This window comes from Rhodococcus sp. P4_E4 (assembly GCF_056401575.1).
In genome coordinates this window covers 1-57,671 of sequence record NZ_JBFUJB010000009.1, presented here as the reverse complement: position 1 = coordinate 57,671, position 57,671 = coordinate 1, and the positions used below count along the sequence as shown (strand labels likewise).

Here is a 57,671-nt window from a genome sequence, read left to right as displayed (position 1 = left end):
GCACCGCCAGATTCCAGTGGCAGACCGATGGTCGCTGATCGGCGCAGCAAGTAGTCGATCGCCGCCGGTGTGGCCGGTGTTGCTTTCACTCCGCGGCCGGACATGATTCGTTCGAGTGTTGCGAGGTGGTCGGCAAGGGCCTTCTGCTCGCGTTCGAAGGCGTCGTCGGCCCAGCTGTTCACCTCGGTGCAGACCCTGCCCAGCAGCGGCCAGTGAGCGAGGTGGCGCAGCATCCGGGCGGTCCAGTCCAACCCCTGGCCGAGTGAGGAGCGTTGCGGCAGTTCGATACCCCAGTAGCGGCCTTTGATCGTCGCGTTGGACCACAACATCGCATGCTGCTGCCCGCGCAGGTAGTCCGCCCATGACAGTGCGCCGGGAACATCGGGAATCGGGGTTGCCCACTTGTCGTGATCGACTGCCCACTGTGCGACGGGGAACGGGGTGCGCACGAGGCGGCGATGCACCTTGTTGACGCCGGCCTTCTGGAGGTTGGTCAGGATGATCGCTTCGTCCTGGATGAAGCGGCGCTGCTTTCCGGTGGTGCGGAAATTCCACGGCCCCTGGCGTTGGACGAACCATGCGGTGGAGGTGGTCGCGGTGCGGGTGATGTTCGCTGAGGTGCCGGTCAGTTTCAGGCGTACCGCTTTTCGTTCGCGGTCTGCACGTTTCGTCGCTGCGGCCTTGTCCCGATCTGTTGCCGACTTTGCCCGTTTCTTTCCTGTGCGGCGACGCCGACGGCCCAGCGCTTTGTCCGCGACGTGGTCCGGATCGGATGCAAGGGAGGTGAGGCCGTCGGTGTCGTCCTCGCTGTGGTCGTATTCAGAACCATCCGGAGCGTGTGCGGGTTCGGCTTCGGACCACGCCCGCACCGGTTGCGGAGCATGTGACTGCACTGCCGCCCACGACGGAGGGAGCGCGCCGGGAGGAATGACCGGAACCGGGTCGTCGAGCTTCGGATCGAACAGAGCCGCAATGTCGTTCTCGGGAACGGTCATCGGTGATCCTCACCGTCGAGGCGAACAGGTACGACGGCACGTTCTCCTGTAGTCAACCGCTCGGGTAGCGAGATGAACACGGGTGCACCGCGCTTCGGTGGGCGCGGCGCAACGAGGTCGTTGAGGGCGGCCTTGAGAACCGACCGCAGTGGGCGGTCCGGGGTGACGAACTTCGCTATCCGGGTCGTAAGCCACACCGTGATCACGGCCATCACCATCAGTGATTTGAACCCGAGCGGGACGTGCAGAATTCCGCGACCGATCACGAACACCACCACGAAAGCAACCACGCCGACGATGCCGGCCGTGTAGCGGATCCGCACGGGCAGTGGATAACCGGTCGGACCGAGGTAGTGCCGGTCCACGCGGTACATCAGGTCGTCGTTGTCGATCACCGAGCATCCCCTTCGAATGGTCTCTGCGCAGGCATCAGCGTTAGGTCGAGATACCGACGAGCCCGAGAAGCCAATTGCCGATCCCCGTGGCCGCCGATTCCGATGTCGCGATACCGAGGTAGGCAAGCCCGAACAACCCGAGTCCACCGACGGTGAAGACCCGCGACAAATTGCCCTTGAGCCCACCGACGAGAACCACACACGCGAGGGCGATGAGGATGGTGAAGACGATGTTGTCCTTGATCCACGCGCGCAGACCACCGGTATTGACGTCCGTCGACTGCGCGAAGGTCACAGCATCTGCGGCGAGCGGTGGATGCGTCGCCGGGATCGACACGTCGATCACGGTGGAAGCAAGAGAAAACATGAGCACTCTCCAACACAGCGGTGAAACCAGACCCCACGAATGTGGTTGCGCGGAAACGTAGAAGAGTGGTGGCAGGAATTTCAATGCAACCTGTGGATAACTTTCGACCCCGCAGTTTGGCGCGCTTGTCGATCAGCATTGGTGCGTGTCGTCGTGGGGAGTGTGCTCAGGTGTCGCGATTCGCCCGTCGGGGATCTCGATCTAGGGAAACTATCTGGAGTGTGGGGCGTGCGTGTCTACGCCGTGGTCTTCGTTGCGGGTGTCCGCGGGGACTTCCCATATCTCGACGGGAGCGTTCCTTCAGTGGAGCGGCAGACAACTGTGAATGGGCATCGTCGACGGACCCGCCACAGACCATAGAGATCGACACGTGTCTCCCTCGCTGCGCTTCGTGGGCATCGCCCGCCTGAAGAACCTGGCACAGAACCATTTTCGGAACGTGTCCGCCAGCTGTGCGAGTCGCCCCTGCTGGAACTTGCTCAATGCACCCGCGCCGTGGCCACGGTCTGAAGTTCGAAGAACAGTTCCCCGCCACCACCTGCGTGGTGTGCATGCTCTGCATGCGTGGCGTGTTCAGCACGCACACGCAGCAGGCTGCGCACCCCGTGCTCGAACAGTCCCGCATCGAGGGTGCGCGCAGGGTCACGGACGGAGGTGGAATTCAGGGGCCCGATTCACTCTTCCCCTTCGGGGTCACTCCCCCGGCCCTTCGGGCCTAGGGGGAGTGTACTTCTCAAAATTGCTTCACGCCAACATATTTCGATCAACTGCTGGTCAGAGTCCTGTACGGAGTATCCCCGGATCATCCTGGCGCGACGCCTGCCACGGTGTCGTCCACACCGCTCTCGGCTGTTCGAGCACCGGGTTCCGTACCCCGCGAAGCGAGGCGTTCGAGAGCCCTGCAGGGGTCCGCGAACAGTGACGTAGGAAGACACAAACCACCCGAGATGTACATCGTCATCGGGCCCGTGCCGTAGGGGGTCGAACGAGTCCTCACGCGGTGTATCAGCCATGCCGTCGCGCGGTCTTCGGCCGGTGATGCGCAGCGCCACAAACAGAACCAGCCGCGGGTAGAGGCGATGGGTGTCTATCGCGCCCCGGTATCACCGCTCGGGCATGTGATGCGCGCTCCAGCCATGCACCCGCGAAACAAGTTATCCACAGGCGGGTTGAGATCGCTTCCCACGCTCTGTGACAGTGCACCCCACACGCCCCGGCGATGACCGCCTCGGGACTGGATTCGAGCGAGAGGAGTAGACGGTGAGCAGAAGCCAGCAGGACCCGCTCAAAGACTTTCTCGTCGACCTCTTCGGCTCCGACAAACCCCACGCGCGAACAAACCAGGCGGGGGAGTCCGCCATCCGCCCGTACACGGCATGGGCGCCTTTCGCCGTCATCGCAACAACACTCGCGTTTCTCGCGCCGCAACTCCTCGAACTCACCGAACAATTCTCGAACCCACAGCTCGACAGCGCAGTCTCCGCAGTCCACGAGTATCGGTGGCCGCTCGCCGCTCTCACTCTCGGCCTGCTCGCCTGCGATATCGCACGGTTCCTCACCCACCGTCACCGCGCCGGACTCGACGCCCAAATCCGGCAAAGCACCCGCCACACCCCGGTCAAAATCACCATCGGATACCCGCCGGGCATCACCACCCTGCGCAGCGCCACCATCACCCTTGCCCGCGGCGCCATCATCCGTCCGAAAGAGCTCGACGAATTCACCACCGCAGTACGAGCTTCCGCGAGCCAGCACGCCAGCACATGGACCTACACCGTCATCCACGACGCCCACCGCGACCGAATCCGCATCACCCGCACGCTGACTCAACCCGACCTCCGATCACCGCGGCACAAGGCACTGGCGAACTCCCTCAAAGACGGACCGCTGAAAGAGCCTGCCGTGAGCGTCGCCTCGCTCGACGGCGACGTCGAAACCGCCTTCAAGATCACCTTCACACCCACCCTCTCCAGCGGAGCACGCGGATTCCAAAAGAAAGTCGACGAAGCCCTCGCCGCCCTCGCCGGCGAGCACGAATCCGGCCGCACCTGGGCCACCGACTGGTTTCCCTCCGAGGGCTACCTCCTGATGAGCCTGCGCGCCCCACTACCGACCCGCGTCGATCACCCTCTCGAACTCGTCGACGAGAACCTGCGCCACCTGCCCTACGCGACGGCAGCATCGGAGGTGAACATGTTCTGGGACATCTCCACCAAGTCGAACAAACCTCACTGCCTGATCGTCGGACCCACGGGCGGTGGCAAGACATCGGTGATCCGCACCCTGCTCACCGAAGCATCGCGACGAGGAATCCCGTTCCTGGGCGTCGACCCGAAAATGATCGAACTCGACGGACTCGAGGGCTACCCCGGGTGCGCCGCTATCGTCTACGACGCCGTCCGCTCCGCGATGCTCGTGCGTGCCCTGCACAGCGAAATGATGGCCCGCAACCACTACGTTCACGTGAAGAAGATCGAGCCGTCCCAACTTCCTCTCCTGATCGCCGTGCTCGACGAGTTCTTCATCCTCTCCGGCAAATGGCAGCGCCTCGCCAAAACCGGCGACGACGAAACCCGCGATCTCCTCAAAGAACTCGACCCACTGGGCGCGTGGGCAGACCTCGCCGTCCTCGCACGCTCGGCCGGTATCCGGCTCCTGCTCGGTGTGCAACGACCCGACGCGTCCCTCTTCGGCGGCGCCTCGGGCAACGCGCGCGACAACTTCGGCACCCGCATCTCCCTCGGCAACCTCTCGCAGGACGGCGCGATGATGCTGTGGGGCGACTCGCAGATCGGCCGCGAGATCGACACCTCCGTCCCCGGCCGCGGAGTCGCCCTCGGCAACGACGGCGTGCCCGTCGATGCGCAGATGTGGTGGACACCGAACGTCGACCCGCACCCCAACAAATGGAACCAGCTCTCGACCTCGGAGAAGAAGATCATCGACGGGCTACGGCCCCAGCAGGAACCGCACATCGCGTTCTACTCGACCGAACTGCGCCACTTCATCGAATCCGAGCGCTCTGTCGCCGTCGCTGCCCGCGCCTACGGCCGAGCTCCCGAGCCCACCGTCCTCGGCCACCACGACGACACACCTGCCGCCGACGCAGGGGATGACTTCGCTGACGCGATACCCGCCGCCGCGGTCACCGAAGGAATGACCGTCCTCGTCGACGACGGCCGCGGCAACGAACACCCGGCCACCGTTGCCGCGGTCACCGTCATACGCGACGAAGACAGCGGCGCCGTCACCGAAACCACCCTGACCTTCAACGGCACCGGACGGGTCAAGAACCACATCACCTACGGACCACACGAAGTCGTCCTGCTCCCCGAACCCGACACCACCGCACCCGCGCCCTGACACGGCGACCCGACTTCGCTGACACACCTGCACAACCCTCACCCGAAAGGTCCACCCATGAGCCGCCGCATCTCCCAATCGATCACCCCCACCGCCGACGACATCACCGTGCTGCGCAACCCCTTCGCAGCACCCAAAGGCGGCGGCGACCCCGTCATCACCGAACTACGCCGCGTCCTCAAAAACGCCACCCCACATGGCTACCGAAACTCAGCGAAGACCAGGAACTGACCGCTCCGCGACTCGACGAAATCAAAAAAGCCGTCGCCACCCGCCGCCAGATCATCGAAGTACTCCCCGACGGCAAAGCCCGCGACGACGCCCTGGCCGCCCTCGACAAGGCCGACACCATCGTCCTCGAAATGGACACCGAACTCTCCGGCGTCGGAGCCTTCACCGGAACCACCGCGTGATGTCGACCCTTGCCATCGAAATCACCTCCGAGCGAACCGCACTCGTGAGCGGGGCAGGGGACGAGAAGGTGGAACTGTCCGCCGAAAACGGGCAGTCGATCCACGCGGTAATCGCACAGTTCAGCCGACAACACTCCGCCGACGCAGGCTCACCCGTCGAGGTCACCGTGCAGGAAGCGGGCCGCTCCCGCCAACTCACCGTCGCACCGGACGGGAAGGTGGCGCAATCGCTGCCCACCGGACCCATCCCCGCACCCGCCGACACACCACAGACGCGGCCGGATCATCATGTCGACGAACCGGTCACGATGGCGATTACACCCCTCGGCGACTCGCCGCCACCCATGGGAACCGACACCCATGCCCGGCCAGTCCCCGCGGCGCGCACACCGACCTCCACATCCGTGCTCGCAGCACCCGAGATCGCGGCCGGCTCGCACCAACCCGCCCGCACCGGACTACGCGGCCGACTCAACACCATCCTCAACCTCCGAATTGCTCCGAAACCCGAGTCCGCCGAAATGCGCCACCGCGCCGCCATCGCATCCATCACCGGCCCCCTCCCGGGGTTCTCGATCGTGACCATCGCCAACCCGAAAGGCGGCGTCGGCAAAACCCCACTCGCGGTAGGGCTCAACGCGATCATCGCCGAACACCGCGGAGCCGCAACCACAGTCTGCGTCGACGTCGCCGACGTCAGCGGCAGCCTCGCCGACCGCGTCAGCACCCCACCCCGCGGCGGACACGACGTGCGCTCACTGATCGCCGCAGGCGCAGCCGCGCCAGGCAGCATCCGACCCTCGGCGCTCTCGCAGTACCTCACCCGCCAACCAAGCGGGGACGACATCCTCGCCGGCAACAACGGCGCCCACGGATCCAGTCTCGGCTACGACGACACCCACGCCGCGGCGCAGATCTTGTCCCAACACCGCGAGATCCTCATCGCCGACACCGGCAACAACCGCCTCGCCGGCAGCTGGCACTGGGCAACAACCCACGCGGACGTCCTCCTCGTGCCCGTCCCGCTCCGCCGCGACGCCGCCGCAGCCGCGCACCGCATGCTCCTCGACCTCACCGCCACCGCATGCCCGGCGATGATGGCTCGCACCATCGTCGTCATCACCGACGGACCCGGAGACGCACCGATGGTCGAAATCGACGCTGTCGACGCCTTTCTCGACGCCGGAGTCCATTCGGTCGCCCGGATGCCGTTCGAACCACTCTTCGCCTCCGGCGAGCGCATCTCGCCCTCGAAGCTCCGGCGCAGCACCACCGAATCCCTGACCGTCGTTGCCTCGACCGTCATCGATCTCATCGCCCACGCCGCTGACTGATTCATTTATCAGCCGGATTCCGCACACCAGACCCCCGCCGGCACCCATCCGCACCCTCCTGAACGAAAGGCATCACATGAGCATCGACACCACCGCCGCCAACCGAGCCGCCCGCCGCGCACACCGGCTTGGCCGACACCGCCGCCGCACCCTCGCCCGCCAAAGCATCATTGCAGTCGTCGCTGCCGCAGCAACGGCCGCCGGAATCGCCCTCGCACCACCGGTAATCGCAGCGCCCGGGCAAGCCGGCATCACCGACGGAGGAGGACAAGCAGGCATCAACGACGGCGGCGGACAGTCCGGCGTGACCACCGAACCCACCCCGCCGCCGGCCACAGAACCTCCAGCCCCCACAGAGCCCATCTACTGGGTCGACCCACCCGCGCAATACCAGAACATCGACTACCAGCCGCTACCGAACTGGGACTACGACACCAACACCTACACACCACCCACCTACAACGACACCACCCCGACCGACTACACCCAGCTCCATCTCCCCGGCCCCGTCGACGTCGTCGCACCGATCATCGCCCCCCGCGACACCCTCCGCATCGGAACCTTCCACATCGCACAACCGAACTGGGTCTCCGACGTCGACCTCGAACGGACCAACAACACCACCGCCATCATCGAATCCGGAGTCGCCACCGGCTGGAACTCCTTCGGCGTCCCAATCGACAAAGCCAGCCGCGACGCCGCCACCCAAGTCGGCGGTGCCGCCGCCGGAGCACTCGCCGGAGGAATCGGCCTCGCGACCCCGTTCGCCATCGGAGGAGCGCTGATCGGCGGGACCGTCGGCGGAAACATCGGCCTCGGACTGGGCAACGTCTTCGTCCCCGGAATCGGCTGGATAGCGGGTGGTCTCGCCGGAACCGCCGTCGGCGCCGGTACGGGTGCCCTCCTCGCCGGCGCGCCCGCATTCGTTCTCGGCGGTCTGGGTGGAGGAATCGCAGGATTCACCGCCGCCGTCGCGTACGGCGCAGGTGAACTCGGCGAACCCGTCGAAATCGAGGTCCCCGACGTGGACCAACCCGCCGTTACCAGCCAGACCCAGGACACGCTCACCGACTGGGAGAGCTCCGGGCCGATCGGTGAGGCCGTGGCCACCACTGTCCGCGACACCGTCGCTGCTGCCCCCACGATCGACCGGCAGGCACGCGACTTCGTCGCAGCCCAGCCCGGAGGCGAGCAGATCATCGAACACGTCGACACCGCACTCGCGGAATTCTTCACCAACGCGACCCCGGGCCTGGCGTCCTCGCTGATCAGCGACGCAGTCGGAGCGGGTATTCCGGCGTAAAGCTCGCATGATCAGAGCCGTTCAGGGCGGGCGGCAACGCGCCGCCCGCCCTGAACTTGTCTATGCGCCACTGCAGAACCAGGCGCGAGCACCGAAAGGACGACAGCGATGACGAACACGACAAGGCACCCCGCAGTGATCGACCTGCTCGGTGGCGCGCCCATGCCCGCAAGTGCCGGCACGACTAGAACCGTTTCTCCCCCCATGCCTCCGAGGCCGCCGAAGTTGCCGTTCAAGAGGGATTTTCGATCGCCTCGCCTGCGTTACGTCGCCGCATTTATCGCGGTGGTCGCGCTGCTCGGTTGGTTCGTCCTGCGTCTCCTCTCCAGCAATGACGAGAGCGCACAGGAAAGAATCGCCGACGAGACAGACACGTCGGAAACGGCGCCCACCCTCGACGTCACCCCACCCGTTCTCGCTACGGCACCGCCGACTGAAACCGACCCGACCGCATGCCGCACCGACCCCGGCGACCAGAAAAGCGGCCCCGGAGTCATCACGGCCTTCGAACACGCCTACTACGTCACCCGCTCCGGAACAGCCGTCCGTGAACTCACCACCCCCGACACCTCCCTGTCAGCGAAGGAGAAGATCCAAGCCGGAATCGACACCGTCCCAACAGGCACCACCCACTGCGTGCGCATCACACCGATCTCGACCGGTATCTACTCCGTCGCTCTCACCGAAATACGACCTGACGATGCGCCGGGTCAGTTCTCGCAGACGATAACAACCAAGGACATCGACGGCCGCTGGTTCGTTGACAGCATCAGCTGACCCACGACAGCGACGGCATTCTTCGAGAGAGATGAATTCCCAACGAATGCTCTGTCAACCGAACCCGCCGCGCCGTAACTGTCGCGGTCGCCGCCGTTGGCGTTACTGCCGCACCGCATGGTGACACGAGTGCAGTCGCCGGGGTGCCCGCCTCTACCAAGCGGAACGATGGTCACCGATTCTGCCGACGATCGCCCGACCAGGCCGACATCAATTTCGCTGCCGACGTGCCTCTCGACTGGAAACTCTCTATTCGAGTAGGGCACTTCTACCTATCCTTCCACGTCGGCTGAACCTAACCAGGAAAGGGTGGATAACGCGAAAGAGCTTTCGAAAGTTGTTGTTCGGTGAAGTGCGGGACCAGTGCAGATCAGAACCCTCGGCTTCGGTTTTCAGGGGGAATAGGGCCATGTAATCTTCAGTCATCTATCGAAATTTGAGTGGAAGTATCGATGGTTGGAACAATCGTCGAAAATGTCGTCATGAATCGACCGGCGATTCAAATCCCCGCCTTCTGTGGTGCAGCAGCGCGGCCTGAGAAAGGCGAATATGGCAGAGACTGGACTGGCGTTGCAGCGTGCCGTCGAGCAGGCCGTGCGTAGTGGAGAGCGAGAGTTGGATAGTCTCGATTCATTGGCTGACTCGCTTATCAGTCAGTTTGCCGCAGCGTCTGATCCTGCTTTGGCCGCTTCGGTTGGTGCAGGGCTGACGGTTGAGCTTGCTGAACTGGCTGACGGTTTCGCAAGTAGCCTTCGAAATCACCTCACCGAGCAGCGCAAGGCTCTGTCGACGTTCAATGTCGCGTTCTTCGGCAGAACAGGTGCGGGCAAGAGTACGTTGCTTTCTGCGTTCGGTGGGCTTGACGGTGGTTACGTATCGCCTGGTGAAAGCGATTGGACCACAGATGTCACGGAAATCGCTTGGCATGGATGTCGACTCTGGGATACGCCGGGAATCAACGGCTGGGGTCGTACTCAGACGCGGGTTGACCTCGAGGAAACTGCACGGCGAGCTGTTGAAATTGCCGATGTAGTTCTGCTGTGCTTCGACAGCCAGAGCCAGCAGGCATCAGAGTTCACGAAAGTAGCTCAATGGGTGCGTGCATACGGAAAACCGGCAGTGGCCGTTCTGAATGTGCGTAATCTGCGGTGGCGTCACCCGGATAAAGTGGCCAGTCATGTTGCACGACAATCATTGTCTCGCGGGGTCGGTGAACATGTCGACAACATCCGGACTGAATTGTCCAAGATCGACCTTCCAAGTACGCCGGTCGTTGCTATCCAGAGTCGACGCGCCCTATTCGCTCGTGCGAGTACCCCGTTCAAGGGCCCTGCGGAAGCCAACTTCCTGTCGGATCGCGAAAAATTTGGCACCGAGTATTTGTCGCGTTGGTCCAACTTCGCTGTACTCGAAGAGTTGCTCGTTGCGTCGATAGTTGAAGGAGGGTCCGACCTTCGGCGGACGTCCTTGCGGGAGGGGTTGCGCGGGATGCTCGACGCAAAAGCCACTGCACTCGATCAACTAGGGCAGTCGATCGATCCGCGGATCGATGCTGCAGAACGTCGGATCGCGCAGCTTCTGGATGTGTTGGGGTACGTCGACGGTGACGAACGCACACGATATCTCGGCGGCGACAGCCCGGACCTGCTTTCTGCTCTGGAAGAGGCGCGGGGTCGGCCGTTCACAGCAAGCACCGAAGGTTCGCTGGATCGGCAGATGAATCGTCTGATCACCTTTCATCTGTCTGGACTGCGTGAGGACTCCATCACGAGGGCCAAAAAACTTGTGGAAGCTGTTTTCGACGACGACAAACAGATCGGCCAGGGAACCTTTCAAGAGGCAGTCTTCACAATGTCTGCCATTCAGGCCGCGGTGGAGAGCATGTGGAAGTCCAAGACTTCGTTCCTCTTGCGGGAACTGCAACTGGCCAGGACCGATGAGGCGCCCGATATCACCGGGACTTCAACCGACTCGGCGAACCTGGATGGCACAGGGGGTGCGCTGACGTCGAATCTTGCACGGTCGATGCAAGCTGCCGGCATGTTCGCCAGCGCCGCTTCGGGCGCCCTACTCCTACCCGCTGCGGCCAATTTTTGGAACCCTGGGGGGTGGGCGGGCATAACCGCATCCGTCAGTCTCGGGGCAGTGTCCTTTGTCAGCCGTTTTGCCGGAGATCGTATCGCAGCCAGTACTGAAAAGCAGGGCGCAGCAGCCAAATCAAAGGCAATCAGTGAATCTTTAGCCGCAGTTCATCAAACTTATGATCGAATCGAGCAAAGCTTGCTGGTCCAGGGCCGCGTCCTGTCCTGGCAGGTGGCTAAACCAATTTTGACGGAGTTACTCACGGAATCGCTGTCTTTCCGTAGCGGCAAGGCCGCTACGAGAGAGTTGCTTGTGAATCTTCGTGAAGTATCGGCGTCCTTGCCCGTAACGGTAGGCGTTCAAACGGTGATGACGCGCGCGCAAGATCGTGTTCTTGCTGATCGGTTGGCACTCATGCTGCAGGACAACGGTTCTGAAGGCCCTGACGTCGAAAGATCAGCGTGTGGTCGCAAGGTCTGGTTAGGTGAGGATTGGTTCGAATACGACAGCGGAAACGTCGACGAGATTCCGTCGGAAGCCTCGCGTCTGCCTGTGTTCGTCGAGCAGGAGAATACTGATCGCGCGGATCTAGTTCAGGCATTGACGCATGCCTGGCGCATACCGTCGAATGACTCTGTTGCCGAGTTGATTCGGGAGATCGAAGCCGCTGCCCGCCCTGATGCTCAGGTTGTCAAACCTACGTCGGCGCAGATGGTCACAAAACCGACAGTTGTGGTGCTCGGAGACTACAGTTCCGGCAAATCGAGCTTGATCAAACGTCTTCTCGTGGAGATGAGCGGTAAAGTGCCTGAGAATCTACACGTGAGAGGTAGCGCGACAACAAGTTCGGTTCAGCGCTACAACCTCGGACATGTGCAACTACTCGATACTCCCGGGTTCCAGAGCGGTAATCATGACCACGACGCACAAGCTCTTGCGTCGGCCGGCGACGCCTCGCTGATTCTTGTCGTGCTGCACGTCAACCTCCTTATCGGGGATATGGCCCTGCTTCAGGACATCGTCCAAGGGACGCGAAATACCATCGCCAAGAACAGCCGAACAATCTATCTGATCAATCGGTCCGACGAGTTGGGCGTAGACCCCACCGCTGCACCCGACGACTTCCTGCTGCTGAAACGCCGTAAGGAATCGGAACTCATTGCGGCGTTGGCCTCGCGTGGCATCGAGGTCGATCCGACTCATGTGCACACGCTCTCCGGTGACCCGTTCGGAGAAGTAGGCGCGCGCGTGGATGTCAGTCGCGCAGACTATGCCCACCACCGTGATTGGGATGGCGTTGCTCCACTTGTTCGGATGCTCGATTCGTTCTCGGCCAAGTTGGGGCGTGCGGGGGTTGCCGGCGCTCAGCTTGATACAGCATTGAATGCAATGTTGAACGAACGCAGTCGAATTGAACAGAAGATCATCGACCTCGAATCCGAAACAACGGCTCGCGCTTCGGTACAGCAGTCGATCAAGAACAGCGTGCAGGATTCCGAACTCTTGGAAGCGTCGGTGAGGGAGCGGGCGCGTCGCATCGTTGCTCCGCATGCGAATGCAGCCAGGGCGAAAATACAAGCGGCAGGACCGGACGAGATCGACAATCTTGCTGCCACGATCAATTCGTGGAAGTCCAGCAGTGAACTCGACTCCGATATCGAACGATTCTGGATCAAGGCGCAGGCAGAGATTGAAGACTGGTTCCGAACTCATGCCTCGACTATTGGCCGTGAGATGGCATCTGTTGATTTTGTCTCAGAGTTACGCCTCGACGACGGCGTCGACGGAGCGCTCCCGCCGGCACTGGATGGAGCCGAGCTCGCGGCCGACATAGCCAAGGGAGGCGCGAAAATCGCGAAGGCACTGGGCAACCGCGATGTCATCTATGCAATCGGCAAGGGCCTCGGCCACAACTTCAAGCCCTGGGAGGCTGTGAAAACCGCGGGTAAGGTCGCCAAGGCTGCGCCGATCCTGGCTGCAGTAGGTGTGGCAATGGACGCGGCCGCGATGATCAAGGGTGAAGTTGCTCAGAAAAACAGGGAGTCAAAGCGTCGGGAATGGGATGCAGACATCGCGGAGGCGGCAGACGACCACGTCATATTGATATTGAACGGGGCGGCAGAGGACGGGTTGATACCGGTCCTTCATGGATGCACACGTTCACTGGCTGATTACGGCGAACTCCTCGAGGCCGAGCAGACGATAACGGACGCTGAGAGAGCCGCGTTGACGGCAACACATTCTGAGATCGAACAGTTGCTTGCCCGAACTGAAAATTTGCGCCAACACGAACGGAGAGCGTGAGTGAACGAAATCGACATCCTGAAGGTCAAAGAATGGCTAGCCAACTTGCCAGGAGGGTCACTCGCAGACGACTACCTCAAGGGCTGGCAGCAGTTCGCATCGACAGAGCTGCCCGTCATCACGGTATTCGGCTCGTACGACACGGGAAAAAGCTCGTTGATCCGGCGGCTGCTGGTCGATGATGATGTGCCGGTACCGGATTGGCTGACAATCAGCGCCCGGCATGAAACATTTGGCGTGAACAGTGTTGAATTTGCCGGCGCGCTACTACGTGATACCCCAGGGTTGGCAGTCGGGGCGGACGACGTCCGCGGCAAACTGAACACCGAACTTGCACGCGAGGCCATCAGCACAACTGATATCGCGATCGTCACCGTCACACCACAATTGGCAACCGGTGAATACGAGTTTCTACGGCAGATCGTGGAAAACGGGTGGACTCCGGAGAATCTGTGGTTTGTCATCTCCCGATTCGACGAAGCCGGTGTCGACCCGGACGGCGATCTTGACGGATATCGACAACTGGCGGCACGAAAAACGTCAGAATTGGTGAATTCACTGAAACTCTCGTCAGCGTATCCAGTACATGTCGTATCGCAGGACTTTGCTCAGATGGCTGGGGGAGCAAGAGATGTTGAGGCAGACACGTGGGACGACTCGCGTGAGTGGGACGGTATGGACGGCTTCGGAGCGGCGATCAAGAATGTCACGTCGGGTGATGTGGCTTCCCTTCGGGCTTCGACTGAGCAGCGGTATTGGCGGCACGCTGTCCTACTCACAGTGGACGAACTGGAAGACCAGCTTGCAGCGTGTGAACCGCTGCTCGTTCAGGCTGATATCGCGTCCGCTCGCCGCGAGCAGTGGAAGCGTTCACTCGACGACGTCGACCATGATGCGAGGGCCGATTTGCGGGGGACACTGGGCCAGGCTGTCCGTTTGGCGGTTGCAGGTGGGGAACACAACTCCGCGAATGTCGCAAAAGACTTGCAGTCGGCGCTCACTGATTGGTTCAGGAAGCATGAGCGAGAACTTGATCGGCTGCTCCAGGATGTGGTGAGAACCGATGAGCGGCAACGACAAGAGCCGTCGTGGAAGAACTTGGAAGAACTCACAGCACTCGCTGTGGACATCAACGAGGTACCGGAGGTACGAATTGAAACGCTAGCCCCGTATGTCAGCAAGTTCGGGCCATTGCTTATCGAGGGTCTCCGCGAGTTCGAAAGGAGCCAAGCGGGCGGTTCACTGAAGAAGAGTCAGGCGCGAGCTGTCGCTGCGAAGGCGGTCGACAACGTCGGGACTTTCGGCAAGGGGTTAGCTTTAGCCTCCGAATTGCTGCCGCTCGCCGTCGAGATTGTCGAGGCGATCGATGGTTTGCGAGCTCAACAAGCCGTGGCAGTTCAAGAACGTCGAGCACTCAACAGTCAAACTAACAAACTGGCTGAGGAAGTGAGCGCACTAGCTCTTGATTCATGGGCGGAAATACTTGCAAAGACACGCAACGAAATCGATCAGACGGCAGCACAAGCAGCGCTTTCGGACACCCTGCATGATTCGGTCGAGAAGTTGCGTGCTGCGATCGCGGAGGTCGTTGGGATTCTGAATCTCTGAAAAGAAGCCTGATGACCCTCGATGGGACGGGCTGGCGCTATCCCTCGATGTTGTCCTGATCTACACGGTGTGGTGGGTGCCGAGGATTGTCACCGAACAGTCCACTGTGGTCCCTGCGGCGGTCGATGTCTGGGCAGGGCAGTGGATCGACGAAATATCTTTGGCGCCATAGTTTTTCGATTCCGCGTGCACGAGTAACCTCGCGGCGGACTTGCCGCTGGCGCAGATCGTTCCCCGAGCCTGACGCGCCAAGGCGGCGGAACAACGGGGCGAGTGCCGAACTGCTGTGCAAGCAATTGGACCGCGCCGCCGCCGACAGCATCTGTTGGTCAGGTGCTGCAAATCGCAGACAGGTGCTTCTGTGTCAGTATCGGCATCAGTTTCGCGTGGATCAGCCTGCAGAATGAGACTACTGAGAGCCGATTCGGCACTGCTCGAATGCTGAATCGAATAGCCAAATAGTTTGGGGAGGGCCCGAAAAACTTTCCTCTCCAAACTATTTGGCATCAGGGCACTGCATCGCGCAACGTCCAGCATTGACGTGGTGGCGTCAGTTCGAGCAGTGACGTGCCGCTAGGTCGAAGATTGCCTGCGACTGTTCGGCAGTGGGGTTGATGCTCTGGTATGCCGCTCGCTTGCCGACGTTGGAGACGATGATGTGAGGTTCTTTGTCGATGCTGATCTCTTGGCAGGTGTTTTCGAGTAGGTTCTTGATCGGGTTATCTTTGCGGCCCAGTGCGAACTCGGGGAACTGGGCGCGAAATGCGGTGACGAATGCGGCGCTGTCGGCCGCCGACGGCTCGTTGTTGATCGCGGGCGCGGGAGCGGCAGCGGCAGCGGGGGATGTCGTCGACGTGGCTGCGACTGCAGGTGCGGTCGTCGTAGCAGCCGCGGTCGATGTTGTGGTCGACTTCTGTTGGGAGGTCTCCTTGTCGCCGCTGCATCCAGTCAGGGCGACGGCGGCGGCAATGGCAAGCGGGAAGGCAATACGGATGAGTTTCACAGATGACTATGTTAAACGCTGTGTATGATCCAAGATTTCGGGTGCTGGGCGATACTCGTCTGAGGCTGTGAGTGTATAAAGGTACTGGTCTGACAAAGCTCGCCGAGGTATCTGTCGCCCGTGCAATGTACCGCCTGTGCCCGATTCGGAATTAGTTGTGAGACAACATTGATACGAAGTTCCTTTCAATGTGCGTCGAGCAACCCAATGGTGTGGAGTCCGCTCACGGATGACTCGGGAATATACGGTTCGCCACTCCCGAACAGTAGAGCGCACGTTCCTGTCGAACGTGATCACAGAGAATTTTGTGTTTAGTCGCGCGCTGGATGATCTGGCGCAGAGTCGCGGATAGTCGCTGGACCCATGGCATCAAGATAGGCGGAGGGAGCCGGTAGCGGCGGATAGCCTACCCGCGTGAACTATCGGTTCGCCGTTAATCTGTCGGTGCAGTCTGCAAAGGTAGTTCCATCCGCCACACGGTCGTTAGTCGAACATTGGCTGGCCTTGGCGGTTTTCAGTGCGGACATGATTCGCTGACGATAGGACGGATATGGGTCGATTCAAAGAAGACGTATCGCGGCAGGTCATCGATGAGACGGTCGAGTTGTGGCGGACGAAGTGCCTCATCGCAGACGGTTCAGTGACTCAGTCTGAGGAAACCGCGATATGGACGTCCGGCATCGCGGCGGATTTGGCGACACGGTTCACCGAGAATCCGATTGTTGGTTCAGACGGGGGAGGGACGTTCGCCAGTAAGTTCGAGGTCCAGCTCAAGGGAGCTTCGCCGGAACTGAGACTGTTCGCAGCCGAATTGCTTCTGGTCCACTTCCTTTTCACCAGTTCAGTGAGTCGCCGAGGCAAAGTCGACGTCATCGAAAAGACGTTGGCGGATTCCGGATACACCCTCGATGTGGACTCTGTGCCGTACCTCGCAATGTCTTCGGTGATTGGACACCCCGGTATCGGGTTCAATACGCGGCGTGATCTCCAGCTCGGATTCCTTATCGACTTCGTGATCCGGTTGAAGAAGCTCTCGGTCGAGGATCGCACAGAACTGCTCTCCGATCCTTGGGCCCTCGAAGATTTCGTGAGAGAGGCGCCAAGTCAGAATCAGCGGGAGATGATGCACATCCTGCTGCACCTTCTCCATCCCGATTCGTTCGAGCGAATCGCTTCTGGTACCCACAAACGCGAGATCGCGGACGCGTTCTCCCAGCTTCTCGATGGGGAAGTGCCTGACGACTGGTCGACAGATCGCAAACTACTCGCGATCCGCACCGCCTTGGAGGACGATTTCCTCGTCGGAGGGAACATCGACGGCAGCATCGATTTCTACCATCCTCCGCTGCAAGGGGTTTGGCAATCCCGAACAGGCGGCGAAGGCGAGGGAACCAGCGACATCGAGTCCCTCGAATGGAAGAAACAACTCATCCTGTACGGCCCTCCCGGTACCAGTAAAACTTTTACTGCGCGTGAGCTCTCGAAGACACTGATCCTGAGGGAAGCGCTCCGAAGCTGGGGACCTCGAAAGTTCTTCGACAACAAAGACTTACTCGATCGCCTTGTCATTGATCACGTCGAGTGGGTTCAACTCCATCCGGGATACGGCTACGCCGAGTTCATTCGCGGCCTCCGATTGGAAAAGGAGGAGACTCGCTACCAGCCAGGGCTCCTGCCGAATCTCATTGAAAGGATAGCGAGCCAGGAGCTGCCCGATGGGCTGACTCCGCTCCCATTCGTGCTCGTTCTCGACGAGATCAACAGGACGGACCTGTCCGCAATGCTCGGTGAGGCATTCTCGCTCCTCGAACGGGACAAGAGAGATTTCTCCGTCACCTTGCCTGGCATCAACAACGGTGAAGGACCCACCACGTTGGCGATGCCCAGCAATCTGTACATCATCGGCACCATGAACGAGATCGACCAATCCGTCGAAACCCTCGATTTCGCATTGCGCCGACGATTCCTGTGGAGGGAGTGCCCCTTCGAGCGAGACACACTACTCGAGATCGTCCGGCACAGATGGGAAGAAGATATGCCGGCGCGGTATTCGATCGAACACGCGATGGGGCAGCTCGAGATCTTCGCCGACCGGGCACAGGAAATCAACGATGCGATCTTCCACATGGACGAACTCGGACGTGCGTACCAGATCGGGCATACATACTTCGCGGACATCACGTTCTTCCTCGAACGGTGGCTCAGCACTGGCCGCTCCCGCCCACAATCGGGCACATATCTGTGGTCCCCGGCCGGTCATGTGAGGGCGCCACTGAGAGATCTCTGGGACCGTTCGTTGAAACCACTTCTCGAACAATATCTTTCAGGAACCGATGATCGGGAGAGTTCATTGTCGGCGCTGGAATCAACGTTCCTGAAACGATGACCCGCCGAATTGTCTTCCAGGACCTCGGTGGCCAGGTTCCCGGCACCGGGAGATTGAAGAAGGACGACGACAAGTGGCTTGCAACATTGGTCGCAGAACTCGATGCTTCCACACTGGTGGTACCGATCAAGTCCTCCTTCCCCAAGCATGACGATCAGGCCGAACCTGTACTTACTCGCCAAACGGACGGGACATGGCGGGCAGGCCGCTACATCGGGGAAATCCGACGAGGTGACCGGATCTTGGAGATCCGCCCACGTCTCGGCTTCCCCGTCATCTCAGCCTGGGCAAGTGCGGCACTGAACCTGAAAATCGTTCCGCGCGCTGCAGGTAAGAACGGGATCTCGTTCCTGATCGCTGAGCTGCAAGCCGCGGCGTGGCGCCGCGCGCTGGTGGATGCATCAAGGCACGGAATGCCGGCAATCCGCACCACCGATCGCCATGAGGGGCCGACCGTGCGTGGTCGACTCGATGTGGCGGGAACATTGCCGCTGCGTATGAAGCGAAGCCCTAACCTGGCCTCGGTAACTCAACCTAAGGTCGTCGATAATCCCGTGACCCGGGCGATCGTGTTGGCCGACAGGGTGCTGAACGCTCGCATCCAGCGTGCTGGGTGGCGAGGCGCACGCATTGAGGAATTGATTCCGCACTTCCGTGCCGAGACAGGTTCGCGTCCCGTTCTGCCGTCTAGACGGGAACTGCGGTCGGTTCGATACACCCCGATAACGCTGCCGTACAAAGCAGTTGCAGACCTGTCGTGGATGATCGCGAAGAACAGGGGGCCGCACGGTGACAGCTCGGCAGATAGTCATGACGGTGTTCTGCTCGACGTAGCGGAACTGTGGGAGCTGTTTCTGCTGCACTGCATTCGCGGCGCAGTGCAAGGTCTCCACGTCACGCACGGGACAACGGCAGAGACGTCGAGTCATCTGCTTCATTCCGCCAGCGGAGCGCGCCCGATGGGTCGGCTGTTGCCGGACTTCGTTGTCGGTGACCTTGCGCAACCTGATGCGGTCATCGATGCCAAGTACAAGCGGCTTTTTGACCCTTTCCCGGTGAATCGTGAAGACTTGTATCAGCTCACCAGCTATCTGGCTTCCTATTCTGGTGGAGGGATCAGACCGCGAGGGATCCTCGCCTATCCACTGCTTCCCGAATCTGCGATGTCGAGCGCCGAGGCTGGTGGACCGTGGAGTTTGCAGTGGGATGCGGGAGGTACGGCAGAGTTCCTGCGGTTACCGATCGACGAAGTTGCCTGTGTCGCACGGTTTACAGAAATACTGGCAGCTGGCGTGAACGCTGATTTCGGGCAGTCCCGTCGGTAGGTCGAGTCGCAGCATTTGCTCGGGTCATAGTTCGCTATATAGGTTGCACGAAATCATAAGGTGGGCAAAGTCTATGCGGCACGATTCAGATTTGGCGCAGAGTCCGAGTGCCGCTGGCGGGAATCCAACTATCTGGAAATGCGGCGCGTGAGGGCGCGTGAAACAGTAGATCAATCGAGGATAGATTGCGGCTGCCACGGACCGTAATCGTGAACACGCGCAACGAATGGCGCGCGGGAGAGAGTGCGTAGATGACATTGGTGGCACTGCAGCCGGCGACCCCGAACAAAAAGGAGACCGCCGATCACTACCGCAAGACGGTGGTGAACCCGATCAAACTCTCCGCCTACAGCTCACATATCCCGCCCGAGCAGATGGCGATACTCCGGAAGCTGTACCCCGCGGGCGAGGCAAGACTCTGGGGGGTGAGCCCCGGAGAAAGCCAGCTCAAGTTCAATCGTTGGAATCATCTGTCACCCGGGGCGAAAGTACTCTTCTACACCGGCGGCCCGAACAAATCGTTCACTGCCCTGGCCACGATCACCTACACCGTCGAGAACGGAGATCTCGCAGGCGCACTGTGGTCCCTCGACGAGGGGGAACCATTCAAGTACCTGTACTTCATCGACGACATCCGGGCTATCAACGTGCCGTACCAGGAACTGATCCCCTTCATCCGAACCAAGCCCGACTGGAGGAACACCAACCAACGCGCTTTCGACGTTCTTACCGAACAGCAGAGCGCTGGACTTCTCGACTACCTAGGAGTCGAGGACGAAGAACGGACTCCTGCGATCGACCAAGTCGGTTATACCGCGGCGGTCCATGCGGGCATCGCCGCAACAGATCGCGCTTACACCGCAGTGTTCCGGCAAGAGCAGAAGTACCTTCGAGCATCATTGATCCCCGGAGATACCGGGACCTGCGATATCTGCGGGCGTGAGTTCGCCCGCGAATTCCTCCGGGCCGCCCACATCAAGAAACGATCAGCCTGTACCGAGATCGAACGACTAGATGTGCACAGCATCGCGATGATCGCATGCGTCTTCGGCTGCGATGCCCTCTACGAATCCGGAGACCTCGGAGTAAATGCCAACGGCCACATCGTGATCAGTCCCACCACGCGGCCGGGCGGCCCGGAAGAAGACTATGTTCGAATGCTGATCAAGGGTCGACGCTGCGAAAAATGGGTGTCGAGCAAAGGGAGCCGTCTCTACTTCGACTGGCACTGGCGGACGACGTACAAGAACAAGCTGAGCATCGCTGGCGCCTGACACTCGAAAGTGAACAACATTGGTGCGGGATAGACGGTCGATCAGATTGATCAAGTTTGCTCTGACTTAGAAGTGAATACTGCGCAGCGACAAGCACTTTCAGGTATGATCGCAGAAGTGGCCAGCTCCGTTGTATGTCTTGGATTGAGATGCAAAGAAGCTGGTGCAGTGCTGGGGTGAATCGGGTCGACAACGTCCGGAGTGTGTTAACGGTGTGGTTGATGCTGTGTTGAGCGCATTCTCGTGGTCATGCAGAGTCCTGGAAGTGTTGTAAAGTGTTGCCAAGAAACGAAATTCGTCTAGTGTGCACCACAATCACTCCTTGATTGAAGTGCGAGAGAGCCTCGATCGGCTAGGAACCGAACAGTGAAGCCAACGAACCAGTAGACGCGCTTGAGTTGCCGGTCGGCAGTTCCTGTTGTTCGGGTTCTAGAAGTGTCCAGGTTCCACAATTCGACGAGCGGAAGTACCAGATCTTTTCATCGGTAGTGTCCACGACCACTCTATCTTGGCGGACCGAATGCTGCTCTACAGTATTGTCTTTGGTGCCGACCGGGTAGGTCATAGTCTCCCATTGGCAGACGCTGTTCACGTCAGGTCGCCCGGAGGATGCATATACCCCTCGCGGCCCTCTGTTCATGGAAAAGTTGTAGGTCTCAATCGAATCTGCAGGCAACACTACGCCAGGATTGGGAACCATGCCCGCGCCGACCGGTGAGGGGATCGTGGGCCGAGGTGGATCAACCAACGTCCAGACACCACAGTTCGTAGACGACATTGTCACGTCGCCGGGAGTCAAGTTGACCACATGACTGTCTCGATACGAACTGTGCGACTCCACAAGTCCGGCGTCGTCGTAATGACTCCAGGTGCACCGCTCGTCTTTGTCCGGTCGTTCGGTCGCGACATATTGCCCACCAGGAAAGTCCGGGTGCGCAAAGTAGAAGCGACCCTCGAACGTGAGCAGCGGCTCCCACGGTTCGGGTTCCCCTCCGCTGCAATCGATAGCCGGCGCGGGGCATGGCATTCCGGGTTCCAGGAGCTGGTCATCGGCAAATGCGGTGGTCGGCATTCCCGTCACCGCGACTGCGGCTGCAAACACTGCACCGACCGTACCCACCGCGGAACGCTTCACACTGATCTCCTCAAGCCTTCGATATCGATCACTTACTCCGACCCACACGAGCGATGCACACGGATTATTCACTTCTCGACGGAAAGGCCACCTTATCGGGTATTTCGCATCCGTCGCCGCCATTGATAATCCCGTGCCTGATGTGTCGCGCCAAGGTATTAAACGAACGGTGAGATCGGTGCCCCATTCGATCGCTACAACATAGTGGATCCACCGCTGCCGTCGTCGAAGTCCACGAACTCGATGTATTCGAAGGTCGTGCACGCCTGATCGGGCCGGCTTCGCCGCTTCTGACGATTCAATGATTGGACCTGCATCGGGGACTAGCCAGACTCTCGATGTCGCCATGCTCCGCGTCTACGCTCTATCGACCGGCCGCTGTGGTGTCGTCACGACCGTTGCTCAGTTTTTTCTCGGATGTCTTTCGTGCGCGATCTGTCAGATGCAGCCACCAGAAAAAGCGGCGAGGCGAGGAGGTACATGGTCAGCTGCACGAACATTGTCGCGGTCCACCTTTCCGACCTCTACGGGTATTCGCGGGAGGAGAGTCCGCAGCTGAACTTGCATCAGGCTGGCGCTGCCTGCGTCCGACGAGATACACGGGTAGGGGAGTGACCTTCGTCGAGCGCGGGAGTTGCAACTGTGCGCCACCGTCACGCCGTTAATCCTGCCCCACTATCTCTTGCCTTGCGTGTCGGTGAATGTCGTTAGGGTAAGCACTCGTGATAACCGTCGAGGAAGTCGTCGTCCGGCAACGGGCCTTCGCGCAGGCACGTGACTGGGAGCAGTTCCATTCGCCGAAGAACCTGTCTATGGCGTTGGGTGGAGAGGTCGGGGAGCTGTGTGTCGAGATCGAAACGCTGCTCGTCGAGACGCCTCCCCCTCTCACTCCATGGGGTCTCGAGAGCGTGCGCCATGAGGTCGCGGACGTCGTCCTCTACCTGCTCCGTCTCTACGACGTGGTGCAGATCGACCCACCCGGAGGCTTCCCACAGGCGGTGGGACACGGTGCGCCGGTAGAGGGTTCGGCCGCCGCTTCCCTCAGTCTCGCACGCGCGGTGTGCAGGCTCAGCGGAGCAGCGGGTCTGTTGCTCGAAGTCTTCCAATGGGAAGACGGTGCAGCGCACGCCCTCCCAACGCGGATCGACCGAGCTGAACTGGGTAACCGGTTGAACCGTGTCTGGACCGCCCTCAGCTCCGCCGCGGGTCTTCTCGGTATCGATGTTGGCGCCGCCGCGGCCGCCAAGATCGACGCCAACGAACGCCGCTATCCGGTCGCGTTGAGCCGCGGATCGAGCCGCAAGTACACCGAACTGCCCGGGGCGGGTGAATGAGCTCAAGCGTGTTAATCCAACCGTCCTTCGGCAATCCTCAGGCGCGGAAGAACTACAGCAAGACACTCGCGCAGCCGTTTCCATTCGGCAATGGCGCGCTCCGTCGTGCGCTGACCGCCGCGGAGTACGAGCAACTGCTCACTGAGCACCCGGAGGGGTCGGCACGGTTTTGGGCGACCCCGCGTAATCAGGACAAGATCATGTCGCGATTGAAGCACGGCGATGTTGTTCTGTTCACCGGACAGAATCATGTCAAAGCGATCGGAGAGGTCGGAGTGAGCTTCCGCAATCCGGACGCGGGCAACGCGATGTGGCCGCCGCAGCCGACACACGGTCCCTATCTGAATGTGTACTCGCTAATCAGCTTTCAGGAAACCGAGATCCCGTACACCGATCTCCGTAAGCTCACCGACTCCCCGGATTCCAAGGGCGGGGACAACTACATGGGTGCCCGGCTTTACGACAATGATCGGGCAGCGCGGATCCTCGACGGTCTGCTGATCGAGACGGCCACCGAATACGCCGCCACAGTCGAACTCGCCGCTGCCGAGATTTCCGATACCCCCGTGTGGGACCAGGGCGCCGTTGTCGGGCCGGAAGCCCACCACACCGACTCTGCCGCCGGAACATCCCCTGCCCGCACGTTTGTGGCCGATCGCGCGGAGGCGCGACTCGTCGTCGACTACAAAGACTTCCTCCGGGCCAGTGGTGACCGCCGGAGTCAGCAGCGCCTGAAATCGGTGGTGGGATTCTCCGATCTGTACCTTCTCCCCGACACCAGCGGGGCTGGTGCAGCGGAGATCGTCGAAGCGAAAAGCTCCGCATCACACGCCAAGGTTAGGGAAGCCTTGGCGCAGCTCCTCGACTACGTTATCCATGCTAATGCTGAGATCGACGCGCTCACAGCGCTGTTCGAGGGGGCGCCGAGTGCACGCGACATCCACTGGCTCGGGAACTACGGGATCGGGTGCGTCTTTCGCGACGGCCAGTGCGGATTCATGAACATCGCCCCGCCGGAATCGCGTGTGGCGGCGATGAAGGAGGTGTGGCAACCTGCGGGTTCTGTCGGCGTTCTGTAGCCGTCGACACCGGTTGTGCTCGGGTTGACTCGCAGGTGAGTCCGGAAAACTCAGGGCACATCAGTGTCCGGAACTCCGGTGCAATTCATATCGAGGGTTTTTGCAGTTCGACCATCCGGCAGTCGAAATGCGCAAGAAGCAGCACCTGCAGAATTCGAACGATCCCGATCCGACAGACCGGATCGAGCAGGTCAGCGCTGAACAGGTACCGGCGGTACTCCAGTCCGGTGGGAAAGTGCGTGACGGGTGTGGGACAACATCTGGCGACAGGTCCAATCGATCAGCTTTCCTGTCCACGTCGCTGACCTCGCCAAGGAACACCGTGGGAGGAGTCAGATGCTTCGCAACGAATCCGAGCGACTAGTGAACGATCCCGAGGGTCGCGCGGAAATTAGGCGAGTCCGGGACTACAGGAACGGCCGCAACAAGTAACTCGAGGTATCAACGGCGTCCAGAGACGAGAAGGGCCGAACCTGATCAGCGGAGCTCGGGGCCTTCTCGGATTTGAGACCAGTCCAATTGGCCACCAGCTCGACCATCATTCATTCACTTCGGCGGAGAATAATGCCGACGTGATGGCCCTGATGGTCGGCGGTCACTGCATTGCGCTCACCACAAACTCCCCCGTGGGGAAGTCGTACTTATCGGTATCAGGTGTCCTCGCCAATGCCGCATCTTCACAGGTCGTGAGCCCGGAAGGTCCGGCATCGATCAAGAGCGTTGTGCAGCAATCGGAAAGGTGTTTGTACGCGACTGTCGGGACGTGGTGCATCGCGACAAACCCTGGCCCCATTTTCCGCTGCTTCCCGTCCGGCCATCCGCCTCTCCAGCGAGGAGCGGTTATGAGCCATGTGTCGGTGTCGGTGCGCAAACGGTAGATATCTCGTCGGCCATGGCTCTGCGCCAATGCGCACCATCGATGAGGGCACCATTGCTGTCGTCCGAGGGGACGACCCGAACCGAGATATATTCCTTTGTGTTAGGAACAGGTACACCCAAATCAACCGCGATCCTCCGGTGGTAAGCGCCACTCAGAATGACGAAACCTTCTGGCGCAAGTGCGGAACGCGCTCCGCCGTTCTTGCGGACGCGCTTCTGATCGTCGAGCTGCATTGCAACCGTCCGAACCGCGCTGCGATGAACTAGTTGTCCTTCGGCGACACGGAACAGCTGATTCGTCCGCTGTGTCCCTGCCTTCAGCTCGAAGATTGCATCCACAGTGGCGCGGGGAAGTTGCAGCAAGACATTCGACGGCATCGGCGCTTCGTGCCAGATCCAATGGACTTTACTTCTGCCCAGCGCGTTAAGAGTGCTTTTCATATCGCGATTGGAGCTCGCCGAACGGTATTCAGCGTTGACTCGAATGAGGCCCAACGACCACTCAGACCTCTCGTCGTTGCCGGTTGCAACAAGGGCGAGCCTGCCGAAGACCTCCGGTGGGAGCATCCAGGACCCCTTCTTCTGGCTCCACTTTGCGTCAACCTGATGGCCGGCAATGCGGTAGTCGGTCTCGTCTCCGCCGTCGAAGCCGAACTCGCGCTGAGCATTGATCTCAAAGAGGGTGCCGAAGTGGGTCTTCTCCGTCTTCATCAACTGATCCCAGCGGTAGCGCCCAGTCTCTGCGCCGTTGTAAATCATGTCGTACGTGTGTCGGACGACAGCGGCCCACCGAGATCCATCAGGGTCTAGTCGCAGAATTTCCGCGACGACTTCGTCAAGCTCGGTATCAGCAGAGTCTGGCGGGTCGATGGGAGCGACGAAGGTTGTCAATTGAGGCTCACACTTTCGATGTCGGGGTAGAACCTGCCCGCGAATGGCCGGGAAGACCCATTGGTTGGATTGCTGGAGATCGTCTCACGCGGTCACCCCTCCACTGATCCGAGAACCTGAGTGGAGAACGCTGCCATCAGACGTTCTCGTTGATCACGGGGGAGTTGACGCCATTCGAGGAAAACGCGTTCGACGTCGTCCGGAGTTCGGCGTTGGGCGATCATCCACGAGAGCAGCCGCGCCTTTTCCTTCTTCGACCCGATGTTCCTTGCATGGCTCAACACATTCTCGTACGAGAGAGGGGGCGTTGTGTTATCTCGGGCTTCGTCGTTGCACCGCTGGCACTCCGCGCGCAAGTTGGAATCGTCGTCCAAGCCGCCGTGGGCAACCGCGTGGATATGACCGATCGTCAAAACGGCCCGGCGGTCGGGTGCGTCGGGGTACGAACCACCCGCCGACACACCGCAAATCGAGCACAGGTTTCCGTCTCGCTCAAAAATCCTGCGTCGCTTTGCTCCGCCGATCGTCCGCCGTCCCGAAGAGATGGGTCGTTCGCCGAGATCAATTCGTACGCCGAGCTTCTGCACCAGGTACTCGTCGGGCTTGAGTGAGGGGTTCACCTTGTAATTGTCGATCACCCAGCCGCACTCCCTCAGATCCCGCATGCGGCGGTCTACCTGAGAGAAGTCCGGTACCGCCTTGTACAACTCCAACTTGGTGAACTTGTTTCCTTCACCGACGCTCGAGATGTATTCCGCAACGAGAACCTTTGAAGAGCGACGAACATCTCCCTGGGTCATGTGTCTCCTGTAAGTCATAGGTTGTCAGGCCGTTCGGCCTGACCGGCAGAACAGAAGTTACCGGATATGTCCTGCCGAATGCAAGCCTGGCAACGTTCGGCAACGTTCGGCAAGAAAATTTCAGGGAAGAAACATTGCCGATGAGGGAATGCGCCACTCGAAGTTAATCGAATATAGGTTCGAATCCATCGCTTAGACTTTGAACAGCCCCGCGTATAGGAGGATGGAGCAATGCCAGCCAAGAAGAAGCCCGTGCCACCGACGACCCCCTACAAGGTTGTCGAGATATGTGCCGGTGCCGGTGGCCAGGCTCTGGGGCTGGAAAAAGCCGGATTCGAGCACGAGTTGGCCATCGAACTCGACCGGAATGCCTGCGACACCCTCGAGCTCAATCGGCCGGGATGGAAAGTCGCCTGGGGCGACGTCGCGAACCCCGAAACCTGGAACCCGAACGACTACGCAGGCATCGACCTGCTGGCAGGCGGCGTGCCATGTCCTCCCTTCTCCATCGCCGGCAAACAACTCGGTGCATCGGATGAGCGAGACCTGTTCGCGTGGGCAGTGGAGACAGCGGTCCAGATCAAACCCCGCGCCCTGATGCTCGAAAATGTGCGCGGATTGTCCGCACCGCGGTTCGCGGCGTATCGGCAACGCATCCTCGACCGGCTCACAGAGGCTGGATACGTCGCCGATTGGCGCCTGCTGCAGGCCTCCGATTTCGGTGTGCCACAGCTACGCCCGCGATTCGTCCTCGTGGCACTGCAACGCGAGGACGCCGCATATTTCCATTGGCCCAAGCCTTCTCCGACAAAGAAAACCGTTGGCACTGTCCTGAAAGACCTCATGGGACAGGAAGGCTGGCGCCACCTCGACGACTGGGTCAAACTCGCCAACGACATCGCACCAACCCTTGTCGGTGGCAGCAAGAAGCACGGCGGCGCTGATCTCGGCCCGACACGCGCCAAGAGGGCCTGGCTGAACCTCGGTGTGAGCGGAATGGGAATCGCCAACGAGGTACCGGCCAAGGACTCGCCGCACCCCCTTGATGCCCCACCAAAGCTCACCATCCCGATGGTTGCGCGTCTCCAAGGCTGGAAGGACGGGGAATGGAAATTCGCTGGCCTCAAGACCGCGACATATCGCCAGATAGGCAACGCCTTCCCGCCGCCGGTCGCTCAGGCAATCGGTACGTCCATCATCGCGGCCTTCAATCGGACCGCCGAGCGACGGGACATACCCGAACTAGCCGCCAGCGCTGTCCATGACTCCGTCTACCGGGCATTGCAGTCCACCGACGGATTCATGACGGCAAAACGCCTCCTAGCCATCTCGGAGGACATTGCCGAAGAGCATGAACTCGAACGCAGAATCGCAGATCTCTCCCGCGACTTCGAGGTAGAGATCAAGCAGAACAAGACCGGTGTGTCATACCGTCTCGGTGAGTTCAAGGGATTCGTCGGGCAAGAGGACCACCATCGGCATGAATACATCGCCGATTATCGTTCGCGAGTCAGTTAGGAGCACGGCATGAGTGAATCGAACGTCTACGGCCAATCGATCGAGTACGGCACTCTCCAGTATCTCGATGTCTTGGATCTGCTGTCGTCGAACGGGTATCGCGCGACGTTCACGCAGACGGGTGGCATGAGCGCAGCATCGAACTCGCCATTGACGAGAACAAATTTGCGCTCATCACCGACGCAGATGGTCCGCTTGCCTGGGAACGTGAAGACCATCAGGGATGGGCTGTCGGTGTCTACGAGTACCAGGACACGTCCGACGCGGTGACGTATGAATCGACAACGAACAGCAGCGGGGAAGCACTGATGGGGATTCTGCCGCCTGCGAGTTGACGATCAGCTGCGAGCCCGCGACTGCTGTTCGCCAAGGGCGGCTTGAACTTTCGCTACCGCATCCTCCATCAGCTCGTGTTCCCAGATGCGGATCACTGTCCAGCCCTCCTGCCTCAACAGCAGTGTTTGAACTTTGTCCCGCTCGGCATTTCGGCGAAGCTTCGGTGACCAGTACTCCTGATTTACTCCCGGATCCCGGCCATGTTCAGGACAGCAATGCCAGAAACATCCATCCACAAAGATCGCCACGCGCCAACGTGTGAATACGATGTCGGGCCGGACAAGCCGCCCGCCGACGCGGATGGGTAGATCTTTGCGATATCTGAGGCCCAGTCCGTGAAGAGCGAGTCGAAGTGCCACTTCCGGTTTCGTGTCCGTTCGGCGAATTGCCCGCATGTTTCGTGATCGACCGGGAGTCAGTTGGTACGCGGAGTTTTCACCCGTGCCGCTGGTGGACATAAGGCGAGCTTAGCGGGGCGGTGCTCAAGGTTGGCGTGATGTTTCTCCGCAGCTGGCCGCCCCTCGGCACTCCCGTTTTTGGCGGAAGTGCCGAGAGATGCTTTATCCCGCTCATCATCCTGCTATCTCCAGCGACATGAACCCGCTCGCGTGGCTCAGCCTCCCAAAATCACACATAGGTCAGATGCTCCACGCCCAGCCTTGCTCTAGGGGTATTTCCTGGGGACGAGGTCTGCCAGCCTGGACACCTCTGCCGGATTGCGGTCTAGTACGAAACTGTCCACGGCGAAGACCGGTTCGTCTCCTGCAAGTTGCTTGCCGATCTCGTCGAACGCCTGTGAAAGTCTGGGGGACATCAGCCCCCTGCCTCGACGGCCTCGAATGGATGACGGACGATGATGCCGATACGCCCGCGGGTGTTGCTCTTGTAGATTGCGGCCGCCACGGGAGCCTGAAGTCCCTCGATAACGTGTGCGTCATTGCCCTCTGCCCATTTTTTCAGGGCTTGATTTTCAGCAATGAGATTGCGGGGTGGAAGGTTTCCCGACAAGAGCGTCAATAAGTCGGCAGCAAGTCTCCAAGCAAGCAAAGCGTGAAAACTCATGTTCGCGTAGTCACGAAGACATCGGTAGCACGACGATGTACATACTGGAGCGTGGTCTGCATCCGAGAGCTCGGCAGGGTAGGTTTTCACCGCCGCCAGGAACAGTGGTAGTTCATCTTCCGATCCGAGGTGTGTGCTGAATCCGGCTCCGTTCTCGAGTGTGTCTGCGATGAAGGCGAACATTGCTGCTTCGTCATTTTCGACTCCGGAGAAGACGCCAGCGTTGAGCTCGTGTGGCTGCATGTCGAGATAGGATGCTGCGACCGTCCGGAGAAGAAAGGCGAGCGAGTACCACGCTGCTCTGCGTCCTTCGGAGGTGTCGGGAGGCAGTCCTCTGAAGCGGGGAATGTTGTTGCTGCACGCTTGGACTACATGTGACTACGTTACTGGGCCTCTCGGATACGCCAGTAGGGCATCAGACCGCCGTCGCGGGAGAGGGCTGGAAGCCACGACGGCGCCTTCACCACCGGATTGTTTCCGGTCGTGCTTTTGTGCCGATCGCGCGGAGTGCCGGTTGGCGCTCACAGCCCGGTACTGCAAGGGGCTGCTCCACGCCCGGGTTGACCACGGTAGTCAGCACCACCGAAATCGGTAGTGGGTTTCTCCGACGCGTATCTTCTTTCCGCCACCACAGGGTAATCGGGGAAACGGAAGATCATGTCTGCGTACTGCTTCCTTGCTGCCTGACACCAGGAGATCACCTGCTGTTCCCAGTCGACGGAAGTAGTGGGATTCCGAGTGCTGAGCCGGTGACGCGAACGTTCATCTCGACTGGGAATGGCGAGTGCGGGGTCTCGCTATCCCAGCGAATGCAGTCAATCGCATCTTGTAGGAATCCGACCGCCACACCATCCAGGTCGCGAGAAAACTTGCCGACTACGGGATATTCGTAGCGGATAATAGGCGAAACTTTCTGTGTTACAATGCTTCCTGCACCGTTGTTTGCGGTGGTGCCATATCTGATCCCAGAGTTGGCGGTCGTGGTGCTGCCGAGATTGTGGTGAACAAAGTCGCATAAGACGGCATACCGGTCTTCCGCGTCGGCGCGTTCCGGTTCGGATGCCAGTCCTCTGACGCAATACGTGATGTTGTACGGTTTGAGTCTTTTTGTTGGTATACCGCTATCAAGTAGCATAGTGCGAAATTCTGGATTGGCGGTCGCATAACGCGCCCGGACAATCAGTCCAAAGAACTTCATGCCTAGTGGCTGCCAGGTCTTGTCATTCACAGACGCCGCGGTATTTTTTAATCGATTGCGAACCTCGTGAAGGAAAGCGCTGAACTCGAACATGCTCCTAGCGATGGCATAAAGTGCCATGGGGTTCTCGTCATCTGCTGCTCGCATGAAGGCATCTAGCAGGTACAGGTGTTTGATTCGATTGGCGACGGCGTAGTGCTCACGGTGGAGCAAGGACGATTGAAGGATGTGCTTGTACGTCCGTACGTCGTCGCCTTCTCGGATCTCAAGTACGCCTGCAGGCTCAGGCAACTCGACTTGCGCTGATACCTGTGAGGCGAGCGTGTTGCGCTGCTTACGGATCTCGAAGAGTGCTTCGGCCCCAGGTGTGCCCTGCTTTAGCATTTGATCGATCAGACCTCTCAAGTCGTCGTTCATTGCTCATCAATTGCAGTACCGACCATTGAGTTTGCTCATTGAAAAGTGCCCGCAAGAACCAGGATTATTGTGGGAAGTGAGCTACGCGTGTCTGCTGGCGGTATGGCGCATTCTAACTGAGAATGATGTTGCCAAGTTGCTGTCCGTTTTGCATCCGACGCCGACCTGTCAGCGATATTTCCGCATTGTCCAAGTCTGGCTGGTCACCTGGATATATCGGGCGTGTTCGGCCCATTCGCGGCTGCGCCGGTATCTTCCGTGAGATCAGCTTCGGGTCCTCACGGTTGTGTTTCGAAACCCTGAGTTCGCCATGACGAGAGCTGACCCGAATTCGGTGGATCGACGCAATGCGACCGACATGGCGAAGATCAGCTGACGATCACTGAGATCGAAACCCTGCTGGATCGCCAGAACCATGTGGTGCCGAATTGAACCCCGAGCGAATATCCAAGGCTCACCAGCTCCAATTCAGCCACGTCGTGTACCTGGAACTGCTACTGGCCGATGAGGTATCACGGCGGGGAATCACGCTTTGCGGCTTTGCGGTCGGCGAACGCCGGGTTGGATCAGTCGATGAGGATCGACACCTGGATCACCCTCGACGATCTGCGCTACGGCCGCAGTGTGCTCTCGGATCTGGTCTCGTTGCGGTTGGCCGAGGCCGGCCAACCGGTGTTAGTCGGGGCCGGGTGGGCCTGACGATCCCGATGCGACCGGAGCCGATTGACTGCCAGGAACGCGGTTTGTCTCCCTTGTCGGGATGTTATTCAGGCACGCAGAGCGTTGTTTCCGTTGCGCAACAGGCAACACCTTCTCTTGATATTCATAGGTTGTGCCTCCAGGCTGAAGATATGTTGATCTCCAGGTCGCGGCTCGGGGCCGTTCCTGCTCTCGCAGCGCTGCTGCGCGAGCGCCGGTTGGAGAAGAAGCTGTCTTTGAGGCAGGCCACGATTGGAGTTCCGGGTATCAGTGCTTCCACCCTGTGTCGAGTGGAAACCGGCGAGAGGAACCTGACTTACGGGCCGGGGCTCCTGGCGCTTGCGGATCGGCTGGAGTTGGACAGGCAGGAGGTTCTCGATCTTGCTGGGGGGCTCACAGTTGAGGGAATCGATGAGCTTCTGGGCGCCGATCTCCGCCTAGCGGTTCGGGGGGGTCGTCTTATAGAGCGTGGGCGCGAAGCATTAAGGGAGGCTCACCTCGCAGAGTTGGCAGCTCGGGGCGGTGGTGCCTCGGTTGAGCTCCTAGCTAATGAAATTGACTTGGACTTCCGGCCAGCGCTTGAGGAGCCTGGATTTGACGGGCCGGATGTTTACCGTGTTCCACGGGACGAGGGCAACGCTGTTCAACGAATGTGGAAAGCGCACGGAGTCGCCCATGTGTGGATCGCTGCCGATGCCGGTGCCAAGCGGACTTGCACACCGCATGATGCGGCCACCGCGTCTGAGGGGGAGGCCACGTACCTGGGGCGCCGCCTGCTCCTGCCTTCAGCAGCAGTTCACGCCGCACATCGCGAGCTGGGTGTTCCCGAGCCTCGGGGGGCGGATGAGCTTAGTGACATGGTGCGAGCGCTGGTGGCGGAGTTGCGCGCTCCGGCCGGATGGGTCGTGGTGAGATTGGCGGAGGAAGGGCTTCTAGGGGTGGCGACGTGACAGAGATTCAGCTTTTCAACAGTAATTTGCCGAGTCCAATCCTGTCGATACTGGCTCTACGCAATGACGGTGCCGACTCGGTAGTCCCTCTCGGGGGACTAACAGAGCGCCAGCAACGGGTCTACCGTCCTGGGCGGCTTGATGATGCAATAGAAGAACTCGCAGCGCAGAATCCCCGCCCGCACGCGATTTTCGCCACGGGAAGTGCCGGGAGCGGCAAGAGCGCTGCCGTCGAGCGACAGGCCAGTACCCGAGGCGAGCTCTATAGTGACGTGATCGAGGACGCCACGCACTCTGACAGTCCGGGACTCGATCAGGCAGCCACCTTGCGCGACCGACTCGGTGCGCTTGCTGACGGCGCCGAGCGGCCTGATCGACCTATCCTTGTTGCGGCAAACACCGGGATGCTCTTGCAGCTGTTCGACGCTTGGACCGCGAGTGGAGCCTTTACGCGACTGGAGCAAGCGGTGCTGGCGCCGCTCGGCCTGCGGGAGCCGGAATTGGGGAACAAGTCCGGCGATCTCAGAGTGGCGGTCCTGAACCTCGACGACCGGCCGACCGCCGGTGAGGGTGGGCTGCTCAAGGAAATGCTGCCGCTGCTCGACCCGGACGGCGAGGATGGGGTGTTCGCCGACTCGTCGAGGTGTTCTAGCTGCACCATCCGCAACTGGTGCCCGGTGCGAACGAATGCCATTCTCGCCGCCGGCGCTGCCGCGGACTCGCTCGACAATCTCGCGGCGACCGCCGCCCGCGAACGCGGGCGTCACGACTCGCCGAGAGTCCTCTGGGACTGGCTTTCGCGGATCGTCGCTCCGCCGACAGCCTTCGACGGGACGACGGATCCCTGCGACGCCGTGGCGGAAGCTGCCCAGGCGCAAGATGAAACGTGGCGCCTGCGGAACCTGCTCCCCGTCAGCGTGTTTTCCGCGGACGGAGACCTCGGCCGGCGCGTCTCGTCTCTGGATCCATCACTCGGAGCATCGAAGGAGGCGTACGTCATCGTGGCCTCGGCCGGGTTGGACCCGGATGCCGATGCTGCCCGCATGGAGGTTCTGGCCGAACGGGAGCCGTCTGCGGTGGCGCTCGCGTCCGCGGCGAGGGACGTGCGTGTCGCGCAGGACCCGACACCCGGTCACACGGGGACGCGGCGCCACCTGTTGGCGCGTACAGAAATCGGCGCAGGACTGCTAGCGCGACCAGACGAATGGCCGATAGACCGGGACGGCGCAGGTGCCAAGTTCGATCGTGCCCTTTCCGCCTACCGCGACTGGCAGCAGGCAGAAGTCACCGGCGCTGACGACGCCCACGCGCGGAAACTAAGGCGGCAGGCCGCGGAGGACCTTGAGCCCGTCGTAGTCGATGTCGGGCAAGGACTCGCCCGGCTATATGGGGTCCTGGCCGAAGGACGCGCGTTCCTGCCCCTGCGGTCTTACGACGGGCGGAGTCGAAGCCAAGTTCACGTCGCGGTCGATATCGACCTCGACACCGTGCGGCCAGTGCCCGACCTCATCATGGAGCGCAACGCTTCCTCGGCGGCAGCGATCGGGCATGAGCCCTTGGAGATAAAGATCGAGATGCAAGGAGCCCAAGTCGTGCTCGACCTCCCCGCCTACAGGTTGCTGCTGGCTACACAAGGAGGGCTTACAGCGCCTAGCCAGAGCGACGAGCGCTTCCACGCACTGCGCCGCGCAGCGGAAGCGCTCGCCCGTGACGCTGCCGAAAAGGACGGCGCCCAGCTACTCGTTGAGGGCGAGGTCGCGGGACGCGCCTACCTCATCAGCCAGGTGCCATCACTTGAAGGTTCCAGAATTCTGCGGACAAGGCTGGTGACCTCGTGACATTTGACGCCGAGATGCTGCCCCTGATCGGCGCCGTGCTGGAAAGCCGAGGCTTGAAGTTCGACGGGGCAGGGCTCGTCGAGCCGGATGGCGCGTCCTTCCATCTCCCTGACGTGCCCAAGATCGAAGAGCTCGCTGACCTCCCGTCGGCGCTACCGTCGAGGGCCCGCGGCGACCTGCGGGAGAAGACCATTTACAACATCGTCCAAGACTGCGCCGACCTGGCACCAAAGGCCAGGCTCCAGGATGACGCGCTGAAGGCGGCATTGGACGACTTAGTTGGGGGGGATCGATCGAGCAAGCAGGTGTTGTCGGCGGTTATGAAACGGCAGTACTGGGTTGAGCCCACGCGCAGGGAGGGAGTGACCGGCAGCCCCTTCCTGACCCCATTCCACGCGCTGCTTCCCGGGGCCTACGACTACCAGGGAAGATACAAGTCATTCAGAGGATCGCTCTTGCTCTTCCTCAGCTGGAACGGCCACGGGTTCGACCTGGAGGCCGCGAACAAGCTCGTCACATTTCTCGCTGGCGACGAGGGTCTCACGGTCCTTGATCGTGAGTTCCTGCGAGTCGCGACAGAGCTTTTGGAGGATCGCGGCGTGCCGCTACCGAAACCGGACGCGCAGAGGCTGGCCGATGAGTTCGGCGACAGTATCCGCAAGAGGTTCGGAGCCGGCGCCTTCGACCCCCATGGGTTGCGCAGGATCCGCCAGGACCTCGTCACGATCGTCGACCTTCCTCTCCCACGCCACGATAAGGTCGCAGCACTCGTGCAGGGACTCAGCATCAACTTGGCGCTCTACTACTACAGGCTTTCGTTCACTCTCGGTGAAGGAATCACCTCTTGCATCGCAGTGGGTGGAGGAGCGGACCCCCGTCCTCGGCCAGACTTCAGAGGGCGCCTGCTCTTCCGAGTAGGAACTGGAGGGGACAGGCCGGTCCGACTCGGAGAGGCTTGCTCGCAGTCCTTCCTTGAGCTTGACGGCAAGCACCTCCTCGCACTGCCCGCCAGTATGGCTATGGCGAATCTGCTCACCCTGATTAGTACGGCAGTGGGTGCAGCCGGAGTGAGTACGCTTCCGGACCCGTACGGTTTGGCTCTCACGATGCACGAGCGGCCCGAGATTAGGGCCCGGGTGGATGGTCTCGCGGCCGCGGTTGCCGTGCTTGTCGCTGCCGAGGCCGATGATCCAGCCGCGACGGTCGATCGAGCAAGGAAGCCGGGTACTGGTTGCTTTGCACTACATGAGGCAGTCCTCCAGAACTTCAGGAGCCGCGGCAGCACCCTGAAGCAGCGCGGTCGGGACGTGGTTCATACGCTCGTCGGAGGTTACGTGGGAGGTCTAAAGAGGAGTCGCGGCCCAGTGAATTTCTTCGAGCTGGACGAACCTGTGCTTTTCCTGCTTGTCGAGCTGATTCTCGCACGGAGCGGCAAGGACCATCTCCAGTTCCGGACGGGTTTCCTCCCACAGCTCGCGGAGTACGGCTTGAGCCCTCAAGACCGGCACGAAGAAGGCAGACTTGCCGACGCACTCGAGCGGCTCGGCATGCTCCGAAGGTACAGCGACGCAGGGGAGGCGCTCTATGTCAGCAGGTCACTCTGAGCCCGGCAGGGTGAGCGCGGCTGGCCTGGCGGCCCGCGCCCTTGTGGACGCATTGGACGACGGTAAGTGGAAAGGACGCAGGCTGTTCCTCAGCGACCTACACGGGATGCGGCCAGCCGAGATCTTCTCAGGTCTCCTCCCCCTAGCTTCCGAGAGCGTGTCAATCCAAGTCAGAGATGACAAGCGAGCGGCGCTCGCGGGGATTCCGCTACAAGGAGGGACGCTCATTCCTTACCTGGTAACGACACAGGGTGCCCCCACTAGTGACAACAGCGGCGAACCTGGGTTCGCCGCTACGCTACGGACCCAGTTCCTCGCCGGGCCCGTGGAGCCGCGTGTTCTGCTCGTGCTCGCCGAGAGGCCTGACGAAACGGTCACCAGTGCCAGCGACGACGCTGCCTCGCTCCCTGCGCTCAGGTTTTCAAACCTCCTAAAGCGGCTCGCGACTGAGCGACTCGGCATGCAACCCGCTCCACGCTCACTGCTTGCCGCCCTCATCGAGGACCTCGGCGGCCGACCGGTCGGCTCGTCGGGGCGAGAGCGGCTCGAGGCGTTCGAAACCCTCCTCGCGGAGCACGGCGGGCGGGACGACCGGTCGTTCGGGACCGGCTTGTGGCGACTTGGCGATTATCTGTGTGACCCGGACGCCACACCCCAACGACTCAAGGAGGGCAGGAAGTGGCGAGCAATCATCGAGGCCGCGCTCCGGAATCCTGCCAAGAGCCTGCAAGGGCACCTCGTGGCGAAGCGTGTAACCGGAACAGGTGCAGCAAAAGTAGCGGCCGCAGTCGGGCCCATGGGGGTCGACTGGAGCCAGTTCCAGCTCTCGGACCTGCGAGCCGGGGCACATCCTGCCGTGGAGCTCAACCAGCACGCACCGCTGTCCGGTACCCGGCTCGCATTCCTCGGCGATGGCGGCTGCGTCATCGCGTGGATGCCGGCGGGCGGCGGGACAGTCACGTTCGCGCTCAATCGGGAACTACAGCCGGGGGAGAGCGTGCAGCTCAGATGGCCGGGGACTCGCATCGGCATCCCAGCGGCGTCGAGCGGCACATCGGCGTCTCTGCTGATCACAGATATCCAAGGCTCGCCGGGGTGGAGGTTTGGCTGGCTGCAATTGCCCGATGGTGGTGGCAAGTTCGGCGAGCCGATCCCACTCGCCTTCACCTTCTCTGACAAGGACACGACGGCCGTCGAGGACGGGCTTAGCCCAGACCCCGGTGCGGGTGCATTCCTCTGCGGGGAGCAGCCGATCCTACGAGCCTGGACGGCCTCCGGGCGGGATCTTGGCCTCGCCAGAGTCGACGAGCCCGAGACCGATCTTGGGGCCGCCGGTGACGAGCTCGAATCGCCCCAGCTCGTGTCCGGAACTGCGCCTAACGGAGTGAGGGTGGGTCCTGTACCGGTACTGGCGCAGCGATCGAGCGTTGGCTCGGACAATGTCGATCAGGGGCACACCTCCGGGGACAGCAGCCCAGGAGAACAATGCGTGGGCCCCCCGCTCGTGACTACGGAGGGAGAAGACACAGAGGAAGAGGAGGAGGGCGCGGCCGACCCGCTCCTCGATCCTTCGGCTGCAGCAGATACCGAGGCTGAACGCGACCTCACTGACTACATTTCGTTTCCACACGCCAATCATGCACTTCACGTGAAGGGCTGGCCTGAGGCCGGTGTGAACAATGATCGCCAACTGAGCGCGAAAATCGGGTCGCACAGGGTCCAGGTCCGACCCAGACTTTCCGGACTCGATTTGGTTCGGGTCGAGCGCGGCACGCACGACCACCCAGAGTGGGCGCACTACCGCGTCGAAGCGTCGGGCGGTGTGTCAAGCCTGGCAGAGCTTCCGGAGCCGGAGTCGATCTGGGCAACTGAGATGGCCTCATTCCGGAGAACCCGAGAGGCGTACTTCGCAGCGGCGACAGCGGCAGGTAGTGCCTACGCGGTTGACCCGCTAGGGCCGGAGGCAACCGCATACGTGGACGCCTACCGGGATCTCCTGTGGGCGCTTCCCCGTGAGGGAATGCATAGGTCCGAGTACTACCTTCTCGTCACCATCGACGCGGTGGAGGTGCAGGGGACCAGGGACCTGCTGATCAGCCCGATGAGCCCACTGTCAGTCGCGTTTCACGCTGACCTCCGCCGTAGGCTTGAAAGCGCTACGGATGCGACGCGCCCCCTCGGTCCCGGGGACCTGTCGGTATTCAGTTTGCAGTGGAGCGTGCCATTGCTGAACCACCGCGGCGCCTGGTACGAAGCCATCGCGTCGGAGCAGGCTCAGCTGTGGCGGCGGTACGAGTTGCTGGACGACGCCGCGCAGGGTTCGTACACGAGAAACGCTCAGTTCATCGCGAACCGGATCGCGTTCTTCCTAAGCGTGCACCCCAACCTTGCGTCGGCGGACAACCGCATTGCGATAACATTCACATCCCCTGGTGACGGTCGTGCTTCCATCGAGGCATTGAAAAGGCTGATGGCGACCGAAGTGGGGGAGGAAACATACCGCCGACCCAAGATAGACGTCTTGCTCGCTGGTGCGAACCCGGAAGTACACGACACACTGGCTGAACTATTCGCAGGGACGGACAACCCCGAGGCGGCGCGCATCGTTAGGACGCGTTGCAACATCCGAGTCACAAATTCCGTGCAACCCGAAGGGTTTTCGCACATCACATTCCTATTCCGCACTCCTGGAGGCCGGACGACAGGGCCCGTGCGGATGGACCTGCGGTCCCCGTCCAACTACGCCGGGGGCCTCGCCTCCAAGGCGGGGCGAATCCTCATCCCAGAAGCGGAGCCGGTCTTCGCGACCGGCGTCTTCGCGGCCGAACCAGTAGCGGGTGCTGGCGCACTCGAGCGCATCCAGTACCGCATGCTCGAACTTGTCGGTGGGCAAGGGAACGAGAGACTCGTCCCGCGCGACACACGCATGATCCGGGCTCGCGCAAGCGGCCGTGACCTGGACGCGTGGTACAACTCCTCCGCCTGGGTAGTCCACCTGGACCGCATGATCGGGATAGAGGCATTCGCCGAGCAGCGGCAGGCGGGCAGAAACATACTGGAGTACGAAGACAGTGCTGACCCAGCAACTTTCGGTTACGACGGGATTACAGCGACCCAGCACGTCGCGCCGTACCTCGCAGCCCTGCGCCAGTCCATAGCAGATCTAGCCGCACTGAAGGAGGCCCGCGGCCGCGCCCTCATGTCGCTACTCGAGTCGGTCTCAGGACGCTGGACGCTCCAGATCGTCCAGCGGCCAATCCGCGGGGTGCGAGAGCGAGTTGGCACCGCCTGCGCGGTGGATTTCCTCACCAGGGCTCAGCAAACCCTCGCACCTCGCCGGGGAGAGGCACGCGCCCTCGTAGCACTGGAAGAACTGGTTCCCGGTTTCAAGGAATCGGGTATCCCCGTGAGGTATCGGAGCTCACGCGCAGGGCGGGGGGCCATGTGCGACGACCTCCTGCTATTAAGTGTCACTGCTCGACCTGACGAGTTGCCGGTGGTCGGCGCCACGGTCGTGGAGGTGAAGTTCTCCAGCCTGGGCGGCCCCAACCTGCCGCGAGCCGCGTCGCAGGTAGAGGAGACTAACTCCTGGCTGACGGAAAGGTTCGGCAGCGAAGCGGTCGCGCGTGAGCTGCGCGGCGCTGAGTTGGCGGAGCTGTTTCGCTCTGCCGCCGCGCGGAACGGTGCCTTTGGCGTCGGGCCGGGTGTCGATTCAGCCATGGAGAGTGCGCTGGCGGACGTTAGCACTGGCAATTACCAGTTCGCCATCGGCCACATGCGTGGGGCAAACGCCAGGCGTGGCCTCGTGATCAGTGTCGAGGCCGACAATCCCGGCGCCCCCTCCCTCACACAGCTCAACGGTCAGGAAGGACCACTGGATCTGATCACGCTCGGTCGGCCCTGGATGCAGAAGGTTCTCACGGGAGAGGATCCGCTCGGCCCGGAGGACTGGCCGACATACGAGTCACCGACTCCGGGGCCCCCGCCTCCCCATCCTTCGACCGATGAGAACTCGCAACGCACACCCCAAGAGCAGCGCGAGCAACCGACTAACTGTCACCAACGCGTGCCGACCACGGGCAGCGGCCCGATCGACGGTTCAATGCCCGACGCGTCTCGGGACGCGGTGGCGGAGGTCGCAGGACGGCTGAACCAGGCCTTTGCCCGCTACGGGCTACCGATACAGGGATTCGATCCGGAGTTGGCCCAGGTCGGCCCGAGCCTCATCCGGTTCCGGACGCGGGGGCAGGGCAAGCTCGCCATCGCGGATGTGGAGCGGCGGGCCAGAGATCTGAGCAGGGAGGTCGAAGCCCCTGGCCAGATACTCATTGGTGACGAGCCAGGGTTCATTACCGTTGACGTGCCCAGAGTGGACCGGGAGGCGGTCATGCTGCCCAGCGTCTTGTCGGCACTAAACACGCCGTCCCGTCCGGGGGCGCTCGACTTCGTAGCCGGTATCACCCCGGCCGGGGAAGTCCGCACGGCAGACCTGACCCGCTTGCCCCACCTGCTCGTGGCAGGTGCCACCGGCTCGGGCAAGAGCGTCTTCCTTCGGGGGATGCTGGTCGAACTGCTTCGCGCCCGGACACCGCACGAGCTGCAACTCCTCATCGTGGACCCAAAGCGGCTGGACTTTGCCCCATTCGCATCCGTGCCGCACTTGCGCGGAGAGATCATCAACGACACCGACGAGGCGCTTGAGCGCTTGCAGAGCACCTTGCGGGCCGAAATCGACCTCCGCCAGCCGATCCTGGAACGGGCAGGTGCCAGTTCAGCCGCCGAATACTACGAGGCTGGGGGTTCCCTCACAGAGTTGCCCCAACTCGTTATCGTGATTGACGAGTTCGCCGACCTCGTCCTGGCAGGAAGCGACCGCCGCGCGTTCAGCGAAATGATTCAGCGCTACGCACAATTAACGAGGGCATACGGTATCTTTCTGGTGCTCGCCACACAGCGCCCGAGCGTCGACGTGATAACCGGCAGCATCAAGGCGAACCTGACGGCGCGAATCGCTTTCGCGCTCCCAAGCTACCGGGACTCAATGACCATCCTCGATCGCGCGGGGGCTGAGGATCTGCTCGGAGACGGGGATCTGCTCTTTTATAGGAGCGGGAGGACCGAGAGACTGCAGGCACCCTTCGCCTCGTTGACGGACATTCGCCAGGTGACCTCGTAAAAGCTGGAGGCAAAGACCAAACCCGACCGGGCGGTGCTGTCAAGTTTCTTGGTGTGCAGCAGTTTTCGTGCGCAGCAGGCCATCACGCGGAGCGGTGTTCAGGTCGGTGACCAGACCCCACACCTGAAATCGGGTGGATAGTTCGGTGCGGTGATCAGCGGCGGTCATCCTATGACGGGGTGGTCGGAAGTCCGGATAGATGCGGCTGAACGGAGCCAGGAATCGTTGTGCCGAGCCGACAGTGCGGAGCCCTTTCATTGCGCGTTCGCGTTGCCGGGTCGGTTGATGGGAGTTTTCGCACCGGTTATTCAAATACTTGTTTTACCGCCTTACCGTCGACATCGTGGTCCGGTGTGAGACCTGATAACTGGGGAGTTTGTCGGTGATCAGCACCCGCGGCCGACAGCCTTGTTTCTTCAACAGTGTCCGGAAGAATCAGGTCGCTTTACCGTCCCGCTTTCCTTGGATCAGAATGTCGAAGTCATTTCCGTGCTGGTCCACCGCTCGCCACAAGTATTTCTGTGCGGCGCTGACCTTGGTAAAAACCTCGTCGAGATGCCACTTGTCACAAGGACGGGGTGCTCTGTGCCATAGCCGACGGGCCTACTCGGGGGCCGAACCTCGCGCAACAGGTCCGGATCATCTCGTACGTCACTTCGACCCCACGCTCAGTCATGCGTAACGCGATCTCGCGGAACGAAAGCGTGAACCTGTAGTAGAGCCGTACGCAGGGAGAGACAATCTCCCGTGGGAACCGGTAGCTCTTGTTCATCGACACCCGCAGATCATCCCAGATCAGGCATTTCAACAGCCTGACAGTGCCTGCCTAACGGCGATTGCTGGTGCAGGTTCTCCCCACCAATGCTGACAAGCCGGCCATTTCCCCTTTCCACAGGCGCATTCGCGATTTCCGCGGACCGGCTTCAGGTTGCGCCAGTACGTGTGGTTGGTCAGAGTTGCCGCGCCCGTTGTTAAGCCGATGTCGTCGACAATTTCAAGGGCCTGAGACAGAAGCGAAAGACCAACCTGCACAGCAGCGACTGTAGAGTCAGCACACTGATGCGCGATCAGGAAGTCGAGTTCTTCGGACCTGCCATTAATAGATGTGGGGCGACGTGAAAAGCGTCGGCGCATCACTGTCCCAGTGGGGTGAACCATCGGTTGACTTGCGTATGCCATGCGAGAACCGATCGCTGGGTGCGCGCTGTTGGACAGCCAGGTATACCATTTCAGGAACTGAGGTTCCCCAGTTTCTTTTGCCAGCTTGTCTACATATGTTTGTACGTTCGTAGCAGGTCGGAGATTGGTTGATTCGGTTATTCCGCGAGAGCCGAAAGCGGACTGGACCATTACTGGGTGGAGGAGCTCCCTGACTGCTTGTGGTCGATTCGCCTCTGGCAGAGACTTTGATGCTTTCCAATTCTCAGCAAACTGCTTCGATTCGTAGAGGAGGCAACCCACCTCTTCAATTAGAGCGCGCGATGAAACTGCGGAGACGGTGATGTGCCACGTCGCCAGGCTCTTTATCGCCTCCTCGGCAAGATCAGTGAACCGCCACGCATGTAGAAGCCACCATGCAACCATGCCAGTGTGAAGCTCCGGAAAGAACAATGCGTCAAACACTTTGGATTGGTTGAGGTCACGTGGGGCGTCGTCGGTGCACAAGTAGGTGTCCGTTGAATCATCCCGTGCGAACAACCATTTTTCCTCCGGCGCTGATGCGGAGCAAGATATTAGTTTCTCGAACTTTCCGCGCGCGATCGGCTTTAGAAGTATATCTATGGTAGTAGCATTATCGATGAAAGCATCGAGGTCTCGTAATGCTGGACGTACTTCTTCAATCCGATCCACACGCCGTTGCCCAAGTGCTTCGGCCGGGGAGAGAAATCGATCGTTCATGGATGCAGTTTTCCATATCCCGGCTGGTTCGTCGTTACGTTCCGCCGAACCTACCCTTGTACTCCGCCTGAAAGTACGAGATCAACGCGTTTTCAATGATGCTCAACAGCTTGACGGACTCCCGGCGGCCAGCAGTCGACAGGACGACGGAGAGTCGAAAAAGGTTGTCAATCGCGGAGACGCTTTGTTGCCAGGATCCGGTGGTTTGTCTCGCTAACGGTGTTTCGACCGGTTTCCATCAGTATGTTTCCGACCTGGGTCAACGATCGGCGAACGTGATCGCAAACGCGTTCAGAGCAGGCTTCCACCGCATGATCCATCGTGCCTGGCCTTGCCTGTCGGGTCCAGTGAACGAGTCACCAGGTAGAGGCACTTGAGCGCAGCAGCCTCCGTGGGGAAATGCCCGCGTGTTTTCACCGACCTCCGATACCGGGCATTGAGGGACTTAATCGCATTGGTGGAGCACAGCACTCGCCGTATCTCGATGTCGTAGTCGAGGAGCGGAATGAACTCCTGCCAGGCATTCGTCCACAGCCGGATGATCGCCGGATACCTCTCTCCCCAACGCTCAGCGAACTCGTCCAGCACCGCTCGAGCTGTCGTCTCGGTCGGGGCGGAGTAGATCGGTTTGAGATCGTGCTTGAGCCCGTCACCGTACTGACGGCCCGAGAGCCGAAAGATGTTGCGGATCAAATTGATAACGCATGTCTGAACCGTCGTGGCCTGGCTGCATCGTGGACGGCGACGTCTGCCCGTCCGAGTTCGGTGAGAGTCATCACCGCGGGTGCGTCGAGGCTCAGGACGATCGCGATCCGATCCACCTCTGGGTCGAAGCGGTGCAGGTCAACGGTGATGCGGTCCTCGTCGGATGTTCCGGCAATTCGTTTGCCGCCATGCTGTGTGGATCGGTCGCTCGATTCGGCTTGGTTGTAGAACACGAAATCGGAGTCACCGCGCACCTACCCATCGGCGGCGAGCGGAAGCGCAGACAAGTCGGCATCGATCGAAGGGCGTTGCTCCCACGTGCAGCACACCGTGACATCTAGCCGATCGAGTGAAGCGTTCTGCCCTTTGCTCAACTGCACGTGATGAGCTCCCTGTTCGTCCCGGCTGAGCTACATCAAATCAGGGTTGACCTCGGGAACCCCGCCCGGAGGCCATAAAACCCGCCCAGCTCTGTCCAGATCCTTCTACACCACCGAAACTGACAGCAACCCAGTGTGATCGGACGATCACCGAGGGCTGCCGCATTGCCGTTTCACCAGCAGTATCGTCGCAGCTCCAACATCTCGAATCTGCCAGGAACACACCATGAACACACACTGCAGCGGAACGACACCCATCGCGTGCTGGCACCCGGCGGATCAAACATGGAAACTCCCGACTAGATACTCCGGAATCCTCCCCATCGGAGGTCAACAGAACATCCAATTCGTGTGGGATGTCCTGCGCGAACAGTCGATACGCTGGCTGACCCCATGCTGAACGATCCGATCACGCCATAACGCGCAACGGTTGGCGCCCTTCAACGGACGGCACCAACCGGTTGACCACCGCCGGAATGCACTGCGCCGTACTGCTGTACAGGCTTTCAGGGGCCGACTCGAGATTACCTAGAGCTCTATTCGGGAGCATTGAGTGAGCAACCCGAGGAGTGCGCGCAAACCAATCAAGTCGGTCCACCGTCCGCGCCGTGCACGTACTTCCCGGGCGGCACCTCAGAACGTATCACCCAACCTTGGACGGTCGCCAGACACCGGCTAGGTGCACTGGGCCGCGTTTAGTGCGAACATTCTTGATCTCTCGAATCGCCGGAACTGGAACGCGATTGAAGCGCATGATGTGAACAGTGCTGAACCCCAACACCAGCGTTGCGGCTGCACCCTGATCACAGTGGAGGACAGAGATRAGTACATCAGCCCAGGCGGATCGATTCATCAATGCATTCAACGACATCGAATCTCAACTGCGACGAAAGCTCCAGGTTGACGACGCGGTACCGTTTCTCGATCTGGTCGCGAAATACCAACCGAACAGACTGACCAACAATCAAGTGGACGCACTGAAGGCCTTTGCGAGGCTCCGCAACGCAATCCAACACAGCAAATACTACGACGGCAAACCAATCGCCGAACCGGTCCTCGACATCGTCGAACGCATCGAAAAGGTGCGCGAGCAGATCATCCACCCGCCCACTGCATACGCACAATTTCGAGGGCAGCAGCCCACAACCTTTCTGCATACTGCAGCGCTCAGCGACGTGCTCGCGGCAATCAGAAAATTCGACTACTCACAGTTCCCGATCTACGACGACCACGGACAGTACGAAGGGATGCTCACCACTAACTGCATTGCCAGGTGGTTAGCCGATCGACTCACCACCGATGGACTGGTCGAGAGCCAACCAATCAGCGCTGCAATGATATTCGCAGAGAGTCACGAAACCGGGAAGTTCCTGCCGAAAACCACATCAGCTGCGGAAGCTGTCCGCCGCCTGACACCTCGTCAAGACGGGAGCCCTCCGCCGATCGCATTGATCATCACCGAGACTGGAAAGCGAGAGGAGAAGATACTAGCGATTGTTGTTGCCGACGATCTTCCGGTGTTGACCGCAGCTCTGGACGCCGCGTAGGTCGGAGAGGCGTCAAGATGTGGAGACAACTTTTGACATTCCCATCACCATCGACGTGAAGCAGACGAGGTGACGGAGCGTCCGTCGGCAGTTGCCTCCGATACACCGAGCGCCATTTTGTGCGCCGATCCATTGTCTTATTCGTGTGAGCACTGTTGTACAGCACCGACCATGCCCGATGTGGGTTAGCCGCGATTGCCCTCGGTGACGGATCCTGCTCCGGCGTCGAGGATGCAGGCATGATTGTGTTCCGTTCGGTGAGGCAGGTCCTCCGCAGGATTCTCGCGATGGCAACTTCCAGTGGATGTTCTGATATCACTTGCGCATGGGGCGGGGCAGCCTGAGTTGCTGGTGCCCGTAGATCGAGTACCAGACCGAGGTGTCCTGCGTCGACCATGCGACGCACCCACATGTCGTGGCCGTTCTCGTCACTCATCCGCTAATCATCGGTGATCGCGTCAGAAATACCACAACCGACCGCACTCAGAGGCCGTCACTGCGGGTTTGCCACCCTGCTGTAATTGGATCAGCGCTTCCGGTGTGTGGCCGAGGACTGCACAGGGAGACAGGGCAACAGTGGCGCGAAAGTGCGATCGTCGCTATCAGAACAGGCATACGAAGGCGAAGACCGACGTTGTGAAGACAGCGACAGTGCCTGCTGCCGTGTCGGGAAGGGACCTTGCGATCCTGAATGAAGTGATGGTGAAGCATCCTTCTCCGGTCGTGTGCAGCGAGGCCGGACTCGAACCGCTGACAGAGGGAGAGCGGGTCGATCTAATCGCCTCGTTCGATGGTGAAGCCACCATTCGAGCTTTCGCCGCGATACAGTCGCTACTCGATGTCGCGACCTTCACCGACTGGACTAAGAGCCGAGTCGAGAGTGACCTGCTCGCTACCGTGGAGTTTCCTTACCCCGAGGAGCTGATCGAACACATCCTTTCCGGAAACCGTTTGATTCCAGCACAATCGGCGACGCAGCTGCTGTGCGAAACACTCGAATCGGCTGTGGTGCGACCAGAAGCTGCACCCATTTCCACTGGGACGTTGGTGCATCTGATTCTGTCGATCACCACCAGCAACCTGAGAAACGAGTTCAGCGAAGACGGCACGATCGAAGCGGACAGCATCGCGCGCATCGCGGAGATGACAGCCCGACCAAGACCGCCGCCGAAAGCTCCGACATGCTCCGAGAAATTATGGTCGACGAGGTCGTGAATCTTCACAGCAATGCTCCGGTCAAACTCGAGATGTTATTGGTCTCCACTGAGAACATCTGGTTTCGCTCGTGGCCCGGCAGCGTGACCGACCCCCGCCTCGGTACTTCGCCGGCCGAATGCTTCAGTGCCGCCAATGGAATCGAGTTGGTCGACGTTCTGGCCCTCGGACTCGCAATCGCCGATCGTGCATGCGCGGGTCAGCTTGAGTTCTGTCGCGCCGGCCTTGTTGGTGCCGGCGCAACCGACGCCACGGTGACCCTCCTGCTCAAGCACATGGCCTTGTCGGTTCCCGAGTTTCAGCGCAGGCTGGCGCGGGACCGAAGGAAGGGAGACATCGCCGACCAGCGGTACACCCTGACTCGTGTCCCTTCCTTCGCGTCGATGACGATACCGTTGTGCTGCTGCGCTACCAGTGGGGCATCGACCGGTTCTTCGGATCTCACCTGTACTGGCAAAGGTTCTTCTCATTCGGAAAGCCCGAACCTCGTTCGGTCGCAGAGGCGTTCAGTCTCGCGATGAACGACATTTTCGAGGAGGCCACGGCTGATGCACTCAGCGGTATCGTCGCCGCGAGCCGGTCGATGGTGCGGGCTAGGACGCGAACCGGAGATGCAGGGCGCGTGGGCTGCCGATCCCAGCCGCAAGCCCTCAGTATGCGATTTCGCGATACCCGCCGGAGGGGTCTGCTTCGCGCTCGACGTAACCAATCACCACCTCAACGAAAAACTGGCGCAAGGTTTGGCAGGCGTGGATGAGTACGACATTGACGCCAACAAATCGCTAGTCAGAAAGTGCAACCAGATCGCCGCGAGGATTCGTCAGCTCAGCAAGCGTCACGAGTAGGGTGTCGGCCCGTCCACAGTGTTTCTGCCGATCGTGATTGTTCCGGCACATGGTGCGCCAAATCTGAGCACCGTGGAGTGGATCTGGTTGTCCGCGCTCGGCCGATCTTTGCTCTTGTACCACCGCAGGTCGGTGACCCGACCGTACTGAACCTGTCCGACCTGGACCTGCTCGAGGGTATCGCCGAGCATTTACAGCGGAGTGGACGCGACATCTGTGGCGTTCTGGTCGCCTGGCGGCAGGCATCCATGAGAGGGGGATGTCTGGACCGAGTCGACTGCAGGACTACTTGGACAGTGTTGGACTCCAGCGTCCCATCTCGACCCGAAACCTTGAAGCGGGAAGTCGTCTGCGACGGCGCTTGCTGAGGCACTCGAGTCGGTGTTCGGGAGCAGTAAAGAAGGCGAAGCGTGAGATGAGTGAGCGCGACCTGGAACGTTTCAAGCAGGAGTTCGCGGTGATGAAGCGGCTCAATTTCCCTTACGTCGTCTAGGTGTATCAGTACGACGAGACTCGCAACGAGTATCGGATGGAGTTCTGCGACGAAACTCTCCGCGAGTACATCAAGAAGTGGAACAATCGGTTGTCGTTCTCCTCGCGGAAGCGGATCGCGCTGCAGTTCCTGTACGGCATCAACTACATCCACGGCAAGCAGTTGCTCCATCGCGACATCAGCCTTCAGAACGTGCTCGTGAAGGTCTACGAAAGCGGAGCGGTGCTGGTCAAGCTCTCCGACTTCGGGCTGGTCAAGGACAAGACCTCCGAGTTCACACGGACGAAGACCGAGATGCGGGAACCATCCGTGACCCGACGCTTGAGAACTTCAAGGACTACAACGTCCTGAACGAGATGTACCCGGTTGGCCTGGTGCTTTCCTACAGTTTCACAGGTAGGGAGTCGTTGATGTCGAGTACCGACGAGGTGAGTCGGATCGTGAAGAAGTGTGCCTCGCACGACATTCCACAGCGCTATCAGACAGCGCTCGACTCATCGCGGAGTCGAGCGCCTCGAAGTTACTCCAGTGGCCGCGCCGGCTTGATCGTTGAGGGGCGAAGCACTGAGTGGCTGGGGGTCGAGGCAGACCCCGCCCTCGGCGAGTTCGCTGACGTCTGTGACTGTAGCGTCACGCGAGATGCAACCGGCGAGTCTGAGTTTTCAGCGCTTCTCGTGATGCTTCCGGGGCGAGATCGCCTGACTCGACCCGTTTCAGAAAGTTCGATCGAACTGGGACGCAGCTTGACCGTGCGCCCTACGCCAATTTTTCGCCACCAGGCCGATATCAGGAGCATCTCCATTCGGCTCGCATGACCGGCATCTGATGACCCACAGGGTATTTGCGAGCTCGGCGCATCGCGGTGGTGGCGGTCACGACCGGATATTCGGAGATCTACCGAGCGTCGTAAGGAGCGTCGTCCTTGGTTTATCGCGCTGAACCACACAGGTGTTGCTCTGCCGGAGCGAGAGGCGGTCATGCATCGCTCTGTTGTAGCGCTCGTCGACTAGTCGGTTTCGAACTGGCTGGGGGAGACCTTCGATGGCGCGATCGATGGATGGCGGTGTCGGTCCGTTCTTGGTCAGCGCCTTCAGCAGCCGTCTGCCGACATCCCCGCGGTCCGCGAGGACTGGGATGATTCGTTCAATGTCATGTCCGCATGCTGTCGCAATTTGAGTGTCGGTGGCGGTGATTCGTTCCTCGAACAAGAATGTGTCGACAAGGTGGTTAGGCTCAAGTGTGACTACCAGCCCGCGTATTGGTCGGTCACAAGCGATGTGACTTAGTTCGGTCTTCCGGTCACGGATCAAAATTGCAGTGTTGTCGATCTGTCTGCGCGCCGAATTCATCTTTGCCGCGGTATCTGCAAGTCCATCAGGTAGTCCGGCTCGTGCCGTCGCGATGGTGCGAGCTGCCTTTACCTCGATCAGAAGAACAAGTTCTTCGAACTCCACGATGAAGTCGACGGTCTTTTTCTTGTCCTTACCGTCCTTGTACTCGATTTCTGAGTGGACCACTGCGTGTTCGAGCTCCCTGAGCTGTTCGCCGACATGGAGCTCGAATGCGTCGCCGACCGCGCCAGGAAATGTTCCGGCCCCGAAAAGTTCGATTCCGGTGAAGTACATGCCCAACGGCGTCATCTTTTGTTCGAGGAGCATGAAGGAGGGAAGTACGAACTCGGTGCCATACCTGACAAATGGGCGAGCGGTGAGCGGGTTGGGCGACCAGATCTCTTGTCCTTGAAGGCGGTGAGTGATTCCATCCGCTTCGAGGGATGGTATGTCGCTGGACAGGTGAGCGTTGAGTAGCGCGATCGCAGTCTCGACTCCCGTTTCTGCAAATAGAACCGCGTATTTCTCTCGCAGGAGAGGTGCAGTGATGACGCCGTTGTTGCGAGCGGCTGGTATTAGGAGGCTCATAATGACGCGGAGGTAGTCAAGAACGTCCACACCGAGCCGCTCGCGCCACTGGTCCTGGCTCGGCATGTTTCGAACGTCAGGTCGATCGACGAAGAGACTTACGGCGCGTCCGATGTTCTCGATGATTGAGTAGCCAAATGGAAATTGGCTGTGAATGATTCGGGAGGTCATCGCCGCAAGGGCATCGGTATCGACGGGCCCAGACGTTGGAATCTCTGCGTGATCTAGTTCGATATAGGTCGAGCACAGATTCTCGACATCGGAAATGCCAATCATGGCTTGCCTGCGATCATTTCCGTCGATAACGACGCATCCGGCGAGGGCCGTCAGGCTGAATGGAGCTGCGGCCGAGCTTAGGCCGGGGTCCTCAGCGAGCCCAAAGTCTGCTGCACGTTGAGCGGAGCTGATGGCGGCAAGTACGCGAAGTACTTGATCACGGTTGTATCGGCGAAATGATCGTCGAAGATTGTCATATGAAACCTGTGGCACCAAGTGAGTATGCCTGCTGCGGGGTCGGATGCGTTGAATACCGGTAAGCATAGCCCGGTGGGACGTGGCCTAAGCGATTGAGAGAGTCGTTCAACCCAGCTGAACATTTGCCTAACGCCAGTAGATATGTGCTGCGGTGATGAATATCCCGAGGACGTTAGGAGCTTTTTCGGAGTAGTCCGGTTACTCCGGCGAGGAGGATTGCGGTGAAGATCCAGGACAGTGTTCGTAGGGTGGGTAATCCGGTTTTGATTAAAAGGGGTGCTGTTGTGCTGAGCGCCCAGTCGGGTCGGGTGATGCCAATAGCGGCGGGGATGACGCTGGTGAGGGCGTAGGTGAATGAGTCCAGGCACGGGTAGTGGGGGTGTGTGGCGCAGTTGTCGGCGCCAGTGATCGACACCGGTGGTGTCGGCTTGCTGGTGCCTGTTGCGCCGACGGTTGTGGTGCTCGTCGCAGCAGCGGGGTTGGTTGGGATGAAGTGTTCACGGTTCGTTTCCACGAGCACGATACCGCCGATCAGGGCTATGACTAGCCATACTGTGGCGACGAGGGGGTAGTAGCCGTGACCGGCGACGGCGAGGTACGCCCAGCGTTGGATTTTGGTAGGCCAGGGCGCGGTGGCGGTGACTTTGTTCGCGGCGGTCAACCGAAGTCGTCGGGCTTCGGCGGGGTGCCCGTTGCGTTCGTACGCCTCGGCGAGTACATGCCATGGCTGGGGACTGACATCTTTGTTCCTCTCGTTGCCGTTGTTGAGCCAGCGAGTGGCGGCGGCTCGGTCGGTGCGGATGCGGCCGGTGATGTCGCCGATGGTCCATCCCGTCGCAATCACCGGGTATAACGGTTCACCGTTTGCTGGAGTTTGCAGGTGGGCGATTTTCGCTTGTGACAGGTCGATCCAGGTCAGGGAGTCTGTGGGGAGGACGAGGTGTTGGATCGTGGCATCTTGGAAATCGATCGAAAAGTGGACGCCCGATAGTGGTTTCGCGTTTGTGAGTTCAACGAGGCTTTCGAAGCGGGCACCGAGAGCGGTGATCTCACCGGCGGCAGTTGCGAGATCTTGGATGAACACTTCGCCGGTGATGTTCGCGCCGTCGAGTGAGAGGAGGGGCTCCCCGAGGTTGGTGAGGGTGGCGAAATTCAGATTGAGTTGGCCGCCTATGGTGGCACCGAGAGCTCGGATTTCGCCGTCGCTGGTGATGTTGTTGGCGAAGAGGCTGCCGCCGATAGTGGCGCTGTCGAGGAAAAGGGCGTTTCCTCTGATGTTGCTCAGGATGGCGGCGGTCAGGTTAAGAGGGCCGTCGATGGTGACTCCGGAGGCACGGATCTGTCCGGAGGTCTTGATGTTTTCGGCGACGAGGCTGCCCCCGATAGTGGCGCTGTCGAGGGTAAGGGCGTTTCCTCCGACATTGCTGAGGATGGCGCCGGTCAGGTTGAGTTGACCGACTATGCGGGCCCCCGGGGCGCGGATTTCGCCGTCGCTGGTGATGTTGTTGGCGAAGAGGCTGCCGCCGATAGTAGCGCTCTCAAGGATGAGGGAGTGGCCTCCGGCGTTGCTCAGGATGGCGTGGGTTAGGTCGATATAGCCGCCTATGGTGACTCCGACGGCGCGGATTTCACCAATGTTAGTGATGCTATTAGCGACGAGGCTGCCGGTGATCTTCGCCTGATCGAGGATGAGGGATTGGAGGTGTGAGGTCGAGAGATTCAGTTCTCGTAGTTGTGCCCCGCCGAGGTTGAGCTGTTGGTCGATGCGGCATTGGACGAGGTGTAACGGGTAGTCGAATGTGATGTGGGCGAGGTCGACATGACCGATGATGCGAGCTCCGGTAATTTGAATGCCTCTGGGGTCGAATCCGGCGTGGTCGGCGATGAGGGCGGCGCGGAGCGCGCTTGCAGGAATACACCGATCAGCGGGCCATTGATCGGCAGTGGAAGGGTCCTGTTGCACATTCGGTGCCTCGGCCTGTAGCTCCAGGATTGTTCCGCGTTTCGCGGTGTCGATCAGACGGTTCACCCACATCGTATGGTTGTGCTGCTCACTCATCTGCTTATCATCGGTGATCACACCAATTATGGGCGATTGTTCCTGCGAAGCAGGCCATTGGTAGATGCAGCTGAGACGAAGCAACCGGAGACGTCATTCTCGTGGATTGTGCGGGTGGTGTATAGCCGCGGGTCGGGTCCGTAGACGGTGGTGACCATCGTGTGGGACGGCAGTCAGGTGTGGCTGGGTTTACCGAACGACTAGATGACGCGGCCGCCCTTGCGAAGGCGCGGTCAGTTCGGTTCTCGGGCTGTTCGCGTTTCAGCCTGGAGGGCTGGCCCGTCGTCACACTTGCGGTCATCGTAGGAGGGACCTAACTTCTCCTCACAACTCAACCCCGGCTGCCGGCTGCCGGCAGTCCAAGGGAGCAGGAGGCTTTTCGCTGAACTTGGCTGTCCGAAGCACATGCAACACCTTGCGGTGCCGTCATTTCGGGACTACATGTGGAACCTTACAATTAGTCCCAAAGTTGTTCTGGCCGTAGCGATGCGAATCGAGCGTGAGTCCCTTCCCTCGCGCTTGAAGCTCAATCAGGTGACTTATGTGAACAGAGCTATCGCTGCCTTGGAGAGCAACTATCGCCACGAAGTGCGCCCTCGATGAATGCGCGGCGTAGCGCGTAGCGGCAGCCAGTTATTTCTGCGGTCAGTGCCTGCGGATTCCAGATCTTCTGTGTATCGAACCCGGTGGCGATCACGGGGGAGACACCGGGCACGGTCACGTTCCCTGCCATGTCACCCGAGGTGAAGGGCACGTATTGGATGCATTGGAGGAACCTTGGGACTGGAGCCTCCGGAGTGCTGGCAATTTCGTACAGCGACACCGTGAGCGTGTTTACGGGGCCGGGGCTTGTAACTGCATCGATGACTACGGGCTACGAACGTATCGCTGGAACGGGTGTCTTCGTTGTGCCGTGAACGTGCAACGTCCATCACTCGAACCCTGCGAGTTCGTCCGGATGCTCATCGGGTGTTTCATATTGTGTTGCAAGTCTTTTCGACATTTCGGTGCTGGGCGGTTTGTGCCTGTGCGCTTGGATGAGTGTTTGGGGTGTCAGGGTTCGGGGTGGTATTCGATGTCGACGACTTGATCGTCTCTGCCGTAGATCGGGGTGGAGCGCATGCGATGTCCGTTGGTTGCGAGGTTGCGAGGTTGCGAGGTTGCGGATTCGGTCTTCTGTTTCGTGTCGGTCGTGGAAGGTCTCGGGGGTGTGGACGCGATAGATCATGGTTGTTTCTTCTTCCTTTGCGGGCCTGGATCACGTACCCGTTGTCCGGTCTCCCCGCATCCGGTGTCACGAAGTCTGGTGAGTCCGGCACGAGCCTCGTGCGCCGCCGACGACCAGGCGATCACGAATCGTGCGCGTTTCGGTGGCGCGATGCAAAGGCTGGCCAACGCCCGTTGGTCATCGTCTGTCAGCCGTTGGCACTCGTCGATTGCCAGAATCACGTCGCGTTTGAGCGCAGTCGCAACCTCGTCGCACAGGCGTACCAGGAGTTTGACGACGTTGGTATCGCTTCGCGACTGGAGATCTCGGCGTAGATCAGCGGTCGTATCCTGGCGTATGCCTTTGAAGAACGCTGCGAGACCTTCGCCTGCGTGTTCGTCGATTCGCGCTTTCACCAACGCCATGACTTTCCTGGGTCACGGCTTTGGCCAGGCTCTTTCCGACCTCGGCCACCATTTCCTTGTCGGCGGTGTCGAGTCGGTTCTGGATGGTGCGCCACGCCGTCCGATCTGCCATCGAGGTGACCAGGGCTGTGACGAGGCCATCCAGGATGGCGACCTGCAACGCGCCGCTGTCGAACGCACAGGTGACCGGCGGCGGCGCGATGGCCGCCGCACCACGGGAGAGTTCGATCTGGTGATCGGCGAGGATCGATGACTTACCGGTTCCGGAATCACCCGTTACTACTACAACAGGATGTGACATGGACAGAAGATCGGTGAGTTCAGGCCGCATGAGCACAGTATGCGGCTGACCTACGACGCCTTCTATTGCAGGTCACCGCCGCGAGCCGAAGTCTCGTTGCGTCGAAGCGGATCCGGTCTACAGAAAATTTGAGCAAATTTAGAGACTTATGCCTGGCGCCACACTCGATCATTCCACTTGCGCAAACCTCGGACATCGAACTAGTCTGTGGTCAGTAGCTGGAGATGAAATAGTTCTCTGAGCGCTAATTCCGGAACCCACGCCCAGGCGTGGGTTTCCGCGTATCCGGAGGGCAATAATCGTTCCATGTTACTGGCGTACATTGACGAGATCGGCGAGACAGGAGCATTCGTTGCGCGCGATCACGATCGCTTCAACACCAGTCCCGCGTTCGGCTATGCCGGCCTGATCCTTCCGGCCGACAATGCTCGAAAGTTCGGTGAAATCTTCACGCTGAAAAAGCGAGAGGTCTTCAAAACCGAGATCGAGAAGGCAGAGCACCCTGGACGGTGGGAACGTAAGGGCGCGAGTATCTTTCGTCCCGATACTTTCGACAAGTATCGGCAGCAAATCCGAGTGTTCAACTCTTTGGTGGGCAGCGTCCGCAGCCTCGACGGCGCCCTCTTCTACTACGCCGACGAAAAGCCTCTCGGAACCCCGAAACAGACGGCCCTCGACACGGACGCCCGAGAAACAGCTGCGATGCGCGAAGCTCTCAACCGCATCGCCCGGTACGCCGACTACAAAGGCTCGAACGTGATGGTCATGATCGATCAGATCAACGAGAAGACGCGTGCAGCCCGACTGCCGGCCATGTACGAACACATCCTGGGTCGCGCGAGCGGATATCCAGAGATGAAGCGGATCATCGAGCCACCTATGCACATAGACAGTGTCCTGAGCTCGAACATTCAGTTCTCCGACTGGATCGCAGCCTGCGTAACGAGAGCGATCGAATACCAGCTCATCAAGGAATCTCCCTACCAGTGGGTGACAGCGGACAACGCGCTACCGTCGGTCAGGGGTGCATTCACCCACGAGTCGAAAATCCACCTGTGGCAGCGTGACCTCTCCGATCTCAATCACTCGGGCATCTTCCGCAGCGACCGACTGCTGCATCCCGCGCCGGCGGGGCAGTTGGTCGGCGACCATCTTCCGGCCGATCGATTCCGTCGGATGAAGGCCGCAGCTGAGCGAGCACAGACTCAGCAGTAGCGCACGTTCTCGGATGGCACGAGTGCGGCCTGGATGCACCTACCAATAACAAACAACTTCGGGTCCACTTTTCGCGATCGAACGTGTCGATCGAATGATCGGGCCCAAGTGCCTCACCCCCGCTGGTGAATACCAGCCGAGTCGATGATAGTTCCTGGGCTATAAGGTCGATTACGTTCGCGGACAAAGATATTTGAGATCCCGCTCGTGCCAGCGAGTGAAACGAGCTGCATCCTGACGCGACTCCGCGTTTGGAGGACAAGGGCGCGTACCGCGTCGTCTCGGTTCGCGTGAACGATTCCGGTTTCCGCAGCACCTACGCGGTCGAGGTGCAAGGCTGCTGTGGGATTCGAGTTCGCGGACGAGACTTTCACGGCGAGGGTCGATGTTCCGGAGGGTTCGATCAGGCTGTGCGGCGTGCCGTGTGGAAGTTCGTTGAGCGGCGGGTGAATGGAACGCTGAGAACCCTGATGCGATCACTCCGCGTTTGGAGGATGCCGACGCGTCCTCCTTTCCTGTGGTGGTTGGGTGCCGGCGCTTGCCGGGCGGGGTTATGGGGGAGGTGTTTTAGGGTCTGACCTGCGGTGACGACATGTCCGGGTGGTGGGTGATCGTCGAGTTGGTTGGGTGCCGGCTGGGTTCGGGTCGATCCGTTCGACGGTGCCGGCGGCGGGGGAGCTGCTGTTGCTCGGCGATTCGGGTGTGCGGCGGGCTCGGGGAGGTCGATTTCGGGCGCTTTTGAATGTTGTTTTGTTTCAGTACCTTTGGGTGATCGCTTGGTGGGTAATCTGTTTCGGTGGTTGCGCATAGATGTTTTTTGCTGAGGTTCGAATGCTATTGCTGCAGTGTTGATTTCAATGTTTCGATGTTTCTGGTTGTTTTGTGGTTTGTGGTGGGGTCCTGTATGATGGGAATCATGATGACGATGTGCCGGCAGGCGCGAGACGGGGTAGTTTCGAGCGACCACTGCTCCTCCTCAGCCTCGTTTGGCACTTGGGTACCGACTTCTCAGTTCCGATCAAATTGTTTGTTGACAAAGACAATTCAGGAATTTTGAGGAGCGAAGCGACTCGATCGACGGCAGTCTGGCTGGACCCACTGCGAGCCGCGCAGCGGCTCCCTGGCGCAGCGGCTCCCTGGCG

42 protein-coding genes and 3 pseudogenes (1 of these 45 running past the window's edge) are annotated in these 57,671 nt (G+C 60.4%); 24 read left to right on the top strand and 21 right to left on the bottom strand.

Features of this window, described 5'->3' with window-relative positions; all coding sequences use genetic code 11:
* The 3 genes in view from AC1DVN_RS12600 to AC1DVN_RS12590 are tightly spaced (at most 40 nt apart) and all read right to left on the bottom strand, a layout consistent with a single transcriptional unit that may run on beyond the window.
* Positions 1-995: the 5' end (the start) of an ATP-binding protein gene (locus tag AC1DVN_RS12600; RefSeq protein WP_477993849.1), read on the bottom strand. Its footprint begins 2,053 nt before the window's first position; only the first 995 of its 3,048 coding nucleotides appear in the window; it begins with the start codon at positions 993-995; the stop codon falls past the left edge of the window.
* On the bottom strand, positions 992-1,390 hold the full coding sequence (locus tag AC1DVN_RS12595; protein ID WP_019749729.1) for a hypothetical protein: 399 nt from the start codon (positions 1,388-1,390) through the stop codon (positions 992-994). The genes AC1DVN_RS12600 and AC1DVN_RS12595 overlap by 4 nt, the downstream gene beginning before the upstream one ends.
* 40 nt (positions 1,391-1,430) lie before the next feature.
* Positions 1,431-1,757 carry a hypothetical protein gene (locus AC1DVN_RS12590; RefSeq protein ID WP_024487968.1) on the bottom strand — a complete coding sequence of 109 codons (327 nt, stop codon included), beginning with the start codon at positions 1,755-1,757 and terminating at the stop codon, positions 1,431-1,433.
* Positions 1,758-2,239: 482 nt separating this feature from the next.
* Between AC1DVN_RS12590 and AC1DVN_RS12585 the strand changes: the two genes are divergently transcribed.
* The 8 genes and pseudogenes from AC1DVN_RS12585 to AC1DVN_RS12550 all read left to right on the top strand — a co-directional run bounded on the left by AC1DVN_RS12585 (position 2,240) and on the right by AC1DVN_RS12550 (position 14,941).
* Positions 2,240-2,476 carry a hypothetical protein gene (locus AC1DVN_RS12585; protein ID WP_141752431.1) on the top strand — a complete coding sequence of 79 codons (237 nt, stop codon included), beginning with the start codon at positions 2,240-2,242 and terminating at the stop codon, positions 2,474-2,476.
* Between the two features lie 541 nt (positions 2,477-3,017).
* Positions 3,018-5,120 (top strand): FtsK/SpoIIIE domain-containing protein, encoded by a 2,103-nt coding sequence (locus tag AC1DVN_RS12580; RefSeq protein ID WP_070386199.1) that lies wholly within the window; start codon positions 3,018-3,020, stop codon positions 5,118-5,120.
* Between the two features lie 57 nt (positions 5,121-5,177).
* A pseudogene (locus tag AC1DVN_RS12575) lies at positions 5,178-5,533 on the top strand (hypothetical protein).
* Positions 5,533-6,867 carry a ParA family protein gene (locus tag AC1DVN_RS12570; protein WP_070386200.1) on the top strand — a complete coding sequence of 445 codons (1,335 nt, stop codon included), beginning with the start codon at positions 5,533-5,535 and terminating at the stop codon, positions 6,865-6,867. Before AC1DVN_RS12575 ends, AC1DVN_RS12570 begins: the two are co-directional and overlap by 1 nt.
* 76 nt (positions 6,868-6,943) lie before the next feature.
* A complete protein-coding gene (locus AC1DVN_RS12565; protein WP_070386201.1) occupies positions 6,944-8,170 on the top strand; it encodes an insoluble domain protein in 1,227 nt (408 codons plus the stop codon).
* 108 nt (positions 8,171-8,278) lie between these two features.
* Positions 8,279-8,947 (top strand): DUF8176 domain-containing protein, encoded by a 669-nt coding sequence (locus tag AC1DVN_RS12560; protein ID WP_070386202.1) that lies wholly within the window; start codon positions 8,279-8,281, stop codon positions 8,945-8,947.
* A gap of 519 nt (positions 8,948-9,466) precedes the next feature.
* Positions 9,467-13,333 (top strand): GTPase, encoded by a 3,867-nt coding sequence (locus tag AC1DVN_RS12555; RefSeq protein ID WP_477993848.1) that lies wholly within the window; start codon positions 9,467-9,469, stop codon positions 13,331-13,333.
* On the top strand, positions 13,334-14,941 hold the full coding sequence (locus tag AC1DVN_RS12550; RefSeq protein WP_477993847.1) for a GTPase domain-containing protein: 1,608 nt from the start codon (positions 13,334-13,336) through the stop codon (positions 14,939-14,941).
* Positions 14,942-15,001: 60 nt separating this feature from the next.
* Here AC1DVN_RS12550 and AC1DVN_RS12545 read toward each other — a convergent pair whose 3' ends face one another.
* Positions 15,002-15,448: a DUF4333 domain-containing protein gene (locus AC1DVN_RS12545; protein ID WP_477993846.1), complete on the bottom strand. Its 447-nt coding sequence runs from the start codon at positions 15,446-15,448 to the stop codon at positions 15,002-15,004.
* Positions 15,449-15,491: 43 nt separating this feature from the next.
* A complete protein-coding gene (locus AC1DVN_RS12540) occupies positions 15,492-15,944 on the bottom strand; it encodes a hypothetical protein (RefSeq protein ID WP_070386205.1) in 453 nt (150 codons plus the stop codon).
* A 550-nt stretch (positions 15,945-16,494) separates the two neighbouring features.
* On the opposite strand from AC1DVN_RS12540, the gene AC1DVN_RS12535 reads away from it, so the two are divergent.
* The 3 genes from AC1DVN_RS12535 to AC1DVN_RS12525 all read left to right on the top strand — a co-directional run bounded on the left by AC1DVN_RS12535 (position 16,495) and on the right by AC1DVN_RS12525 (position 20,929).
* Positions 16,495-18,330, top strand: a complete 1,836-nt coding sequence (locus AC1DVN_RS12535; protein WP_218103624.1) for an McrB family protein — start codon at positions 16,495-16,497, stop codon at positions 18,328-18,330.
* Entirely contained in the window at positions 18,327-19,655 is a 1,329-nt protein-coding gene (locus AC1DVN_RS12530) for a 5-methylcytosine restriction system specificity protein McrC (RefSeq protein WP_070386206.1), read from the top strand. Before AC1DVN_RS12535 ends, AC1DVN_RS12530 begins: the two co-directional genes overlap by 4 nt.
* Before the next feature lie 251 nt (positions 19,656-19,906).
* Positions 19,907-20,929, top strand: coding sequence for a hypothetical protein (locus tag AC1DVN_RS12525; protein ID WP_070386207.1), 1,023 nt, complete (start codon positions 19,907-19,909; stop codon positions 20,927-20,929).
* Between the two features lie 352 nt (positions 20,930-21,281).
* On the opposite strand, the gene AC1DVN_RS12520 is transcribed toward AC1DVN_RS12525, so the two are convergent.
* Positions 21,282-22,064, bottom strand: coding sequence for a hypothetical protein (locus AC1DVN_RS12520; protein WP_477993845.1), 783 nt, complete (start codon positions 22,062-22,064; stop codon positions 21,282-21,284).
* Positions 22,065-22,786: 722 nt separating this feature from the next.
* Between AC1DVN_RS12520 and AC1DVN_RS12515 the strand changes: the two genes are divergently transcribed.
* Positions 22,787-23,398, top strand: coding sequence for a nucleotide pyrophosphohydrolase (locus AC1DVN_RS12515; RefSeq protein WP_477993844.1), 612 nt, complete (start codon positions 22,787-22,789; stop codon positions 23,396-23,398).
* A gap of 8 nt (positions 23,399-23,406) precedes the next feature.
* On the top strand, positions 23,407-24,477 hold the full coding sequence (locus AC1DVN_RS12510; protein ID WP_477993843.1) for a hypothetical protein: 1,071 nt from the start codon (positions 23,407-23,409) through the stop codon (positions 24,475-24,477).
* 840 nt (positions 24,478-25,317) lie between these two features.
* On the opposite strand, the gene AC1DVN_RS12505 is transcribed toward AC1DVN_RS12510, so the two are convergent.
* Positions 25,318-26,247 (bottom strand): NaeI family type II restriction endonuclease, encoded by a 930-nt coding sequence (locus AC1DVN_RS12505; protein WP_070386211.1) that lies wholly within the window; start codon positions 26,245-26,247, stop codon positions 25,318-25,320.
* A gap of 92 nt (positions 26,248-26,339) precedes the next feature.
* Positions 26,340-27,047, bottom strand: coding sequence for an HNH endonuclease (locus AC1DVN_RS12500; protein ID WP_070386212.1), 708 nt, complete (start codon positions 27,045-27,047; stop codon positions 26,340-26,342).
* A gap of 231 nt (positions 27,048-27,278) precedes the next feature.
* Here AC1DVN_RS12500 and AC1DVN_RS12495 point away from each other — a divergent pair, with 231 nt between their 5' ends.
* Together AC1DVN_RS12495 and AC1DVN_RS12490 are read left to right on the top strand one after the other, a co-directional pair.
* Positions 27,279-28,565 (top strand): DNA cytosine methyltransferase, encoded by a 1,287-nt coding sequence (locus tag AC1DVN_RS12495; protein ID WP_477993842.1) that lies wholly within the window; start codon positions 27,279-27,281, stop codon positions 28,563-28,565.
* Positions 28,566-28,574: 9 nt separating this feature from the next.
* Positions 28,575-28,835 carry a hypothetical protein gene (locus AC1DVN_RS12490; protein WP_477993841.1) on the top strand — a complete coding sequence of 87 codons (261 nt, stop codon included), beginning with the start codon at positions 28,575-28,577 and terminating at the stop codon, positions 28,833-28,835.
* A gap of 68 nt (positions 28,836-28,903) precedes the next feature.
* Here AC1DVN_RS12490 and AC1DVN_RS12485 read toward each other — a convergent pair whose 3' ends face one another.
* The 4 genes from AC1DVN_RS12485 to AC1DVN_RS12470 all read right to left on the bottom strand — a co-directional run bounded on the left by AC1DVN_RS12485 (position 28,904) and on the right by AC1DVN_RS12470 (position 31,578).
* Positions 28,904-29,359 (bottom strand): very short patch repair endonuclease, encoded by a 456-nt coding sequence (locus AC1DVN_RS12485; protein WP_477993840.1) that lies wholly within the window; start codon positions 29,357-29,359, stop codon positions 28,904-28,906.
* Positions 29,360-29,565: 206 nt separating this feature from the next.
* Positions 29,566-29,715, bottom strand: coding sequence for a hypothetical protein (locus AC1DVN_RS12480; RefSeq protein ID WP_477993839.1), 150 nt, complete (start codon positions 29,713-29,715; stop codon positions 29,566-29,568).
* The gene (locus AC1DVN_RS12475) at positions 29,715-30,146 is read right to left on the bottom strand and encodes a hypothetical protein (RefSeq protein ID WP_477993838.1); all 432 of its coding nucleotides are present in this window, start codon (positions 30,144-30,146) and stop codon (positions 29,715-29,717) included. The genes AC1DVN_RS12480 and AC1DVN_RS12475 overlap by 1 nt, the downstream gene beginning before the upstream one ends.
* A 514-nt stretch (positions 30,147-30,660) precedes the next feature.
* Positions 30,661-31,578 (bottom strand): hypothetical protein, encoded by a 918-nt coding sequence (locus AC1DVN_RS12470; RefSeq protein WP_477993837.1) that lies wholly within the window; start codon positions 31,576-31,578, stop codon positions 30,661-30,663.
* A 573-nt stretch (positions 31,579-32,151) separates the two neighbouring features.
* Here AC1DVN_RS12470 and AC1DVN_RS12465 point away from each other — a divergent pair.
* The 4 genes from AC1DVN_RS12465 (at position 32,152) to AC1DVN_RS12450 (ending at position 41,845) form a co-directional block, all read left to right on the top strand.
* Positions 32,152-32,277, top strand: a complete 126-nt coding sequence (locus AC1DVN_RS12465) for a hypothetical protein (protein ID WP_477993836.1) — start codon at positions 32,152-32,154, stop codon at positions 32,275-32,277.
* Between the two features lie 1,222 nt (positions 32,278-33,499).
* The gene (locus AC1DVN_RS12460; RefSeq protein WP_477993835.1) at positions 33,500-35,065 is read left to right on the top strand and encodes a hypothetical protein; all 1,566 of its coding nucleotides are present in this window, start codon (positions 33,500-33,502) and stop codon (positions 35,063-35,065) included.
* The gene (locus tag AC1DVN_RS12455; protein WP_477993834.1) at positions 35,062-36,669 is read left to right on the top strand and encodes a hypothetical protein; all 1,608 of its coding nucleotides are present in this window, start codon (positions 35,062-35,064) and stop codon (positions 36,667-36,669) included. Before AC1DVN_RS12460 ends, AC1DVN_RS12455 begins: the two co-directional genes overlap by 4 nt.
* Positions 36,650-41,845, top strand: a complete 5,196-nt coding sequence (locus AC1DVN_RS12450) for an FtsK/SpoIIIE domain-containing protein (protein WP_477993833.1) — start codon at positions 36,650-36,652, stop codon at positions 41,843-41,845. Before AC1DVN_RS12455 ends, AC1DVN_RS12450 begins: the two co-directional genes overlap by 20 nt.
* Before the next feature lie 39 nt (positions 41,846-41,884).
* On the opposite strand, the pseudogene AC1DVN_RS12445 reads toward AC1DVN_RS12450, so the two are convergent.
* The 5 genes and pseudogenes from AC1DVN_RS12445 to AC1DVN_RS12425 form a co-directional block, all read right to left on the bottom strand.
* Positions 41,885-42,617 (bottom strand): annotated as a pseudogene (locus AC1DVN_RS12445) (IS6 family transposase).
* Between the two features lie 32 nt (positions 42,618-42,649).
* Positions 42,650-43,744 carry a hypothetical protein gene (locus tag AC1DVN_RS12440; protein ID WP_477993832.1) on the bottom strand — a complete coding sequence of 365 codons (1,095 nt, stop codon included), beginning with the start codon at positions 43,742-43,744 and terminating at the stop codon, positions 42,650-42,652.
* Between the two features lie 259 nt (positions 43,745-44,003).
* Positions 44,004-44,461, bottom strand: a pseudogene (locus tag AC1DVN_RS12435) (transposase); the annotation flags it as partial.
* Complete coding sequence (locus AC1DVN_RS12430) at positions 44,434-44,682, bottom strand: TerD family protein (protein WP_477993874.1); 249 nt, start codon at positions 44,680-44,682, stop codon at positions 44,434-44,436. The pseudogene AC1DVN_RS12435 and the gene AC1DVN_RS12430, both read right to left, overlap by 28 nt.
* 977 nt (positions 44,683-45,659) lie before the next feature.
* Positions 45,660-45,932, bottom strand: a complete 273-nt coding sequence (locus tag AC1DVN_RS12425; RefSeq protein WP_477993831.1) for a hypothetical protein — start codon at positions 45,930-45,932, stop codon at positions 45,660-45,662.
* Positions 45,933-46,004: 72 nt separating this feature from the next.
* Here AC1DVN_RS12425 and AC1DVN_RS12420 point away from each other — a divergent pair, with 72 nt between their 5' ends.
* The 4 genes from AC1DVN_RS12420 to AC1DVN_RS12405 all read left to right on the top strand — a co-directional run bounded on the left by AC1DVN_RS12420 (position 46,005) and on the right by AC1DVN_RS12405 (position 49,280).
* Positions 46,005-46,376, top strand: coding sequence for a hypothetical protein (locus tag AC1DVN_RS12420; protein WP_477993830.1), 372 nt, complete (start codon positions 46,005-46,007; stop codon positions 46,374-46,376).
* A gap of 699 nt (positions 46,377-47,075) precedes the next feature.
* Positions 47,076-47,591 carry a hypothetical protein gene (locus AC1DVN_RS12415; RefSeq protein WP_477993829.1) on the top strand — a complete coding sequence of 172 codons (516 nt, stop codon included), beginning with the start codon at positions 47,076-47,078 and terminating at the stop codon, positions 47,589-47,591.
* Positions 47,592-48,202: 611 nt separating this feature from the next.
* Positions 48,203-48,436: a hypothetical protein gene (locus tag AC1DVN_RS12410; protein WP_477993828.1), complete on the top strand. Its 234-nt coding sequence runs from the start codon at positions 48,203-48,205 to the stop codon at positions 48,434-48,436.
* 493 nt (positions 48,437-48,929) lie between these two features.
* Positions 48,930-49,280, top strand: coding sequence for a protein kinase (locus AC1DVN_RS12405; RefSeq protein ID WP_477993827.1), 351 nt, complete (start codon positions 48,930-48,932; stop codon positions 49,278-49,280).
* A 521-nt stretch (positions 49,281-49,801) separates the two neighbouring features.
* Here AC1DVN_RS12405 and AC1DVN_RS12400 read toward each other — a convergent pair.
* The 4 genes from AC1DVN_RS12400 to AC1DVN_RS12385 all read right to left on the bottom strand — a co-directional run bounded on the left by AC1DVN_RS12400 (position 49,802) and on the right by AC1DVN_RS12385 (position 55,344).
* Entirely contained in the window at positions 49,802-51,124 is a 1,323-nt protein-coding gene (locus tag AC1DVN_RS12400) for a hypothetical protein (protein WP_477993826.1), read from the bottom strand.
* Between the two features lie 370 nt (positions 51,125-51,494).
* A complete protein-coding gene (locus AC1DVN_RS12395) occupies positions 51,495-53,381 on the bottom strand; it encodes a hypothetical protein (RefSeq protein WP_477993825.1) in 1,887 nt (628 codons plus the stop codon).
* Positions 53,382-53,934: 553 nt separating this feature from the next.
* The gene (locus AC1DVN_RS12390) at positions 53,935-54,114 is read right to left on the bottom strand and encodes a hypothetical protein (RefSeq protein ID WP_477993824.1); all 180 of its coding nucleotides are present in this window, start codon (positions 54,112-54,114) and stop codon (positions 53,935-53,937) included.
* A gap of 810 nt (positions 54,115-54,924) precedes the next feature.
* A complete protein-coding gene (locus tag AC1DVN_RS12385; RefSeq protein ID WP_477993823.1) occupies positions 54,925-55,344 on the bottom strand; it encodes a P-loop NTPase family protein in 420 nt (139 codons plus the stop codon).
* Between the two features lie 276 nt (positions 55,345-55,620).
* Here AC1DVN_RS12385 and AC1DVN_RS12380 point away from each other — a divergent pair, with 276 nt between their 5' ends.
* Positions 55,621-56,529 carry a DUF3800 domain-containing protein gene (locus AC1DVN_RS12380; protein ID WP_452623606.1) on the top strand — a complete coding sequence of 303 codons (909 nt, stop codon included), beginning with the start codon at positions 55,621-55,623 and terminating at the stop codon, positions 56,527-56,529.
* The last annotated feature ends 1,142 nt before the right edge of the window (positions 56,530-57,671 follow it).

Coding starts and splice junctions, on each gene's coding strand:
- AC1DVN_RS12590 (WP_024487968.1), bottom strand. CDS start 1,757: ATGTTTTCTCTTGCTTCCACCGTGATCGACGTGTCGATCCCGGCGACG.
- AC1DVN_RS12585 (WP_141752431.1), top strand. CDS start 2,240: ATGCACCCGCGCCGTGGCCACGGTCTGAAGTTCGAAGAACAGTTCCCC.
- AC1DVN_RS12570 (WP_070386200.1), top strand. CDS start 5,533: ATGTCGACCCTTGCCATCGAAATCACCTCCGAGCGAACCGCACTCGTG.
- AC1DVN_RS12565 (WP_070386201.1), top strand. CDS start 6,944: ATGAGCATCGACACCACCGCCGCCAACCGAGCCGCCCGCCGCGCACAC.
- AC1DVN_RS12560 (WP_070386202.1), top strand. CDS start 8,279: ATGACGAACACGACAAGGCACCCCGCAGTGATCGACCTGCTCGGTGGC.
- AC1DVN_RS12545 (WP_477993846.1), bottom strand. CDS start 15,448: ATGCCAAATAGTTTGGAGAGGAAAGTTTTTCGGGCCCTCCCCAAACTA.
- AC1DVN_RS12535 (WP_218103624.1), top strand. CDS start 16,495: ATGGGTCGATTCAAAGAAGACGTATCGCGGCAGGTCATCGATGAGACG.
- AC1DVN_RS12530 (WP_070386206.1), top strand. CDS start 18,327: ATGACCCGCCGAATTGTCTTCCAGGACCTCGGTGGCCAGGTTCCCGGC.
- AC1DVN_RS12525 (WP_070386207.1), top strand. CDS start 19,907: ATGACATTGGTGGCACTGCAGCCGGCGACCCCGAACAAAAAGGAGACC.
- AC1DVN_RS12500 (WP_070386212.1), bottom strand. CDS start 27,047: ATGACCCAGGGAGATGTTCGTCGCTCTTCAAAGGTTCTCGTTGCGGAA.
- AC1DVN_RS12495 (WP_477993842.1), top strand. CDS start 27,279: ATGCCAGCCAAGAAGAAGCCCGTGCCACCGACGACCCCCTACAAGGTT.
- AC1DVN_RS12490 (WP_477993841.1), top strand. CDS start 28,575: ATGAGTGAATCGAACGTCTACGGCCAATCGATCGAGTACGGCACTCTC.
- AC1DVN_RS12485 (WP_477993840.1), bottom strand. CDS start 29,359: ATGTCCACCAGCGGCACGGGTGAAAACTCCGCGTACCAACTGACTCCC.
- AC1DVN_RS12480 (WP_477993839.1), bottom strand. CDS start 29,715: ATGTCCCCCAGACTTTCACAGGCGTTCGACGAGATCGGCAAGCAACTT.
- AC1DVN_RS12475 (WP_477993838.1), bottom strand. CDS start 30,146: ATGTTCGCCTTCATCGCAGACACACTCGAGAACGGAGCCGGATTCAGC.
- AC1DVN_RS12470 (WP_477993837.1), bottom strand. CDS start 31,578: ATGAACGACGACTTGAGAGGTCTGATCGATCAAATGCTAAAGCAGGGC.
- AC1DVN_RS12465 (WP_477993836.1), top strand. CDS start 32,152: ATGAGGATCGACACCTGGATCACCCTCGACGATCTGCGCTACGGCCGC.
- AC1DVN_RS12450 (WP_477993833.1), top strand. CDS start 36,650: ATGTCAGCAGGTCACTCTGAGCCCGGCAGGGTGAGCGCGGCTGGCCTG.
- AC1DVN_RS12440 (WP_477993832.1), bottom strand. CDS start 43,744: ATGAACGATCGATTTCTCTCCCCGGCCGAAGCACTTGGGCAACGGCGT.
- AC1DVN_RS12415 (WP_477993829.1), top strand. CDS start 47,076: ATGGTGAAGCATCCTTCTCCGGTCGTGTGCAGCGAGGCCGGACTCGAA.
- AC1DVN_RS12410 (WP_477993828.1), top strand. CDS start 48,203: ATGCAGGGCGCGTGGGCTGCCGATCCCAGCCGCAAGCCCTCAGTATGC.
- AC1DVN_RS12400 (WP_477993826.1), bottom strand. CDS start 51,124: ATGATTGGCATTTCCGATGTCGAGAATCTGTGCTCGACCTATATCGAA.
- AC1DVN_RS12395 (WP_477993825.1), bottom strand. CDS start 53,381: ATGAGTGAGCAGCACAACCATACGATGTGGGTGAACCGTCTGATCGAC.
- AC1DVN_RS12390 (WP_477993824.1), bottom strand. CDS start 54,114: ATGGCAGGGAACGTGACCGTGCCCGGTGTCTCCCCCGTGATCGCCACC.
- AC1DVN_RS12385 (WP_477993823.1), bottom strand. CDS start 55,344: ATGCGGCCTGAACTCACCGATCTTCTGTCCATGTCACATCCTGTTGTA.
- AC1DVN_RS12380 (WP_452623606.1), top strand. CDS start 55,621: ATGTTACTGGCGTACATTGACGAGATCGGCGAGACAGGAGCATTCGTT.